Below are 57259 nucleotides of genomic sequence, written 5' to 3' on the forward strand. Positions count from 1 at the left end.
AGCGCTTCGCGCAGCGCTGGCAGCGCAACCGAGCCCAAGGCCAGGCGCAGTGCGTGGGGCACATGGGCCGAAACGGCAAACGGCTCGGCGGTGGACACGGAAATGCCCTCGCGCTGCAAGCTCATGGCCACCTGATCGGCCCGCGCCTCTTCCCCGAGAGGTAACCACAGGAAATACGAGGACGGATGGCTCACGTAGGCCAGCCCCTTCAGCACCTGCGCCGCCAAGGTCTGCCGCGCCTGGGCATCCTGGCGCTTCTGTGCTTCCAGTTGCGCCACCGTGCCATCTTCGAGCCAGGCCACCGCAATGGCGCTCATCACGCCCGGCACGTTCCAGGTAGTGGCCATGAGGGTGCGCTCCAGTGGTTTTACCCATTCCATTGGCGCTGCGACGAACCCGACACGTAACCCGGTCGCGACACTTTTCGACAGCCCGCCCACATACACCGTGCGCTCGGGTGCCAATGTCGCCAGCGGCGGCGGCGCGTCTTCGGCCAGGAACGCGTAGGCCGCGTCTTCGATGATCATCAGATTGTGCTGACGGGCGATCGACACCAGCTGTTCGCGCCGGGCCATGTCCATCACCCAGCCCAATGGATTGTGCAGGGTTGGCATGCTGTACACCGCGCGCACCGGGCGCTTGCGACACAGCTTGTGCAGCGCATCCAGGTCCGGCCCCAGCGGGGTGACCGGGATCGCGACGATTTCCAGGTGCAGGGTCTCGGCCAGCACCTTGAACCCCGAATAGGTCAAGGCATCCACGGCGATCACATCGCCAGGCTTGAGCAAGGCCATCATCGTCACCGCCAGGCCGTGCTGGGCGCCGCTGACCAGCAGCACCTGCTCGGCGTCCACCCTCAACCCTCGACTGAGCAAATGCCGCGCAAACGCTGCGCGCTCATGCAAGCGGCCCGCATGGGGCTGGTAACGCAACAGGGCTTCGAGGTCGCCGGAGAGTGCCAACTGGCGCAACGCCATGCGCAACATATCCGCCTGGCCCGGCAACGAGGGGTAATTGAAGTTCAGGTCGAGCATGCCCGGCGCCACCGTCATCTGCCCGCTGCCCTGCCCCGGCGGCAGCGAGATTTCGCGCACGAAGGTGCCACGCCCGGCTTCACCGCTGACCAGTCCCATCCCCTCAAGCTCCGCATACACCCGGCTGGCGGTGACCAGCGCGAGGCCATGCTCGGCGGCCAGTTGCCGGTGGGTTGGCAGGCGTGTGCCGGGAGACATGGTTCCGCTGCGGATGGCTTGGGCAAAGGTATCGACCAACGACTTGTAGCGGGCACGGGGCATTGGGCTGTATCCATGACAATTTTTTGATTGTCTCAATCCTCACCCCTAGGATGACCGCAACGCAACCCCTCCTTGTCCGGACGCCTGATCATGGAACGCACCTCCTCTCTCGACACCTTGAATACCAGCGCCCAAGGCTGGATCAACGGCTTTATCGGCGTGGTGATCTTCAGTGGCTCCTTGCCCGCCACGCGCCTGGCCGTGATGGAGTTCGACCCGGTATTCCTCACCATGATCCGCGCGGCCATCGCCGCCCTGCTGGGCGTGTTGCTGCTGTGGCTGTTCAAGGAAAAACGCCCCGCCCGCCAGCAGTGGATGCCCCTGGCGATTGTCGCCCTGGGCGTGGTGATCGGCTTCCCGCTGCTCACCGCCCTGGCGTTGCAATACGTAACCTCGGCCCACTCCATCGTGTTCATCGGCTTGCTGCCATTGGCCACCGCAGTGTTTGGCGTGCTACGCGGCGGCGAGCGTCCGCGCCCGGTGTTCTGGCTGTTTTCGATCCTGGGCAGTGTGCTGGTGATGGGCTATGCCTTCGCCCAGGGCTTGAGCGCCGCGCCGGCCGGCGACCTGCTGATGCTGCTGGCGGTGCTGGTCTGCGGCCTGGGCTATGCCGAAGGCGCCAAGCTGTCACGCAGCCTCGGCGGCTGGCAGGTGATCTGCTGGGCGTTGGTGGTCTCGATACCGGTGGTGGGGCCACTGAGCCTGATACTGGCGCCCACGAGCTTCAGCGACATCACGCTGCCCGCCTGGCTCGGCCTGGGCTATGTGGCGTTGTTCAGCATGCTGATCGGCTTTGTGTTCTGGTATCGCGGCTTGGCCCAGGGCGGGATCGCAGCCGTCGGCCAGTTGCAATTGCTTCAACCGTTTTTCGGCCTGGCGCTGGCGGCGGGCCTGTTGCATGAGCAGGTCAGCCTGGGCATGGTGCTGGTCACCGTCGCGGTGATCGGCTGTGTGGCTGGCGCGAAGAAGTTCGCCCGTTAACGCTGCGGCGCGACCATCTTGAACTTGATGTTGATGTCATTGGACACCACGCTGTTGCCGGCCCACTCGCCCTCGCCGATCTTGAAGTCGCCACGCCTGAGGATGAACTCGCCGTCGAACACACCAATGCCACCCTGCTCCTTGAGCACCACGTCGACGTCCACCGGCCGCGTGGTGCCCTTGATTGTCAGGTTACCACTGACCGTGTAGCGGTTCCCCCCCAGCGCCTTGACACCGGTGGATTCATACACGCCCACCGGGTAGGTCGCGGTATCGAACCAGGAGGCGCGTTGCAGCTCATCGTTGGCGTCCGGGCTGCCGGCGTCGATGCTGGCGAGCTGTATCCTGAGCAAGGCATGCCCGGCTTCCGGCTGTTGCGTATCGAAGGTCAAGGTGCCCTCGAAGTCGCTGAAGGTGCCGTATACCCGCTGCCCCAATTGCTTGTAGGTGAAGCTGATCTGGCTGGCGGTGCGGTTGACGTCCTTGTACTCCACCGCCTGGGCGCCGGCACCATAGGCAAGGATCAAGGCGAGGACGGCGACCGGGGTCTTTCGAGGTTTCATGCAGCACTCCGCAACAGGTGAAGACACAGTATCGAGCTGACACTTCATACCAGGGATTTATTCCCATCGGGCGTTTGTCCTGCTAAACAGAGTAGTCGCCCCACAACAATAAGGACGCTGCATGCACGCCCCTTCGCTCCAGGACACCACCGCGCCGGAAGGCATCTGCTACGGCTGCGGCGGCAGCAACCCTCATGGCCTGCATATCAAGAGCCGCTGGGACGCGGACGGTATCCACCTGGTCGCCGAACACCTGCCCGAGGCCAGGTACAGCGGCTGGCCCGACCTGGTCTACGGTGGCCTGATCGCGATGCTGGTGGACTGCCATTCCAACTGGACCGCCATGGCCTACCACTACCGCGCCGAACACCGCGAACCCGGCAGCCTGCCGCGCATCGATTGCGTGACCGGCAACCTGGGCATCAAATTCATCAAGCCGACCCCCATGGGCGTCACCCTCACGCTGCGCGCCCGTGTCGAGGGCGACGTGGGGCGCAAAACCCGCGTGATCTGCGAGGTGTACGCCGGTGACGTGCTGACCGCCGTAGGCGACTCGATCTTCGTGCGCGTCGACACCGGCCAACTGGCCGCCGCCGCCCATGGCCGTGACAGCTGATCCTGGTCTACATTGATGGCCACCGCTAATCGAGGACTGCACCGATGACTCGTCTCACCGCGAAAGACTTTGCGCCCGAACTGCTGGAACTCTACGACGGCTACGCCCACGGCAAGCTCAACCGTCGCGAATTTCTCGACCGCGCCGCCCTGTTCACCTTTGGCGGCCTCACCGCCTCGGCCCTGCTCACAGCCCTGAGCCCCAACTACGCCCTGGCCGAACAGGTGAAATTCACCGACCCGGACATCGTCGCCGACTACATCACCTACCCGTCGCCCACAGGCAACGGCAACGTGCGCGGCTACCTGGTGCGCCCGGCCAAGGCGGCGGGCAAATTGCCGGCGGTGGTGGTGGTCCATGAAAACCGTGGCCTCAACCCCTACATCGAAGACGTCGCCCGGCGCCTGGCCAAGGCCGGTTTTATCGCGCTGGCGCCGGATGGCCTGACCTCGGTGGGCGGCTACCCCGGTAACGACGAAAAAGGCGTGGAACTGCAACAGAAAGTCGACCCAACCAAGCTGATGAACGACTTCTTCGCCGCCATCGAATGGCTCATGCACCACGACAGCAGCACCGGCAAGGTCGGCATTACCGGTTTCTGTTATGGCGGTGGCGTGACCAATGCGGCGGCCGTGGCCTACCCGGAACTGGGCGCGGCCGTATCGTTCTATGGACGCCAGCCGGAAGCCAAGGACGTACCGCGCATCAAGGCGCCGATCATGCTGCATTACGCTGAGCTGGATACGCGGATCAATGAAGGCTGGCCGGCGTATGAAAAAGCGTTGAAAGCAGCCGGCACCACCTATGAGGCATACATCTACAAGGGGGCCAACCACGGTTTCCACAATGATTCGACGCCGCGTTATGACGAAGCGGCGGCGAACCTGGCGTGGGAGCGCACACTGGGCTGGTTCCGCAAATACCTGGTTTGAGCGCGGGGCGCACAGGGATGGGCTCAATGTTCCAGTGCGTAGCGCCGGCAATGGTCGAGATAACCCTGCTCATGGCTCCCCACCAGTTGCACCACGCTGGTCCACAGCCACGACGGCGCATCCAGCTGTCTGGAACGGTTCTCCTGCAACACCGCCATCCAGTCCTTGCGGGTGTCGCGGTCCATCTGCCGGGCATGGGCGACACCCACCACCCGCGCCAGGTAACCGGCGGCGTGCATGGCGTCGATCTCGCTCAATTCGTCCAATTCCAGCTTCATGTCCTGGGGCAGCAGTTCGCGGATGAAGAAACCGTTGTCCAGCATCCGCGTCGCCACCATGCGCTCCCCCAAACCCGGTGACAGTTGACGGGCACCCTCCACCACCCGGCGGCCATTGTCCCTGGGCATCTTCGCCCGTGCCACACGGGGCGCCGCCGCGCCGACGGCCTGCTTGATATCGATCAGGCAATATTCCTGGTCGTCCTTGTCGCCCACGCCGAGCAAGGCGGCATAACGCTGCAGGCCCAGGGAGCTGCAGCCCTTGACCCAATAGGCCGAATCCAGCAGCTCGACCCTGGCGTCCTTGGGGCGGCCTTTGAGTGACGTCACCAATTGATGGATGTCTGCGGAGGCACAGAGCGTTTGCAGCGCGTGCTTTTCGGCCCGCGACAGCGACCAGAAATGCTTGCCCAGCGGAATACTCGGGCGAGCGTTCTCGATGCGTTCACGCGCCAGGTTCTTCCAGGTGCGCGCCACGGCGCTGCGCATGCCCGCCTTGACCTGGGACGGACGCGGCGGCGCTTCGTCAGGCTTGTCTTTGAACGCCTGTTCGTAGCCCACCATCATTTCTTCGAGCATGCGCGCGGTGGTGACGCCGGGCAGGTCCGAGCCGCGTGCGGCGGTGGCCAGGGACAGCGCCAGGCGCACCAGGTCGTGGGCCGGGTTGCCGATCACCGTCTGGTCAAGGTCGCGGATATGCATATCGATGCGACCCTTGATATCGCCGGTAGGCCCCAGGTTGCCGGCGTGGCAGTCGCCGCAGATCCAGATCGCCGGGCCATGGGGCAAGCGGCGCCCGCTCTGGCTGTGCAGCCATTCGTAGAATTGCACGGTGCTGCCGCGCACGTAGGCGTGGGCAGAGCGGGCCATTTTCAGGTTGCGTAGTTGGGTCAGGTGCGGCAGGCGGGCGGAGGGGCGCGGTATCTTCATGGAAAAACTCAGTGCAGGTGTTGCGGTAGAGCGCTGGCCTTTGACAAATGTTTCATTATGTTTCAAAAAAAGCGTTTCAATCTTCCGCAGCCATATCCCGCAACCAGCCCTTGAACGCCAGCATCGCCGCCGTCTCGGCCCGCGACTGCAAGCGCGTCAACCAGTAACTGCCGGTGGTGATGCCGACATCGAACGGCTGGCGAATCACATCGCTCTCCAGTTGCCGCGCAAACATCATCGCTGGCGCCAAGGCCACGCCCAGGCCTTGCAAGGCCGCTTCCATCATCGCCAGCGAGGAATCGAACACGATACTGCGCGGCAGCAGGGTGTCGGCGGGCAAGCCGGCAGCCTGGAACCACAGGTTCCACTCATCGGCGCGGTAGGACCGCAGCAAGGTGTGTTTCAAGAGGTCGGACGGTGCGTGCAACTGTTCGGCCAGTTGCGGTATGCAGAGTACGGTAAGCGGGGCCTCCAACAGTTCGCAGGCATCCGTACCGTGCCAGGCGCCGGCACCGAAACGGACGGCGTAATCCAGGCCTTCGGCGGCCACGTCGACACGGTTGTTGTGGGTCGACAGACGCAGGTCGATAAACGGGTAGCGCTGCTGAAAATCCGCCAGGCGTGGCAGCAACCAACCGACCGCGAACGTGCCGACCGCACCGACGGTGAGGACCTCGCGGTAATGCCCGCCTTCAAATTGACCGAGGGTGTGAGCAATACGGTCGAAGGACTCGCGCAACACCGGCAGCAGGGTTTCACCTTCGCGCGTCAGCATCAGCCCTCGTGGCAGGCGTTTGAACAAGGTGACATTCAGTTGCGCCTCCAGGCTTTTCACCTGATGGCTGACCGCAGCCTGGGTCACACACAACTCGATGGCCGCCCGGGTAAAGCTCAAATGGCGGGCCGACGCCTCGAACGCGCGCAGGGCGTTGAGGGGCAAATGGGAACGCAGCATGTCCTACCCTAGATTTTCTAATGGCAGCTGCAAGATATCATCGTTTGTCGAAGGAACCGAACCTGACTAGATTTGCCACGCCTGCGCAGGCCCCGATCGTCAGTGCATCATTTACATGGAAGCGAATAACCATGAATTCCAACGTCAGAAATTTCCTGATTTCAGCCTTATTTATCAGCTCCGGCACCTGCATGGCCGCCACCGACCTGCGCCAGGTCGTAGACAGCAGCGTCGAACCCCTGATGCAGCAGCAAGGCATCGCCGGCCTATCGGTGGCGGTGGTGAACAAGGGCAAGGTGCAATACTTTAACTACGGCGTCGCCAACAAAGACATGCAACAACGCGTGACCGAAGACACGCTGTTCGAGATCGGCTCGGTGAGCAAGACCTTCACTGCCACCCTCGGCGGCTACGCTGCGGCAAGCGGCAAGCTGAAGCTGTCGGACATGGCCAGCCAGCATCTGGCCGCACTCAAGGGCAGTGCCTTCGACCGCATCAGCCTGCTGCAATTGGCCACCTACACCCCTGGCGGCCTGCCGCTGCAGTTTCCAGATGCCGCCGACAGTGCCGACACCATGCTCAATTATTTCCAGCACTGGAAACCCACTTACGCCCCAGGCGCACAGCGTCTGTATTCCAACCCCAGCATTGGCCTGTTCGGCTACCTCAGTGCGCAAAGCCTGGGCCAGCCGTTCAACGTCGCCATGGAGAAAACCCTGCTGCCCAAGCTGGGCCTGACGAACACCCATGTCAGCGTGCCGGCAGACAAAATCCCTACCTACGCCCAAGGCTACGACAAGGACCAGAAACCCGTGCGCGTCGGCCCCGGCGCGCTGGACAGCGAAGCCTATGGCATCAAGACCAGCACCCAGGACCTGGCGCAGTACGTGATGCTGAACATGCACCCGCAAACCCTGGAGAAACCGCTGCAACAGGCCATCGCCACCACCCACACCGGTTACTACACGGTGAACGGCATGACCCAGGGCCTGGGCTGGGAGTACTACCCCTACCCGATCACGCTGCAAGCGCTGATGGAGGGCAACTCCACACCGATGGCCATGGAGCCGCACACGGTGAAATGGTTGGCCCCGGCCCAGGCGCAGCCGGCCAACGTGCTGTACAACAAGACCGGCTCGACCCGTGGGTTCGGTGCCTATGTGGCCTATGTGCCGAGCAAGGACATGGGGGTGGTGATTCTGGCCAACAAGAACTACCCGAATGCCGAACGGGTGAAAGTGGCCCATGCGATCCTGAGTGCGCTGGACCACTGATGCACACGCCCCGCAGGAACCGGCAAGCCGGCTCCTGCACGTTGGGTTACATACCGAGCCAATGCGGCAGCGCCAGCGAAATGAACGGCAAGTACGTGACCATGATCAGGAACACCAACAGAATCATCAGCCACGGCATCGCCGCGCGGATGGTCTGCCCCAGGGTCAACCCGGTCACCGCCGAGGTCACGAACAGGTTCAGCCCCACCGGCGGGTGCACCAGGCCGATCTCCATGTTCACCACCATCACGATCCCCAGGTGGATCGGGTCGATGCCCAGCTTCATGGCAATCGGGAAGAAGATCGGCGCCAGGATCAGCACAATGGCCGACGGCTCCATGAAGCTGCCCGCTACCAGCAGCACTACGTTGACCATGATCAGGAAGCCAATCGGCGTCAGCCCTTCGGAGATCACCCACGCGGTGATTTCCTGGGGGATCTGTTCGGTGGTCAGCACATGGGCAAACAGCATGGCGTTGGCAATGATGAACATCAGCATGATTGCCAGGCGCCCGGACTCTAGCAGCACCTTGGGACAGTCGCGCAGCTTCATGTCCTTGTAGACGAACAACGCCACGAATGCCGAGTATACCGCCGCCACTGCGGCCGCTTCGGTCGGGGTAAACATGCCGCTGTAGATGCCGCCGAGGATGATCACCAGCAGCAACAGGCCCCAGAAGGCGCGGCGCGCGCAGGTCAGCCATTCGCGGAACGTCGCCCGGGGCTGGGCCGGCAGCTTCTTGATGCGTGCGACGATGTAGATGGCGATCATCAGCATCAGGCCCAGCAGCAACCCTGGAATTACCCCTGCCATGAACAGCTTGCCGACCGAGGTTTCAGTCGCCGCCGAATACACCACCATCACAATCGACGGCGGGATCAGGATGCCCAGGGTGCCGGCGTTACAGATGATCCCCGCACCGAACGCCTTCGGGTAACCGGAACGCACCATGCCCGCCACGGCAATCGACCCCACCGCCGCCACCGTCGCCGGTGACGAACCGGACAGCGCCGCAAACAGCATGCACGCCAACACCGCCGCAATCGCCAGGCCGCCACGAATATGCCCAACACAGGCGTTGGCAAAGTCGATCAGCCGCTGCGCCACCCCGCCGGTGGTCATGAACGCCCCGGACAACAGGAAGAACGGGATCGCCAGGAAGGTGTAGGCGTCGGAGGTCTCGAACAGCTTGATCGCCAGGGAACTCACCGAGTCCTGGCTGAACATCAGGATCGACACCGCACCGGACAGGCCCAGGGAAATCGCGATGGGCACGCCGAGGAACATGAACACGAACAACAACAGAAACAGACAGAGCACGGCCATCAGTGACGCTCCTCATGGCTGCCGGCCAATTTGCTGGCCTCACCGGCCTCGTCGGCCAAACCCAGCCCGACCTGACGGTGGGTAAGGATGCGGTAGAAAATTTCCAGGTAGCGGATAAACACCATGGCAAAACCGATGGGCACGATGATCACGATGTCACCGACGTCGATGCCGTACTGGTCGAGGTCTTCGGCGCCGATATGGGCGGTCATCACCGCGCTGACCCACTTGTAGCTGGCGATCATGAACAGCCCGGCATAGGCCAGGCAGCACAGGCAGGCGAACATCCCGAGCACGCGTTGCACCGGGCGCTTGGTCAGCTTGACCAGGGCGTCCACGCCGAGATGGCCGGCGGTGCGCACGCCGTAGGAAATACCGAAGAAAATCAGCCAGCCGAACATGGCCTTGGTCAGCGCCACGCTCCAGGTCATGTCCTGGGCCCAGGTCATGGTGTGGTCGCCCAGGGCACCGAAGAAGGTGCTGCTGAAGGCCCACTTGTCCGACAGGGCAAAGAACAGCGTGTAGATGTTGTTGAGCATGACGTAGACGAATGTCACCAGGGTCATGGCTGCCAGCAGGAAGGCAATGAAACCTTCCTCCAGGTGCTCCCAGACGCGCCTTAGCGTTTGCATGGCAAAACCTCGCGAAAGCAAATGAGATATCGATATGTGGGAGGGGGCTTGCCCCCTCCCACATTGGGGGTTACCGATTGGAGGCGTCCGCGGCCTTGATCAGATCAGCCCCGATCTCACCTTCGAACTTCTGCCACACCGGGCGCATGGCTTCGCGCCACAGCTGGCGTTGCTCCGGGGTCAGTTCGATGATTTCGCTGGTTTTGGCGTCGACGATCTTCTGCCTGGCCGACTGGTTCAGCGCCTCGGCCTGCTTGTTCACCTCGACGGTGACCTCGACCATGATCTGCTCCAGGGTGCTGCGGATGTCCGGTGGCAGGCCGTTCCAGAACTTGGCGTTGGTGATCACCATGTAGTCGATCAGGCCATGATTGGACTCGGTGAAGAACTTCTGCACCTCGTTGACCTTCTGGCTTTCATAGTTCGACCAGGTGTTCTCGGTGCCGTTGACCGTGCCGGTCTGCAGGCCTTGGTACACCTCGGCGAAGCTCATCTTGCGCGGGTTGGCGCGGATCGCCTTGAACTGCTCTTCCAGCACGCTGGAGGCCTGTACGCGGAACTTCAGGCCACGGGCGTCCTTGGGTTCATGCAGCGCTTTGTTTGCGGACAATTGCTTGAGGCCGTTGTGCCAATAGGCCAGGCCGAGGATGTTCTTGTCCTGCATCGAGGTCAGCAGTTCCTTGCCCTGGGCCGCCTGGAAACGGTCGACAGCAGCCAGGTCATTGAACAGGAACGGCAGGTCATAGATCTGCACCTGCTTGGTGTATTGCTCGAACTTTGCCAGGGACGGCGCCAGCATCTGCACGTCGCCCAGCAGCAGCGCTTCCATCTCCTTGCCATCGCCGAACAGCGACGAGTTCGGGTACACCTCGACCTTCACCTTACCGGGCAGACGCTCTTCGGCGAGCTTCTTGAACAACAGCGCGCCCTGGCCTTTGGGGGTGTTTTCGGCCACCACATGGGCGAACTTGATCACGATCGGGTCCGCCGCCTGAGCCAGGCCTGCGGCAAACAAGGTGGCGGCGCACAGCAGCGCCCGGGAGAGCTTGAGCATGGAAAATTACCTTCTTATTGTTGTGTTGTAAGGCAAGGTGCCTGATGTGACGCGTGTAGTGAATTTCGAATTTTAGATACCTGCGTTCGGAGTGGCCGAACGCTGCGCCTGGGCCGCCAACAACCTTTGTGCACGCAGCAATACCGGCGCATCCACCATCTGCCCATCGATCTGGTAGGCCCCTGCCCCATGGGCGCCGGCGTCCACCACCCGCTGCGCCCAGGCCAGGTCTGCGGCGCTCGGTGCGAGCGCTTCATGGATCACGGCCACCTGCTTGGGATGGATACACAACGCCCCGGCAAAGCCCATTTCGTAGGCATGCCGGATGGAACGGCGCAGGCCCTCGGGGTCATCGATGGCCGGGTGGACGCCGTCCAACGGCGCGACCAGCCCGGCGGCGCGGGAGTGTACGATCAGCGCCAGGCGCGCCTGGTCCAGGGCGAACTGCGCAGCCGGGGAGTTGCTGCTCAGGTTCAGGTCCAGCGCCAGGTCCAGCCCACCAAACGACAGACGCTGCACCTGCGGCGCATGGGCGATCTCGGCCACAGCCAACAAGCCACGGGCGCTTTCGATAATCGGCCAGATCACTTTGCCGGTGGCGGCAACCACCGCCACCTGCGCGGCACTTTCAACCTTGGGCAGCAACACCCCCGCCACATTCGCATGGGCCTTGCAGAACGCCACATCCTCAAAATGCTCGGTATGTTCCGGCGCATTGATGCGCACCCACACCTGGGCAGCGGGGTTCGCCGTCAAAAACGCCCCGAGGTTATCCCGCGCCTGGCGCTTGAGCGGCTCTTCCACCGCGTCCTCGAAATCCACGATCACCGCATCGGCCCCACTGGCCAGGGCTTTGGAAAATCGTTCCGGTCGGCTACCGGGTACAAACAACGCCGAACGCACCAATGGCTTTGGCATGACACAATTCCTTATTCAGATAACGCCGCGCGCGCGCAGGCTGTCGATGGCATCGCCGGAGTAACCGAGCTGATCGAGAATGTCCTGGCTGTGTTGACCCAATGCCGGAACGCCGTCCATGCGTGGGGTGAACGCGGCATTGCGGGCCGGCGGCAACAGCGACGGCAGCGGACCGGCCGGGCTGTCGACTTCACGCCAGCTGTCGCGCGCCTTGAGTTGCGGGTGGTCCCACACGCCTTGCATATCGTTGACCCGGGCGCTGGCGATCTGCGCCTCCTCCAGGCGCTGGATCACCGCTTCGGCATCCAATTGCGCAAAGCGGTCGACGATGATCTGGCGTAACACTTCACGGTTGGCCGAGCGCTTGAAGTTGGCGCTGAAACGCTCGTCCGCCGCCAGTTCAGGCGTGAGCAGCACCTTGTCGCAAAACGCCGCCCATTCGCGCTCGTTCTGCAACCCCAGCATGACGGTGCCACCATCGCCAGTGGGGAACGGCCCATAGGGGTAGATCGTTGAGTGCGCAGCGCCGGCACGCGGTGGCTGCGGTGCGCCGTCGAAGGCGTAATACATCGGGTAGCCCATCCACTCCACCAGGCTTTCCAGCATGCTCACGTCGATGCGACTGCCCTTGCCGGTCTTGCCGCGCAGCAGCAGCGCCGAGAGGATGCCGCTGTAGGCGTACATGCCTGCCGAGATGTCGGCGATGGAACAACCAGCCTTGGCCATCTGGTCGTCGCCAGGGCCACCGGTCACCGAGAGAAAACCGCCTTCGCTCTGGATCAGCAGGTCGTAGGCCTTCTTTTTCTCGTACGGCCCGCCTTCGCCGTAGCCGGAAATATCGCAGACGATCAACCGTGGGAAACGCTCGTGCAGCGCCTCGAACGACAGGCCCATGCGCGCCGCCGCGCCGGGCGCCAGGTTCTGCACCAGCACATCGGCATCGGCGAGCAGGGTGCCGAGGATATCGCCTGCCTCGTCCTGCTTGAGGTCCAGGGTCAGGCTTTCCTTGGAACGGTTGGTCCACACGAAATGCGAGGCCAGGCCGCGCACGCGCTCGTCGTAGCCACGGGCAAAGTCGCCGGCGCCGGGGCGTTCGATCTTGATCACGCGGGCGCCCAGGTCTGCCAACTGGCGTGTGCAGAATGGCGCGGCAATCGCATGTTCCAGGCTGACAACGGTGATGCCGTCCAGCGGTCTCGGGTTAGTCATGACAGTTCCTCAGAGCCAGTGGGCCATGGACGTGGCGTTGCGCAAATTCCAGACCTTCTCGATCAGGGCGTTGGCCTGGGCCGGTGTGCGGGCGCCGCTGAACAGGCTCAGCCGCTGGAATTTATCCGCCAGCTCCGCGCGGCTCAGGGTGTTGCCCGGATCGCCCTTGGGCTCGTCGATAGCGCCATGCAGCGTGCGGCCATCCTGCGTGGTAACGGTGACGCGGCCGAGCCAGCGTTGCGGGTAGGCGCCGTCGACTTCGGGGTCGAGGGTCATGCTGACCTTGTCGCGAAAAGCCGAGACGGCTGGATCGGTCAATGCCAGCTCATGGAACTCGGTGAGACCGGCCTTGCCATGCACGCCAATCAAGCCCAGCACGGTGCCCATGGAGAACTTGGCCTGGTGCACGCTGGTCGGTACGTTCACGCGCCCCAGCACATCGATCGCGCCTTGGTGCACGCGGGTTTCGACGCGGGCAATATCGGCGGCGGCGAGACGTTCGCGTTGCATCAGGTCCAGCAGCGCATCGGCGGCCGGATGGGTATGGCGGCACGAGGCGTGGAACTTGAACGAGGTTTCCAGCAGCGCCCAGCGACTGCCAAGGCCAGCGGACAACTTGCTCGGCTCGGCATCGCTGGACATGCCCGCCGCCAAGCCCTGGTCACCTTCCAGGATATTACGCGCCCCCGTCAGCCCATCCGCCGTCAGGTATGCGGCGAGCAAGCCATCCGCTGCCGCCTTGGCGGTGTGCAGTTGCTTGGAGTCGGCGGCATCGCGCAGGAACTCCCACAAGCCAGCGGCCTGGGTGCCCGCGCTGCCGAGCAGGTTGATGAATTGTTCCTGGTTGAAATCCAGCAGCTTGCCCACCGCGACCGCCGCCGCCAACGTGCCGACGGTGGCCGTGGTGTGGAAGATGCGGTAATGGGAGCGCCCCATGAATTCGCCGATACGGATACCAGCCTCGTAGCCGGCCACCGAGGCCAGCAGCAAGTCGCGGCCGGATTTGCCCAGGTCCTGGGCGGCGGCCAGGGCAGCCGGAAACACCACGGTGGCCGGGTGCAACACGGAGCTGTTGTGCAGGTCATCCTGCTCCACCAGGTGCGACGAAGCACCGTTGACCAACGCGGCGAAGTAGGCGCTGCTGCCGGCGCCATTGACGATCACTTGCGCCGGGCCGTTACTCGGCCCCATCTTCTGCGCATAACGCTCGAACAATGGAATCGGATGCGCGCCCTTGCTCGCCAGCGCCGAGGCCAGCCAGTCCAGGTACAAATCTTCGGTGCGCGCCAGGACGTTTTCGGGCAACTGTGCGTAGTGCAGGTCCGCCAGGAACCGACACAAGGCTTGGGTTTGGCTCATGGTCGGGCCCTCAGAAGCTGCGTGGCAGTTCGAGCAAGTGCTCGGCCACGTAGGACAGGATCAGGTTGGTGGAGATCGGCGCCACCTGGTACAGGCGCGTCTCGCGGAATTTGCGCTCCACGTCGTACTCGCAGGCAAAGCCGAAACCGCCGTGGGTTTGCAGGCAGGCATTGGCCGCCTCCCAGGACGCCTTGGCCGCCAGGTACTTGGCCATGTTGGCGCTGGCGCCGGCCTGTTTACCGCTGTCGTATTCCTCGCAGGCGCGCCAGCGCATCAGGTCCGCCGCTTCGATCTCGATATGCGCCTCGGCAATCGGGAACTGCACACCCTGGTTCTGCCCGATGGGCCGGCCAAACACCACGCGGTCACGGGCATACGCGCAGGCTTTTTCGATAAACCAGCGGCCGTCGCCGATGCATTCGGCGGCGATCAGCGTGCGTTCGGCGTTGAGGCCGTCGAGGATGTATTTGAAACCCTTGCCCTCTTCGCCGATCAGGCTGTCCAGCGGCAACTCCAGGTTGTCGAAGAACAGCTCGTTGGTCTCGTGGTTGACCATATTGGCGATGGGCTGCACGGTCAGGCCGTTGCCGATGGCTTCGCGCAGGTCCACCAGGAAGATCGACATGCCTTCGGATTTCTTCTTCACCTCGGCCAACGGCGTGGTGCGCGCCAGCAGGATCATCAGGTCGGAATGCTGGATCCGCGAGATCCACACCTTCTGGCCGTTGATCACGTACTTGTCGCCGCGCTTGATCGCGGTGGTCTTGATTTTGGTGGTGTCGGTGCCGGTGGTGGGCTCGGTCACGCCCATCGATTGCAGGCGCAATTCGCCGCTGGCCAGCTTGGGCAGGTAGAAGCGTTTCTGCGCTTCGCTGCCGTGCCGCAACAGGGTGAACATGTTGTACATCTGGCCGTGCACGGTGCCGGAGTTGCCGCCGCAGCGGTTCACTTCTTCAAGGATTACCGAAGCTTCGGCCAGGCCCAGGCCGGAACCGCCGTATTCTTCGGGGATCATCGCCGACAGCCAGCCGGCGTCGGTCAGCGCCTTGACGAAGGCTTCGGGGAAGCCCTTCTCTTCATCGATCCGGCGCCAGTAAGCGGCATCGAATTCAGCGCACAAGGCGCGCACGCCGTCGCGGATGGCATTGAGTTCTTCGTTGTCATTCGGGTTCATCTGCGGCTCTCCGCCTGTTGTTCTTGGATTATTCGAAATGCACCTGGGCTTGCTGTGCCAGGCCATCGGTATTGCCGGCCCACAGCTGGGCCACACCGGTCTCGGTCACGCGCCCGCCCACTTCGAAGGGTTGCGGCGCGATCAATGGCCGCACGCCGCGATAGGCAAACCGGCGCAAGGTGGCGTCGGGACGGGCGCGGCAGAACGCACGCAGGCTCAGGGTGGCGATGAGCGGCCCGTGCACCACCAGTCCCGAGTAGCCTTCGGTGCCGGTGACATAGGGGTAGTCGTAGTGAATGCGGTGGCCGTTGAAGGTCACCGCGCTGTAGCGAAACAGCAGGGTCGGCGTGGGGTCGACGGTTTCGGACCACTCGCCCTGCTCCAGCGCCTCGCCGCTGCCCGATTTGGGCGGCGTGGGTTCGCGGTAGACGATGTCCTGGTCCTCGCGGATCGCCAGGCGGCCTTGCTGGGAGTAGTCGTGGCGCACGGTGACGAACAGCAGCGCGCCGCTGCGGCCGGTCTTTTCTTCGACCTGGGTGATGGTCGACACCCGGGTCGCCGCCTCACCGGCACGCAGTGCATGCAGGAACTCGATGCGCCCACCGGCCCACATGCGATTGCGGTTGTCGGCTGGCGGCAGGAAGCCGCCACGGGCCGGATGACCGTCAGTGCCCAGGGCGGTTTCCGGCAGTGGGTCCTGGAAGAAACACCACTGCCACAGCGGCGGGATATCCGCGCCGTCTTCGGGCACGGCTTCGCCGAAGGTGGCGGCAATACGCTTGAGCAGGTTATGGCTGAGGTGGTCGTGGGCGGTTTCGCTTCGGCCGATCCAATCGGTGGCGCTCATCGGGTGCAGGTCCTCGGGCAGTGAGTGTCTGCCCCGGATCATGCAAGGACGCACCCGTTCCGGGAATTTGCATTTCAATAAACCAGCGTTCGGTTATGCTGAACGCCGCCACCCTGTCCCGGGAGTCTTGCATGCACTTCGATCTGGCCGACCTGCGCCTGTTTATCCACATCGCCGAATCCCCCAGCCTGACCCAGGGCGCCAAGCGTGCGTTTCTTTCGCCGGCCGCCGCCAGTGCGCGGATCAAGGCCCTCGAAGGCCAACTCGACACGCGTCTGCTGTACCGCGACAGCCGTGGCGTGGAGATCACCCCGGCCGGGGAGCGCCTGCTGCACCATGCGCGGTTGATCATGCGTCAGGTGGATTACCTGAAAAGCGAATTCACCCAATACGGCGTGGATTCCGCCGGGCATATCCGCATTTTTGCCAACACCACGGCGGTCACCGAGTTCTTGCCGGAGGTGCTGGCGGGCTTCCTGTCCCAGCGCCCTGGCGTAACGGTGGACCTGCAGGAGCGCCTGTCCCGCGACATCGTGCGTGGTGTGCTGGATGGCACCAGCGACATGGGCATCATCGCCGGCCCCGTGGAAGCCTCGGGGTTGCAGGTGCTGCACTTCAGCACGGATAAACTGGTGCTGATGGTGCCGGTGGGGCATGCACTGGCGCAACAAACCTCAGTCACCCTGGAACAGACCCTCGCCTACCAGCACATCGGCCTGCATGAAGGCAGCACCTTGCTGAGCTTCCTGCGTGAACACGTCGAGCGACTGGGCAAGCACTTGTCGCTGCGTATCCAGGTGTCGAGTTTCGAGGCGATCTGCCGGATGGTCGAAGCCGGCGTGGGCATCGGCATCATTCCCGAGTCCGCCGCTGTACGCCACAGCCGCACCATGCAACTGGTGGCGGTGAAGCTTGATGAGCCGTGGGCAATCCGCGAGCGCAGCATCCTGGTGCGGGAGCTGGAGGCGTTACCCGGCACCATTCGGGCGTTGATTGCCACACTGATGCCGGAAAACGCCTAAGCTGATCAGTCACCTTGCCAAAGGAGTCAGCCCATGCAGCTCGAAGGATCCTGCCATTGCGGCGCCGTCACGTTCAGCCTCACCAGTGCCCACCCCTACCCTTACCAGCGCTGCTACTGCTCGATCTGTCGCAAGACCCAGGGCGGTGGCGGTTACGCGATCAACCTGGCCGGTAACACCGCGAGTTTGAAGGTGCGCGGACGCAAATCCATTACGATCTACCACGCCAGACTCAAGCCCGAAGGCGCCAGCCGTGCCCATGCGAGTAGCGCCGAGCGGCACTTCTGCTCGCAGTGCGGCAGCGCGCTGTGGGTGTTCAGCCCGGAATGGCCGGAGCTGATCCACCCGTTTGCCTCGGCCATCGACACACCATTGCCGGTGCCGCCGGACCATACGCACTTGATGCTGGGGTCGAAGGCGCCGTGGGTGGAGGTCACGTTGCGCAAGGGCGATCAGCAGTTCAATGAGTATCCCGAAGAATCCATTGCCCAGTGGCATGAGCGGCATGGGCTGGCCCGTTAACACTCTTTGACAGTTTCTCGACAAAGCTGTCAAAGACCCCCAGGCGCCACGCCCCTAGCATTCGAGCATCCAAACCACCTGCCGGGTGCTCTTCATGCTTCGCACATTGCGCGGTATTCCATTGCTCGGTTGCCTGCTGGGCAGCATCGGCTGCCATGGGCAAGCCTCTGCCCCGCCGCCGATCCCCAAGGGCGACTACAGCGCGATCATCCGCTACCTGCAAACCCGCATCCCTCGGGACATGGCCCAGGCCAACGTGCCCGGTTTGTCGATTGCCCTGGTCAATGGCCAGGAGTTGATCTGGGCCGCTGGGTTCGGCTTGGCCGACAAAACACTGGGCGTGCCGGTGACGCCGAACACGGCGTTTCGCGCCGGTGCGATCTCCAAGCTGCTCACCGCCAGCGCGGCCCTGCAACTGGTTGAACAGCAGCGGCTGGCGCTGGATGCACCGATCCAACAGACATTGCGCGAGTTCTACGTGCGCTCGCGCTTCCACACCGACCAGCAGGCCGCCGACCGCGACATCACCTTGCGCCGCCTGCTCAGCCATCAATCCGGCCTGCCCAGCGAGCACCTGCGCGACCTGCGCAACAGCTATGCCATGGGGCAGATGCCGATGCGCCTGTCCGGCGTCTGGCTGAGTACACCGCCCGGCACCCAGGTGGCGTATTCCAACCTGGGTTATGCGCTGGTCGGCGCGGCGATCGAGCGCAGCAGCGGCAGAGCGTTCGAAGCCCAAATGCAACACAGCCTGCTCAAGCCGCTGGAGATGAACCAGGCGAGTTTTATCGGCACCGCCGCACAGGTGAGCTATCGCGCCCAGGGCTATCAGGACGGTATCGCCAGCACCGACGCGCAGGTGCGCGACCTGGCGGCCGGCGGCTTGTGGGCCAGCCCCAAGGACCTCAGCCATTACGTGCAGATGCTGTTCGCCGAGGGCCTGTACAAGGGCAACCGGGTAATGAACCAGCGCTCCATCGATGACATGTTTACCCAGCAAAACACCGGCAACGCCCTGGACTTCGATTGCCGGATCGGCCTGGCCTGGTTTCTCGCACCGTGCGGTGACGAGCCGGTCGGGCCTGGGGTGCGCACCTATCAGCACAGCGGTGGCGGCGATGATTTCGCCGCGCAGTTGACCCTGCTGCCAGACCAGCAACTGGCGGTGATCATCATGGCCAATGACAGCAACGCCGAAGACCTGGTTGCCACGTTGACCACCGACACCCTGCGCCTGATGCTCCAGGCGCAGACCGGCGAGCCGGTGTGCAGCGAAGACTGCCAGGCGCCCCGCCACGGGCTCAAGTTGCGCCAGGTGCCGGCCGCCGTCGACCGCCAGCGCCTGTCCGGGTTTTACGCCACCGCCTGGGGCGTATTCCGCATCCGGGACGACGCCGGTCGGCTGCGCGGTGAACTGGCCGGCTACGACTTCGAGCTGCTGCGTGACGATCACGGCTGGCTGCGCGCGCAGAAGAAAGTCTTGGGGTTCTGGCTCAAGGACCTCGGCGAACTCGGCCGCGTGCAGTTGGATGTGATCACCGTGCAGGGCCGGCAGATGCTCACCGCGCGCAGCCACGGCCAGCGCATCGCCATCGGTGAACGCATCGACCCGCCACCCTTGCCCATGGCCTGGGCCGACACCGTCGGGACCTACCAAGTGCTCAACACCCACGAGCCCGATGCGCCGTTGAGCGGCATCAGCGTGCGCTTGGAAGAAGGTTTCCTGGTGATTCGCGGCCAACTGCACGACGAGCCGCTGACCGACTACATCCTGCTGCCCGTGGACAACGCCCATGCCGTGCTCGCCGGCAACGGCTATGGCCTGGGCGACACCGTCAGCCGCCAGGTCAACGGCCTGAGCGCCTCGGGCTACTCCTTCAAACGTACCCATCCACCCTTGAGTTTCTGACTGACATGAAAACCCTGATGAGCCCCAAAAACCTCTGCCTGTCCCTCACCTCGCTGTGTTTGCTGGCAGGCGCCGACGCAGCACTGGCCGAGGACTGGACCTACAGCCTCAAAGCCGGCATGGCCAATCTGCCGCGCTACAGCGGCAGTGACGAGCGCATGACTGCCCCGGTGTTCGGCGGCGCCATTGTCAGCCCCTGGGGAATTTTCCTCGATACCGACAAGGGCCTGGGCTGGGGCTACGAAGGCAACGCCTTGAGTTTCAGTGCGTATGTCGGCGCCAGCGCATCGCGCAAGGACAAGAACGAATCCCTGCACTTGGGCTCCAAGCGCCTCAAGGGCATGGGCGAAATCAAGTCACGCCCGCAACTGGGCGTGAGTGCCCACTACAATCTCGGCGGCGCCATTGTCGGCGCGACCCTGGAACATGCCCTCAAGGAAGATGACCACAAGGACAGCGGCAAGGCGTTCACCCATCTGGAATTGAGTCTGGGCACCACGCTGTACGAGGGGCGTTATGGCTCCGTCGATGCCAGCATCAACAGCCACTTTGGCGACCGTGACTATATGCAGACCTGGTACGGCGTCACTACCGGCCAAGCCGCGCGCAGCCGCTTCAAGGCCTACAAGGCCGGTGCCGGCAATATCAGCAATGGCCTGAACCTGGCCTGGAGCCTGCCGATCAGCGAGCACACCGAGTTCTCGACCTTGCTGGATGTGCAGTACCTGGCGGATGAAGCGGGCAAGAGCCCGATTGTGGAGCGACGGTTGCAGACGTCGGTGATGGGCGTGCTGGAATACACGTTCTGATTGGATAGGTGGGAGGGGGCTTGCCCCCGATGGCGGTGCATCAGTCCATATCGCTATCGGGGGCAAGCCCCTCCCACACTTGGATCTCCATTGAATGTAAAAGCGCTATTCGGCGTACGCCCAGGTCATCCGGAACGACGCGCCGCCCCATTCCGAATCCTGCACTTGCACCTGGCCGCCGTGCCACTGCGACACCCGCTGCACCAGTGCCAGGCCCAGGCCAAAGCCACCGGTGCGACGGTCGCGGCTGTCGTCCAGGCGCATGAAGGGCTGGAAGATCTTCGAGCGGCCTTCCTCCGGCACGCCTGGGCCGTCATCACACACCCGCACTTCATAGCCACTGCCGAACTTGACCAGCGACACTTCCACACGCCGCTCGGCATACCGAATGGCATTGCGCAGCAAGTTGATCACCGCCCGCGCCATAAAACGCGGTTCGATCTGGATGTAGTCCACTTCGCAGGTGCGCAACGACAACTGGATACCGGCGGCTTCGGCCTCCAGCGCCACGCTGCCGATCACACTGTCGAGCCAACTGTGGGCCTCGATGCGCTCGCGGGTGACCTGGGTGGCGCCGCGCTCCAGGCTGGCGTAGGTGAGCAGTTCGGAGACCATTTCTTCCAGCTCGCCCAGGTCGGCATACATGTCGGCAATCAGTTCGCCGCGCAGACGCGGGTCGACTTGTTGCTTGAGCTGGTCGAGTTCGAACGACAGGCGCGCAATCGGCGTGCGCAGCTCGTGGGACACGGCGTTGGTCAGTTCGCGCTGGTTGGCGATCAGGCTTTCGATGCGTTCGGCCATCTGATTGAAGTGCCCCGCCAGCTCGCGCACGGTGGAACGGCGCGGCAGCAGGATGCGTGAACCGAGGTCGTTGTCACCGAAGCGTTGTGCGGCCAGGCGAATATGCTCCAGGTCGCGCCAGTGCGGGCGCACCCAGAAATACAGGACGATCGCCAGGCACACCCCGAGAAAACCATAGGCCCACAGGTAGAGCCACTTGGGCTCTTCCGGCAGTTTGATTTCCAGCAACTGCGGGCCACCGTCAATGCTGGCGAGGAACTCCATGAAATCACCGCGCACCACCAGCAAGTCAGCGGCCAGCAGTTGTGTCTCGCGTTCGGTCAGCGCCTGGGTGTCCTTCTGGACCAACCTCAAATGCAGCCCATAATGGGGCTGCAACTCGGCCAGCCGGGCCTGGCGTTGCTCGGCGCCGAGCGGACGCAGCTGTTCCACCAGGGCATACGCCGGGCCGCGCAAGGCTTCGCGGTTATAGGTTTCGTTGGCTTCGGGCAGCAGCTCGTCGAAGGTGTAGTTGACCAGCCAGATCGCCCCCGCCAGACCGAGGGCCAGGATCACATACAGGCGCAGAAACAGCCGCAGCATTTAAGCCTCCCACGCGAACGGGTTGAACAGGTAGCCCTTGCCCCAGATGGTCTTGATGCACACCGGTTCACGGGGGTTGTCGTTGAGCTTGCTGCGCAGTTTGCTGATGTACACGTCGACGCTACGGTTGAGGCCGTCGAACGCGATACCGCGCATGCGGTTGAGGATGTCATCGCGGGACAGGATCGTGCCTGAGTTGCTGGCCAGCAGCCATAACAGCTCGAATTCCATGGTGGTCAGATCGATCTTGTCATCCCCCAGGCTGACCCCCCGACAACTGCGATCGATGGCCAACCGCCCGAACGCCAGGGCACCACGCACCGTCGGCTCCGGGGCCTGGCGCCGTTGCAGGGCACGCAGGCGCGCCAGCAGCACGGGCGGCTTGATCGGTTTGATCACATAATCGTCGGCACCGGACTCCAGTCCCAGGATGTGGTCCAGGTCATCTTCCTTGGCCGTCAGGATCACAATCGGCGTGTCAGACACCGTGCGGATCCCACGGCACACATGCAGGCCACTCTGGCCAGGCAGCATCAGGTCCAGCACGACGATCTTCGGCTTGAACGCCAGGAACGCTGCAAGGGCCTCATCGCCCCGGTGCTCCACGCGCACCTCGAAGCCATGCTGCGCCAGGAAGTGCGCGATCAGCCCCGCGAGTTTTTCGTCGTCTTCAACGAGCAAGACCTTGCCCAGCCCCAGGTTTTCCATAAGTTCTCAGTGTGCAGACGCAGATTGAAGAGCGGGCATTATAAGTGGCAAGCTGCCCAACTTAAGCAACTGGCCAGCCGTTGCCGACGAAGCTTCATGCTTTTAAGAGTTTTTAACAAATACCCCGCACTCTTTAACGCCAGCCACAGGGAGTTGTATGCGCAAGGATTACCTGGCGTTCTTTGTTTCGCTGTTCCTCTCGCGGTTGGCGGACCAGATCCTGCTATTCATCGTGCCCCTGATCGTATTCCAGACCACGCAGAGTGTAGCCTGGGCCGGGCTGGCGTTCTTCGTCGAGTCGCTACCGCGTTACCTGGCGTTCCCGGTGTGTGGCGCCTTGTGCGATAAATTCGCGCCAGTGCGCCTGCTGCAGATCAGCCAGGTTTACCGGGCGCTGGCGTGTGTGCTCGCGGTGGTCTTGCATGGGGTGTTCGATGGCCTCTACTGGATTGTCCTGCTCTCGGCGTTGTGCGGGGTGCTGACGACCCAGGGCATCATGGCGCGGGAAGTGCTGATGCCGCACATCTTCGCGCACTACAGCTACGCCAAGACCCTCTCCTACTCGCAGATCGCCGACCAGAGCGGGCTGGTGCTGGGGCCGCTGGTGGCGGCGCTGATGCTGGAAGTCTGGGCCTGGCATTGGGTGGTGCTGGGGGTGGCCGGATTGTTTGTACTGGCCGACCTGGCGATGCGCGCGTGGCAACGCTCCAGCACGGCGCACCTGGAAACCTTCGAACAGCATCAGGATATCTGGCTGCAACCGCTGAAGATTGCGTTCGGGCATATCCGCAGCCTGCCGGACTTGAAACGGATCATCACCCTGGCCGTGGGGGTGAACCTGATCATTGGCGTCACCCTGGCCACATCGGCGGCGATGGTCACCGGCCACTTTGCAGCAGACAAGGACGCCTATGCCCTGCTGCAGGCAGCGGGTGCACTGGTGACCATCGGCATTCTGTTTTATCTGGCCCGGGCCGGCCTGCCGTTGAAAGTGCTGGGCGGCTTGTCGTATTCGATGATCGGGGTGGGGGCGTTGATCATGGCCGCAAGCCCCGGCGTATGGCTGTATGCCGTGGGTTTCCTGCTGGTGACCGGCTTCGACAAGATGTTCAACGTCTACCTGCGCAGCACCCGCCAGCGGGTGATCCCCGTGCAGGACTTCGGCAAGACCGTGGGCGTGATCACCCTGCTCAACAACCTGCCGCAACCCTTGGCGGGCCTGGCGGTGGCGTTGCTGGCGGCGCCGCTGGGGACGCAGGCGGTGATCCTGCTGTTGGCCGGGATCGCCGCATTGCTCGGTGTGGCCGTGGCCTCAGGCTGGCACGCCACTGTGAAAGCGGAACTCGATGTCGGGTGACTCGATCAGGTCCTGCTCGGTCGCCCTGACCCGCTCGATCACCTGGGCGATGTCCTTGGCGTCGCCGTACTGGTACGCCAGCTTCAGGTAACCCTGGAAGTGCCGCGCCTCGCTCTTCAGCAGCCCGAAATAGAACTTGCCGAGTTCTTCGTCCAAATGCGGCACCAGGGCTTCGAAACGCTCGCAACTGCGCGCTTCGATAAAAGCACCGACCACCAGGGTGTCCACCAGTTTCACCGGTTCATGGCTGCGCACCACTTTGCGCAAGCCCGAGGCATAGCGCCCGGCATGCAGCTGGCGCAGCTCGATCTTGCGCTTTTTCATCAGGCGCATGACCTGCTCGTGATGCACCAGCTCCTCGCGGGCCAGGCGCGACATCATGTTGATCAGGTCGACATGGCTGTAGTACTTGGCGATCAGGCTCAGGGCGGTGCTGGCGGCTTTGAATTCGCAGTTCTTGTGGTCGATCAGCAGGGTTTCCTGATCGGCCAGCGCGGCCTGGACCCAGGCATCAGGGGTGCGGCAACCGAGGAATTCGTGGATTTCTGGCAGGTTCATCGGGCTCACGGGCAAAAGGATCACAAAAGGCCGGCGATTATACCGACCCCGCCGCAGACCACCAGCCACCGGCCTTGATGTGCATCAACATGACGTGCGCGCGCCAGCAACTATAGTTGTTCCAGGCCCCGCCCTTTTTATGGAGATCCCGATCATGCAAGCCATCCGCAGCATTCTGGTGGTCATCGAACCCGAACATTCGGAAAGCCTGGCCCTCAAGCGCGCCAAGCTGATCGCCGGGGTCACCGACGCACACCTGCACTTGCTGGTGTGCGACAAGAAGCATGAGCACTCGGCGCTGCTGGCGCTGCTCAAGGCGGGCCTGCAGGAAGATGGCTACCACGTCAGCACCGAGCAGGCATGGAATACCAGCCTGCATGAAACCATTATCGACGTGCAGCAGGCCGAAGGCTGCGGGCTGGTGATCAAACAGCATTTCCCGGACAGTCCACTGAAAAAAGCCCTGCTGACGCCGGCGGACTGGAAGCTGCTGCGCTATTGCCCGAGCGCGGTATTGCTGGTCAAGACGTCTACACCCTGGACCGGCGGAAAGATCCTGGCGGCGATCGACGTAGGCAACACCGATGGCGAACACCGTTCGCTGCACAATTCGATCATTGACCATGGCTTTGATATCGCCAACCTGGCCAAGGCGCAGTTGCATGTGATCAGCGCACATCCGTCACCGATGCTGTCGGCGGCGGACCCGACGTTCCAACTCAAGGAAACCATCCAGGCGCGGTATCGCGAGCAATGCAGGGCGTTCCAGGCTGAGTTCGATGTGGATGACAAGCACCTGCATATTGAAGAAGGCCCTGCCGATGTACTGATCCCCTACCTTGCCCACCAATTGCCGGCGGCGGTCACCATCATCGGCACCGTGGGGCGCACAGGTCTTTCCGGGGCGCTGATCGGTAACACCGCAGAGGTGGTGCTGGATGCCCTGGAGAGTGATGTGCTGGTGCTGAAACCTGACGAAGTGATGGACCGTCTGGTGGAGCAGGCCACCAAGGCCTGATGCCGACCTTTCAAACAATGAAGATAAAAAGTGGGAGGAGGCTTGCCCCCGATGAGGGTGTGTCAGTTGATAAATCCCGGGCTGACACACTGCCATCGGGGGCAAGCCCCCTCCCACGGGGTTATCCGTTGTCAGGTGGAAAACACATCGCGCAGGAGACCCGGCGCGATATAGCGCTGGTAATGCGCCTCGGACAGGATAAAGAACTCACGGTCAATCGCATCGCGCAGGTCCGGCAACGGCCAATCGCGAAATTCCGGTAATAGCACCATCCCATACGCCTCCAGGTTGGAAATCACCCGCGCGCCCCGGGCGATCAACTGGTAGGCCCAGCAGTACTCGGACTGGTGCGGCACGAAGCGGATCTTGCGCTGTTCCAGCTGGCCGCGCAGGGTCTTGGGGTCGAAGACCTCCAGTTTGCCGGCCATCACCTGCACCAACAGCTGCTCCAATCGCAGCCAGACCGCGCGTTTTTCTTCCTCGTTATAGCCATTCCACTGGATCACTTCGTGGTGGAAGCGCTTGCAGCCACGGCACACCAGATCGCCGTAAACCGTGGAGCACAGGCCGACGCAGGGGGTCTTGATGGTTTGGTTGGACATGGGTAACGACACGCAGATCAGCAAAACAATGCGCCATGTTAGCCCTTTGTCTAAGCGTGATCACCCAGCAAACTTGGTCAGGCAACTTACCTTTAGAAATTTTTTGCCGTAGAATCATCCGGCCTTGTAAGGCGCCAATAATCCGCTGGAAGCTGTTTTCAAAGCGTCACGAGCACAGTCGTTCCTTCAGAACGGTGTTGGCGCGGGCCCTGACTCGGTAGGTCAAAGCCCTCGCCAACCCTCATCAGCTCCGTTCTGCAGGCGTAAAACTTTGAAAGCAGCTTCTGTGAGGAATGCCGGCAGCGCTGGCTTTGCGGCCCAAAAAGCCCCCGAGCGCATGCGTGCCGTTCATTTCTGGATGAGCGTCCCGTGGGACCACTGATGAGGGTAATAACTGTGCTTGAAGCCTACCGCAAACATATCGAAGAGCGCGCAGCCCTGGGTATTGTTCCCCAGCCGCTTAACGCCGAACAAACCGCAGGCCTGGTCGAGCTGCTGAAAAATCCTCCGGCTGGCGAAGAAGAATTCCTCGTTGACCTGATCACCAACCGCATTCCACCAGGCGTTGACGAAGCTGCCTACGTCAAGGCCGGTTTCCTGTCTGCCCTGGCCAAGGGCGAAGCCACTTCCCCCCTGATCGACAAGAAACGCGCCGTTGAACTGCTTGGCACCATGCAAGGCGGCTACAACATCGTGACCCTGGTCGAGCTGCTGGACGACGCCACACTGGCTCCCGTCGCCGCCGCCCAACTCAAGCACACCCTGCTGATGTTCGATGCGTTCCACGACGTGGCCGAAAAAGCCCGCAACGGCAACGAACACGCCAAAGCCGTGATCCAGTCCTGGGCTGACGGCGAGTGGTTCCGCAACCGCCCGACCCTGGCCGACAAGATCAGCCTGCGCGTATTCAAGGTGACCGGCGAAACCAATACCGACGACCTGTCCCCTGCGCCGGATGCCTGGTCCCGTCCCGACATCCCACTGCACGCCCTGGCCATGCTGAAAATGGCCCGTGAAGGCATTGTGCCGGACGAGCAAGGCAAGACCGGCCCGATGAAGCAGATCGAAGAAATGCGCGGCCAGGGCTTCCCGATCGCCTACGTCGGTGACGTGGTCGGTACCGGTTCCTCGCGTAAATCCGCGACCAACTCCGTACTGTGGTTCTTCGGCGACGACGTTCCGTACGTGCCGAACAAGCGCGCTGGCGGCTTCTGCTTCGGCAGCAAGATCGCCCCGATCTTCTACAACACCATGGAAGATGCCGGCGCACTGCCAATCGAATTCGACGTTTCCAACATCAACATGGGCGACGTGATCGACCTGTACCCGCATGCTGGCAAGGTCTGCAAACACGGCACCGACGAAGTCATCACCACCTTCGAAATGAAGACTCCGGTGCTGTTGGACGAAGTCCGCGCCGGTGGCCGTATCCCGCTGATCATCGGTCGCGGCCTGACCGACAAGGCCCGTGCCGAGCTGGGCCTGGGCCCAACCGACCTGTTCAAGCTGCCTGAAGCGCCTGTCGACACCGGCAAAGGCTTCACCCTGGCGCAGAAAATGGTCGGCAAGGCGTGCGGCCTGCCAGAAGGCAAAGGCGTTCGTCCTGGCACCTACTGCGAGCCGAAGATGACCACCGTGGGTTCCCAGGACACCACCGGTCCGATGACCCGTGACGAACTGAAAGACCTGGCGTGCCTGGGCTTCTCGACCGACCTGGTAATGCAGTCGTTCTGCCACACCGCGGCCTATCCAAAGCCGATCGACGTGACCACCCACCACACCCTGCCTGACTTCATCATGACCCGCGGCGGTGTATCGCTGCGTCCAGGCGACGGCATCATCCACAGCTGGCTGAACCGCATGCTGCTGCCGGACACCGTGGGTACCGGTGGTGACTCCCACACCCGTTTCCCGATGGGCATTTCGTTCCCGGCCGGTTCCGGTCTGGTTGCGTTCGCCGCAGCCACTGGCGTGATGCCACTGGACATGCCGGAATCGATCCTGGTGCGCTTCAAAGGCAAGATGAAGCCTGGCATCACCCTGCGTGACCTGGTTCATGCCATTCCTTACTACGCGATCCAGTCGGGTCTGCTGACTGTAGAGAAGAAAGGCAAGAAGAACGCCTTCTCCGGCCGCATCCTGGAAATCGAAGGCCTGAACGACCTGACGCTGGAACAGGCTTTCGAGCTGTCCGACGCCTCGGCAGAACGTTCGGCTGCCGGTTGCACCATCAAGCTGTCGAAAGAGTCGATCACCGAATACCTGAACTCCAACATCACCCTGCTGCGCTGGATGATCGGTGAAGGCTACGGCGATGCACGCACCCTGGAACGTCGCGCCCAAGCGATGGAAGCCTGGGTCAAGAACCCTGAGCTGATGGAAGCCGATGCCGACGCGGAATACGCCGAAATCATCGAGATCGACCTGGCCGACATCAACGAGCCGATCCTCTGCGCACCGAACGACCCGGACGATGCCCGCCTGCTGTCGAGCGTTGCCGGCGAGAAGATCGACGAAGTGTTCATCGGTTCGTGCATGACCAACATCGGTCACTTCCGTGCGGCCGGCAAGCTGCTGGAGCAGGTCAAGGGTCAGCTGCCAACCCGTCTGTGGCTGTCGCCGCCGACCAAGATGGACGCTCACCAACTGACCGAAGAAGGCTACTACGGCATCTACGGCAAGGCTGGCGCGCGCATGGAAATGCCGGGCTGCTCGCTGTGCATGGGTAACCAGGCACGTGTTGAGCCGAATTCGACCGTGGTGTCGACGTCGACCCGTAACTTCCCGAACCGTCTGGGTGACGGCGCCAACGTCTACCTGGCTTCGGCCGAGCTGGCAGCGGTAGCTTCTACCCTGGGTCGCCTGCCGACCGTCGAAGAGTACATGGGCTACGCAGCGAAACTGGACACCATGGCCAGTGACGTCTACCGCTACCTGAACTTCGACCAGATCGCCGAGTTCCGCAAGATCGCAGCAAGCGCCAACATCCCGGTGATTCAAGCCTAAGGTGTTGATGTGAAAAAACGCCGCGTATCGTGAGGTACGCGGCGTTTTTTATGCCTGGAATGCAGTACAAATGTGGGAGGGGGCTTGCCCCCGATAGCAGTGGGTCAGCCAATAAATCCGGCACTGAGACACCGCGATCGGGGGCAAGCCCCCTCCCACATTTTTACCGCGTCAGGTTTAAGCGAAGAACGAATAGACCACCGCAGTAATCGCCACCAGGCCAACCGCCGTGACGAACACATTGGACGCCTGCCCCCGGTACTTGGCCATGGCCGGCACCTTGCGAATGGCATACATCGGCATCAGGAACAGAATCGAAGCAATGATCGGACCGCCCAGCGCCTCGATCATACCGAGGATGCTCGGGTTCAACGTCGCCACGATCCAGCACACCACCAGCATGAACGCCGCCGTCATGCGGTCCAGGCGCTTGGCCTCAGGGCGACGACCGGTCTTCAGCACCAGCCCCTTGAGGCCTTCACTCGCACCGATGTAATGGCCCAGGAACGACTTGGCAATCGCCACGAACGCAATCAACGGCGCTGCGAACTCGATGGTCGGGTTATTGAAGTGGTTGGCCAGGTACGACAGGATCGACAGGTTCTGCGCCTTCGCTTCGGCCAGTTGCGCCGGCGACAGGGTCAGCACGCAACTGAACACGAAGAACAGCACCATCACCACCATCAACAGGTGCGCGCGGGACAGGATCTGCGAGCTGCGCTCATCGGCGTGGGCGCCGTACTGGCGCTTCTGGTCCACCGCAAAGGCCGAGATGATCGGCGAATGGTTGAACGAGAACACCATCACCGGGATCGCCAGCCACAACGTGTTGAGCAGTGCGGACGGTGCGGGGATGACGCTGGCGGTGCTGAGGATGCCGCCGTTCCAGTGCGGAATCAGGTACACCGCCAGGAACAGCAACGCGACGATGAACGGATACACCATCAGGCTCATGGCCTTGACGATCACTTGCTCGCCGCAACGCACCACGGCCAGCAGGCAGAGGATCAGCACGAACGACAGGATCGCCCGGGGCGGTGGCGCAATGTGCAATTGGTGTTCCATAAAGCTGCCGACCGTGTTGGTCAACGCCACGCTGTAAATCAGCAGGATCGGGAAGATGGCGAAGAAGTACAGCAAGGTGATCAGCGCGCCGGCCTTGATGCCGAAGTGTTCTTCCACCACGTCGGTGATGTCGGAACCTTCACGGCCGGACAGCACGAAGCGGGTCAGGCCACGGTGGGCGAAGAAGGTCATCGGGAACGCCAGCAGCGCCAGGATCACCAGGGGCCAGAAGCCGCCCAGGCCCGCGTTGATCGGCAAGAACAGCGTACCGGCGCCAATGGCGGTACCGAACAGGCCAAGCATCCAGGTGGTGTCCTGGCGGCTCCAGCTTGTGAGGGTTGCAGGTGTCGTTGCATAGCGTTCGTCGACGCTATTGGCCTGATCATTCATCCGGTCGGATCTCCGCATTTACACGGCCGGGACGAGTCAGAAAAACCTGACAGGCAGCGCCCCGACCATAGAAGGGGCCGGATTGTCCGGGATTCTTGTGAATAAGCAAAGACTTAGCTGAGGAACGGTGGTGCGGTGCAAGCCCGCAGGGACGGCTGTAGACGGCGGTTTTCGGGGCCTGTGGCTGAAGGCAGAATATACATTCCCGTACCAATCTATTTTAGAATCACGGCTGTTACTGTAGTTTTCACACAACGCCCGCCGCTTATCCAGAGAGCCCCGCCATGCCTCGCGTCTCCCGCAAACAAGCCGATCTCAACCGCGAAATCATCGTCGAGGCCGCCACGCACCTGTTTCGTGAGCGCGGACTGCACGGTATCAGCCTGTCAGACGTGATGGCTGCTGCTGGCCTGACCCACGGCGGATTCTACGGGCACTTCGCCTCCAAGGAAGCCCTGGCCACCGAAGCCTGCCAACAGGCATTCGAGCACGCCAACCTGGGCTGGCAGGCCAAAATCGAGCACAGCGACGATCAACAGGCCGCGCGCCAGGCGGTGCTGGGGCCCTACCTGACCGCCACCCACCGCGACAACCCCGGCGACGGCTGCCCGGTCTCGGCTTTCGCCCCGGACATGTGCCATGAACCGGCCGATACCGCTTTGCAGCGCACGTTTATAGAAGGCGTTGAAAAGTCCCTGGAGATCTTCGCCCAACTCGAGGACGGTGACCGTCAAGCCATGCTGGCCCAGTACGCAATGATGGTGGGCGCAGTGACCCTGGCACGTGCGACACGGGGCAATAGCCTGTCGGACGAGTTCCTGAAGGCTGCAAGAAATGCCCTCCTGCCCGTTGACAGCCCTTCCCCCGTCCCGGCATGACCAGGCCATGAACTTTTTCCGGCTCGTCCCTCACCCGTACCACCACGACCGCTTCCGGCGGCGGGCAAGCGCAGTCGAGACCCGCTTCTGACCGCACAAATACCGCATACTCCTCCCCTCAAACCCTTCAGGAAGAGCCTTCCGATGACCGCCACTGTTCTGGTCCTGGTTGAAACCATCAACGAATACCTGCCCATCATCGAGGGCAATGACTTTCATGTGATCCTCGCGCCGACACCCGCCGAACGCGCCGAAGCCATCAAGGCCCACGGCAGCCAGATCAAGGCGGTGCTGACCCGTGGTCCGCTGGGCTTGTACGCCGAGGAAATCGCCGCCCTGCCCCTGCTGGAAATCATCTGCGTGATCGGCGCCGGCTACGAACACGTCGACCTGCAGGCCGCCAGCAATCGCGGGATCGTGGTCACCAACGGCGCCGGGGTGAATGCGCCGTCGGTGGCCGATCACGCCATGGCGTTGCTGCTGGCGCTGGTGCGCGGCATCCCGCAGACCGACGCCGCGGTGCGTCGCAACGAATGGCCCAAAGTGATGCGCCCGTCCCTGGGCGGCAAGCAATTGGGCATTCTCGGGTTGGGCGCCGTAGGTATGGAGATCGCCAAGCGCGCCGCCCTGGGGTTCGGCATGCAAGTGAGCTATCACAACCGCCAGCCCCGTGACGATGTGGACTACACCTACTGCGCCACCGCCGTTGAACTGGCGCGCACCTCGGACTTCCTGATCCTGGCCACGCCGGGCGGTGCCAGCACCCGCCACCTGATCGACCGCCACGCCCTGGATGCCCTGGGGCCGAATGGCTACCTGGTCAATATCGGCCGTGGCAGCGTGGTAGTCACCGCCGACCTGGTCGCCGCCCTGGAGCAGCGGCGCATCGGTGGCGCCGCGCTGGATGTGTTCGACGATGAGCCCAAGGTGCCCGACGCGCTCAAGAAACTCGGCAATACCGTGCTCACCTCCCACGTGGCCGGGCTGTCGCCGGAAGCGGCCCATGACACCGTGCAGCGCGTGGCCGACAACCTGGTGGAGTACTTTGCCGGCCGCCCGGTGCTCACTCCGGTCGCCCTGCCCCCGCCTACGAAATGACCGATCAGGCACGCTGATCATCCTCCAACACGCTAACCTATTAAGCCGCCCCGACCTTGTCGCTGGGCGGCTGTGCGCATTAGATTAGGAAATAGTCCGAGGCCTTTAGAATAAGCAGAAGGGATAAGCATGGCGCTGAACGACCAATCGACCCAGATTCGCCCAGGCGAAGAGCTTGATGCCAGCCTGATCGATCCCTACCTCAAGGCCCATATCCCGGGCCTGGACGGCACGCCCAGGATCAGCCAGTTTCCCGGTGGCGCGTCGAACCTGACCTACCTGTTGGAATACCCCGGCCAGGAATTCGTGCTGCGTCGCCCACCCTTTGGCCACAAGGCCAAGTCCGCCCATGACATGGGCCGCGAATACCGCATTCTCAACCAGCTCAAGGACGGTTTCCCCTATTGCCCCAAGGCCTATGTGCATTGCACTGACGAGTCGGTGATCGGTGCCGAGTTCTATGTGATGGAGCGCGTCAACGGCATCATCCTGCGCTCCGACCTGCCGCCCGAACTGGGCCTGGATGCGACCAGGACCGAGGCGTTGTGCAAAAGCTTCATCGACAAGTTCGTGGAACTGCACCAGGTGGACTACCACGCCTGCGGCCTGGCCGACCTGGGCAAGCCCGACGGCTACGTGGCGCGCCAGATCCGCGGCTGGAGCGACCGCTACGAAAAGGCCCTGACCCCCGACGCACCAAGCTGGGAAGCCGTACGCGCCTGGCTCGACGACAAGATGCCGGCCGATCACCCCACGTCCAGCATCGTGCACAACGACTACCGCTTCGATAACGTGATCCTCGACCCGCACAACCCGATGCAGATCATCGGCGTGCTGGACTGGGAACTCACCACCCTCGGCGACCCGCTGATGGACCTGGGCAACACCCTCGCCTACTGGATCGAAGCGGCGGACCCGGCGCCGGTGCAGTTGATGCGCCGCCAGCCGAGCAACGCCCCCGGCATGCTCACTCGCCGTGAGTTCGTCGACTATTACGCCGAACGCTCGGGCATCCAGATCGACAATTTCGACTTCTACTACACCTACGGCCTGTTCCGCCTGGCCGGCATCGTGCAGCAGATCTACTACCGTTTCTTCCATGGCCAGACCCAGGACAAACGCTTTGCGCAGTTCATTCACATGAACAAGCTGCTCGAGCAGATGAGCCTGAACGTCATCAGCAAATCGTCCCTTTAAGGAACCGCTATGTCCAAGACCCACCTGTTCGACCTCGATGGCAAGATCGCATTCGTTTCCGGCGCCAGCCGTGGCATCGGCGAGGCCATCGCCAAGTTGCTGGCCCAGCAAGGCGCCCACGTGATCGTCTCCAGCCGCAAGCTGGAAGGCTGCCAGCACGTCGCCGATGCGATCATCGCCGACGGCGGCAAGGCCACGGCCATCGCCTGCCATATCGGTGAAATGGAGCAGATCACCCAGGTGTTCGCCGGTATCCGCGAGCAGTTCGGCCGCCTGGATATCCTGGTCAACAATGCCGCGACCAACCCGCAATTCTGCAACGTGCTGGACACCGACCTCGGTGCGTTCCAGAAGACCGTGGACGTGAACATCCGCGGCTACTTCTTCATGTCCGTGGAAGCCGGCAAGCTGATGCGCGAGAACGGCGGCGGCAGCATCATCAACGTCGCCTCGATCAACGGGATCTCGCCGGGTGTGTTCCAGGGCATCTACTCGGTGACCAAGGCAGCCGTGATCAACATGACCAAGGTGTTCGCCAAGGAATGCGCGGCGTTCGGCATTCGCTGCAACGCCCTGCTGCCGGGCCTGACCGACACCAAGTTCGCCTCGGCGCTGGTGAAGAACGATTCCATCCTGAAAATGGCCCTGGCGCAGATCCCGCTCAAGCGTGTGGCCGACCCGAGCGAGATGGCCGGTGCGGTGCTGTTCCTGGCCAGTGACGCGTCAAGCTACACCACCGGCGTATCGCTGAATGTGGACGGCGGTTTCCTGTCCTGAGTACACCTGGGTTTCTACAGATCGATTTGCGCGTAACCTTGGCGCAGATCGAACTGTCCCAGGATGAAACATGGAACTCCACATCGTCATCAACGGGCGCAAGGACCTGGCTGCCCAGCTTTATCAGCAGTTGCGTGAAGCCATCGCCACCGGCCGACTGGCGGCGGGCGCGCAATTGCCACCCAGCCGCCTGCTGGCCGAGCAATTGGGCGTATCGCGCAAGACCGTGTCCGACACCTACGCCACGTTGACCTATGAAGGCCTGCTGGTGGGCAAGATTGGCCGTGGCACCTTCGTCAATGCGTGGGCGCCACAGACGAATCGCGTGCAAACCGCCACCGACCTGGCCTGCGCCGCCAACCTGGCGAAATGGCAGGCACTGCCCTCGCCCATGCGTCATCCCACCCGCGACAGCACCTTGCGCTACGAATTTATCGGCGGTGCGACCAGCCGCCACCAGTTCCCCCTGGATGAATGGCGCCGCTGCACCCAGGACGCGCTGCGGCGCATTGCCCAGAACAGTGGCTTCTACAGCCAACCCGAAGGTTTGCCGGCGCTGCGCAGCGCAATCGCCGGGCACATCGCGTTCTCCCGTGGCGTCAACTGCCGCGACACCGACATCGTGGTCACCAACGGCGCGCAACAGGCGCTGGACCTGATTGCCCGCGTGGTACTGGAACCGGGCAGCGTTGTGGCGATGGAAGACCCCGGCTACAGCCCCGCCCGCCAGATGTTCATGGCGGTGGGCGCCCAGGTCGCCAGCGTGCCGGTGGATGAACAGGGCATCCGGGTCGACCTGATTCCCGACGGCACACGGCTGATCTATGTGACGCCCTCCCACCAGTTCCCCCTGGGCATGCCCATGAGCCTGGCGCGTCGTGAAGCCTTGCTGGCGCGGGCGTTCGAGCTGGGCGCGATCATTATCGAGGACGATTACGACAGCGAATTCCGCTATGAGGGGCGGCCCACCGACTCGCTGCAAAGCCTGGACACCCGTGGTGTGGTGACCTATGTGGGCACCTTCTCGAAAACCCTGCTGCCCGAGTTGCGCCTGGGCTACGCAGTGCTGCCGCCGGCGATCTACGGCGCGGTGCTCAAGGCCAAGCAATTGACCGACCAGCACAGCTCCACCCTGCCCCAGTGGGCGTTGGCCAAGTTCATCAGCGAGGGCTACCTGCTCAAGCACATCCGCCGCTGCCACACGATCTACGCCGGGCGCCGCGAGCGGATCCTGCAGCGCCTGGCGGGGGATCTGTCGCCGTGGTTCGAAGCGGTGCCGACCGTGGCCGGGTTCCACATGGCGGCGCTGTGCAAGGTGCCGGTGGACATGCCGCTGCTGATGGAGCTGGCGCGCCAGGCAGAAGTGGGCTTGTATCCCCTGGATGTGTTCTTCCACGATGCGCCGGTACGTCCAGGCCTGATCATCGGCTTCGGTGCCATCGAGGCCCTGGACATCGACCCGGCGCTGGATACGGTCCGCGATATTCTCCAGCAGATTGGCTAGCGGATTTTCCGCCGGATTGGTCATTGGTCACTCAGGCCCTGCGGCGTAGGGTGAAGAGGTCTCGAACTACTCGGAAACCTCATCATGAAACGACTGCTCGCCGCCTCCCTGATGCTCGCCTCGCTCAGCGCCTTTGCTCACGAACCGGTGTACAACCAGGAGTCGATCAAGGTCTTGCAGGAGCATGCGCTGGCCAATGTCCCGGGCAAGAAAACCCTCATGCTCACCGTCGATTACGCCCCCGGGCAGGCCACCGTGCCCCACAGCCACACCGGCACCGCCGTGGCCTATGTGCTGGAAGGCGCGATCACTTCACGGGTGAATGACGAGCCCGCGAAAACCTACAAGGTCGGCGAGTCGTTCTACGAGCCAGCGGGTTCCCGCCACTTTGAATCGAGCAATGCCAGCCAGACCAAGCCGGCCAGGTTGCTGGTGGTAATGGTGCTGGATGACAGGGCCGAGGTGCTTACCCCCCTGCCCAAGTAACCCACCACGCCACAAATCAGGAAGGTGGGAGGGGGCTTGCCCCCGATAGCAGAGTGTCAGCCAATGAATCTGCTACTGATACGCCGCCATCGGGGGCAAGCCCCCTCCCACATTTTGATTTGTATCGGTCAGTGACTCAGGGGCGTTTGAACTGGCGGCGCAGGCCTTCGATCCGCTCGCGACAAGCACAGCCTTCCAGGTGATCATTGACCATGCCCATCGCCTGCATCAACGCATACATCGTGGTCGGCCCAACGAACGTCCAACCGCGCTTCTTCAAGGCCTTGGACAATCGCACCGAGGCCGGCGACGTGGGATTGCCCGTCCAGTAAGCCATGTCCACCACCGCCGGCCGTTCATCCTCATCGGGTTCGAACGCCCACAACCAGCGCGCCAGCGAACCGGTCTCATCCACCAGCTCACACGCCCGGCGCGCATTGTTGATCGTGGACACGATCTTGGCCCGATTGCGCACAATGCCCGGGTCCTGCATCAACCGCGCGATATCTGCTTCGCCGTACTGCGCCACCCGCCGAAAATCAAAGCCTTCGAAGGCCACCCGGAACTGCTCGCGCTTGCGCAGGATGGTGATCCAGGCCATGCCCGCCTGAAAGCCCTCCAGGCAGATCTTCTCGTACAGCTGAATGTCATCCGCCACCGGCACGCCCCATTCGTCGTCGTGGTAACGCGGGTATTCCGGCGCCGCCGTGCGCCAAGTGCAGTGGGTCTGCCCGGTGTCGTCAGTGGTCAGTCCTGGTGTGTCCATCCATCACCTCATGTGCCGAGCAGCGGATGATAAGCGAAAAAAATTCCGCCCTGCCAACCGCTCAAGCATCGCCGTTACCGACCAACTGGTCAGACCGGGACCTGTCAACCGCCAAATAATTGCTTGTGATTTCAAAAATACTGGGCGTAGACTGGCCCCGCACTGGACTTACCGGTAAGACCACAACAATTAAGCCCTGGAACCACCAGGGCACCGAATAGAGATCCCTCCCATGCTCAGATGGTGCTCGCGTTCGATTTTCCTGCAAGTCGTGATTGGCCTGATGCTCGGCATCGCCTGCGGCCTGGCCCTTCCCGAATTCTCCTCGCAACTCAAACCCCTGGGTGACGGCTTTATCAAGCTGATCAAAATGCTGATCGGCCTGATCGTGTTCTGCGTGGTGGTCAGCGGCATTTCCGGCGCCGGCGACTTGAAGAAAGTCGGACGCATCGGCCTCAAGTCAGTGATCTACTTCGAGATCCTCACCACCGTCGCGCTGGTGATCGGCCTGGTCATGGCCTTCAGCACCGGCATCGGCCAAGGCGCCAATATCCATCTGGAACAATTGTCCTCCGCTGGTTTGAATGAACTGGCCGACAAGGGCCAGCACATCCGCGGCACCAGTCAGTTCCTGATGGACCTGATTCCCAACTCGGTCATCGGTGCCTTTGCCGACAACAACGTGCTGCAAGTGCTGCTGTTCTCGGTGCTGTTCGGCAGCGCGCTGAACCTGGTGGGCGAAGCGGCGTCGGGCATCTCGCGACTGATCAACGAACTGAGCCACATCATTTTCCGCATCATGGGCATGATCGTGCGCCTGGCGCCGATCGGTGTGTTCGGCGCGATCGCCTTCACCACCAGCACCTATGGCCTGGACTCCCTGCAACACCTGGGCAGCCTGGTGGGCCTGTTCTACCTGACGTGCCTTGCCTTTGTCGCACTGATCCTCGGCGTGGTGATGCGCCTGTCGGGCCTGCGCATGTTGCCGCTGCTCAAGTACCTGCGTGAAGAACTGCTGATCGTGATGGGCACCGCTTCCTCTGACGCCGTGCTGCCACAGATCATGCGCAAGCTGGAGCACCTGGGCATTGGCAGTTCCACCGTGGGCCTGGTGATTCCAACGGGGTATTCGTTCAACCTCGATGGGTTCTCGATCTACCTGACCCTGGCCATTGTGTTTATCGCCAACGCCACTGGTACACCCCTGTCGATGACCGACCTGCTGACGATCCTGCTGGTGTCGTTGATCACCTCCAAGGGCGCCCACGGCATTCCGGGGTCGGCGCTGGTGATCCTGGCGGCGACCCTCACCGCGATCCCGGCGATTCCGGTGGTGGGCCTGGTGCTGGTGCTGGCGGTGGATTGGTTCATGGGCATCGGCCGTGCATTGACTAACCTGATCGGCAACTGCGTGGCGACCGTGGCCATTGCTCGCTGGGAAAAAGACATCGATATCCAGCGCGCCAACAAGGTGCTGGACGGTCAGCAAGGCTATGCCTTCCAGGCCAAGAAGCCGGTATTACCGGCGCATCAAGAGTTCTGAAATGTCGGAGGGGGCTTGCCCTCTCCCACACATCCATTTGCAAGATCAGGGAGACGCACGACGTGATCAGCACCTCAACCGTCGTCAATTCAGTCGTAGAAAAACTCCGCGCCGCCTTGGCGCGTGGTCAGTGGCGCCGGGGTGAAATGCTCCCCGGCCAACGCGAACTGGCCGAACAGATGGGCATCAGCCGCCCCAGCCTGCGTGAAGCGGTGATCGTGCTGGAGACCCTCGGCCTTGTGCGCTCCATGCCTGGCAAAGGCGTAGTGGTGCTGGAAACCAGCGTCAGCGAACCGCAATCCAGCGACGCGGTAGCCGACGCCAGCCTGGAAGACATCCTGCAACTGCGCTACACCCTCGAACCCTTCATTGTCGGCCTGGTAGCGCAGTCCATCAGCAGCAAGGAAGTCGGCCAACTGCGCCTGACCTTGATGGACATGCGCGAAGCCCTCGACGCGGGCGACGCCGAAGCCGGCATGAACGCCTACATCGGCTTTCACGAAGAGCTGTTCGCCCTTACCTCCAACCCGATCTTCCAGAACGTGGTGCAACAGACCAGCAATGCCCTCAAGCAAAGCGCCCAGGTACTGCGCAACTCGCCCGAACACCTGGCCGAACGCCTGCAGGAAAACGAAGCCGTAGTACGCGCCATCCGCAACAAGAACAGCGCCCTGGCCAGTGCCGAGATGCGGCGGCACATCCTTCGGGAAGGCCTGCGCATGGGTATTCGCTTGAACATCCCGGACGACCATCTGGGCAGCTGATTTTTTGGAGACAGGCCATGACCGCCCACGCCTTGCACTACGACCCTATCCTCCCGACCCTGCGCCTGGTCGCCGGTAAAAAGCCTTCAGTGGATGACATCTATCCGCGCTTGTTCGACGCCATCCTCGAACAGCGTATTGCCCCAGCCAGCCGTTTTACCGAAGAAGGCCTGGGCGAGACCTTTGGTGTGAGTCGCAGTGTGATCCGCCGGGTCCTGGCCAAGCTGTCCCATCAGCAAGTGATCATCCTGCGCCCCAACCAGCGCGCCCAGGTGGCAGCACCGGACGCACAACAGACCCGGGAAATTCTGGAAGCGCGGCGACTGACGGAAATCACCGTGGTGCAACTGGCCTGCGCCCAAGCCACTCCCGCGAAAATACGCCAGTTGCGCGACTTGATCACCAGGGAGCGCGAATGCATCGAGCGCGACCAGCGTGGGCCGGCGATTCGGTTATCCGGGGAGTTTCACCTGCAGCTGGCAAAGATCGCCGGTAACGAGCCGCTTGCACAGTTCCTCAACAGCCTGGTGCCGCTCACGTCACTCGCAATCGCTCGCTATGAAGCGCAAGCCTGTACCTACTGCGCATGGCAGGAGCATGGGGCAATTGCCGACGCCATTGAACAGCAGGACGTCACCCGCGCCGTCAACCTGATGACCCTGCACCTGAATCACCTGGAAAGACAACTGAATCAATGACGACGCCCCTCACACCCTAGGTATGTACCGCCCGGATACCGACCTGCTCCATACCCTGTGTCTGCACAACTAAAGTGCCTAATCACAGGTCATCATCATGTATGTAGATACTCAAACCATGCCTGCGCTGTTCGCGCTGCTCACACAGCTGAATGCGCAGAAAAGCCTACTGGGTGAAACAATCAATGGATCACTGGGACAACTGAATGAGATCGCGACAAAGATCGGCTTTGAACTGCTCGCGCTTGAGAGCTATGACAAAGCCGAGCTATGCCTGACGATTGCCGCCGCCCAAGGCAAGGCTCAAGCCCAGTACGCAATGGCAACCTGCGTTACCCGCCGGGACGGTGGTTTTCGCATTGCCTCGCAAGAAACTCGCCAATGGCTGAGGCTGGCGGCGGCTCAAGACTACGTCCCGGCACTGATGCGTTTGGGCGATACCCAATCCCTGCGCAAAGCCGCTGAAATACTCACCCCCAAGGCGGAGGCCGGAGATACTCAGGCCATGAGCTTCCTGTTTAAACTCGACAAGGATGTGAATTGGTTGAAAAAAGCCGTTGCCCTCAACGATTCTTCAGCGCAATTCGAGCTCGCCGAGGCCTATCACGATACTCCGCAACTGATCCCCAACGCCGTGGAACGTCACGCACTGATCGAAGAGCTTCGGCAGAAAGCGGCCGACGGCGGTAGCGTGCCGGCGCTGGCTGAGCGTGTTTTCTCCCAAACGTCCACCGCAGACATTCTGGAAAAACAACAACGACTGGTCCAGCTCGCTTTATTGGGTCAACTCGATGCGTTGGTGGAATATGGGTATGCACTGGCAGGCATGCCGCAAATTAACCAAGGGCTGTCCCTTGTCGTGCAGCGACACACCGTGGCACCGCGGACGTACGGACTTGAAAGGGATTTCGCCAAGGCCTATGCAGTGCTGGGCATGGTTCTGCCGAAACTGACCAACCCCCTCGCGGCTGAAAACCTGCAACATGACATGGATGCTATTTGGCATCAAATGACGCCGCAACAGTATTCGGCCAGCGAAGCAATCCGCGTCAGCCTGCATGAACGTATAGAACACGTATTCAAATCCTTCGTCCCCTTCATCATCGTGGGCGCACCGCATTGATCCCAGAACATCTGGCGACATTGAAGGCCCCATAAAAAATCCCCGCATCATTCCATGCGGGGATTTTTGTTTTCAACGACGGATCAGACGTTTAAAGCACAGACTGACCACTCAACGCCAGGTCCAGCAACTCCCGGTTGGCCACCGCGTACATAGCGTAGTCCGTGCCGACCGCCGCACGAATTTCCACCATCATCGCCACCCAACGCTCGGCCATGTCCTTGTGCTGCTCAAGCCACAGGGCCACGCGGGCTTCCATGTCTTGTGGCGCGTCGGCCATTTGCAGGACGGAGATGGTGATCGCGCGTTGCTGCCAGTCCACATCGTCGCGGAACGCTTCGCGGGCCGCAGCCTGCCAGTTGTTGCCCACCGGCAGATCGCTGATCTGCTGCAGGTACCATGGCAAGTCCAAAGCGCTGCCAACGGCGAAGTAGGCCTTGGCCACTTCGGCGGCGTCATGCCCGGTCACGTCAGCGGCTTCGATGATCGGCAGCAAGGTGTACAGGTGGGTCGTGCCTGCAACCATGCGTGCCAACAACTCCGGCACGCCGGCTTCGGTGTAGGCCTGGTAGCGCTTCTGCCAGCCTTCGCGGGTCGGGCCTTCCAGCAGTTCGTCGAGCTTGAGGCCCAGCGCCGCCAGGTGCGGACCGAAGTGCGCGGTGTCACGGCCAGCGTCCTGCTCGTTGCGACGGCTGCGCAGGAACCAGCGCGTAGCACGACGACCCAGGCGCATCAGCTCATCCATCAGCTCCAGTTGCACCTCGGCGGAGACCTGGTGGTCCAGGGCTTCTATTTGGCGGAACCAGTGCGGGAGGTGGAAGATGTCACGCACGATCACATACGCGCCGGCCACGTTCGCCGGGCTCATGCCGGTCGACTCTTTGAGTCGCTGCACGAAGGTGATGCCCATGTGGTTGACCAGGTCGTTGGCGATCTGGGTGCTGACGATCTCGCGCTTGAGGCGGTGGCGACGCATGGCCTCACCGAACTTGGCGACCAGGCTCGGCGGGAACGCGGTCTCCATGTCGCGGGTCAGGTACTCGTCATCCGGTACCAGCGACTTGAGCAGCGCTTCCTTGAGGTCGATCTTGCTGTACGAGATCAGCACCGACAGCTCCGGACGGGTCAGGCCCTTGCCGTTCGCGGCGCGCTCGGTGAGCTGCTCCTCGGTCGGCAGGTACTCGATGGCGCGGTCCAGCTTGCCACGACCCTCCAGGTCGCTCATCAGGCGCTTGTACTCGGCAGCACGCTCGTAGGCACGGCGCGCCGCCAGGGACAGGGCCTGGGTCTGCTTGTAGTTGTTGCCCAACACCAGGTTGCCGACTTCTTCGGTCATGCTCGCCAGCAACTGGTTGCGTTGCTTGTCGGTCATGTCACCGGCCTGCACCACTTCGTTGAGCAGGATCTTGATGTTCACTTCGTGGTCGGAGCAGTCCACGCCACCGGCGTTGTCGATGAAGTCGGTGTTGGAACCGCCGCCATTGAGGCCGAATTCCACACGACCCAGCTGGGTCATGCCGAGGTTACCGCCCTCGCCCACCACCTTGCAGCGCAGCTCGTTGCCGTTGACGCGCAGGGCGTCGTTGGCCTTGTCGCCCACATCGGCGTGGCTTTCGCTGCTGGCCTTGACGTAAGTGCCAATACCGCCGTTCCACAACAGGTCTACCGGCGCCTTGAGCAAGGCATTCAGCAGTTCGGTCGGCGTCAGCTTGTCGGCCGAGATGTCGAAGCGTTCCTTCATCTGTGGCGAGATGGCAATGCTCTTCGCGCTGCGCGAGAAGATACCGCCGCCTTCGGACATGATGCTGGTGTCATAGTCGGTCCAGGCCGAACGCGGCAGCTCGAACAGGCGCTTGCGCTCGACGAAGCTGGTGGCCGGGTTCGGGTTCGGGTCAATGAAGATATGCAGGTGGTTGAAGGCCGCGACCAGTTGCAGCTTGTCGGACATCAACAGGCCGTTGCCGAACACGTCACCGGCCATGTCGCCGACGCCCACCACGGTGATGCTGTCTTCCTGCACATTGATGCCGCGCTCACGGAAGTGACGCTGCACGCCGACCCATGCGCCCTTGGCGGTGATGCCCATTTTCTTGTGGTCGTAACCGGCGGAACCACCGGAGGCGAACGCGTCACCCAGCCAGAAGCCGTAGTCGATGGCGATGCCGTTGGCGATGTCGGAGAAGGTCGCGGTGCCCTTGTCCGCCGCCACCACCAGGTACGGGTCATCGTCGTCATGGCGCACGACGTTGGCCGGTGGCACCAGGGCGCCGTCCTTGAGGTTATCGGTAATGTCCAGCAGGCCGGAAATGAAGATGCGGTAGCAGGCGATGCCCTCGGCCGCGATCTCGTCACGGCTGCCGCCCAGAGGCAGGCGACGCGGCAGGAAGCCGCCCTTCGCCCCCACCGGCACGATCACCGAGTTCTTCACTTGCTGGGCTTTGACCAGGCCAAGCACTTCGGTGCGGAAGTCTTCTTCACGGTCGGACCAGCGCAGGCCGCCGCGGGCGACGTTGCCGAAGCGCAGGTGCACGCCTTCGACCCGTGGCGAGTACACGAAGATTTCAAACTTCGGCACCGGCTTGGGCAATTCAGGGATCGCGTGCGGATTGAACTTGAAGCTGAAGTACGACTTGTTCTGCCCGTTGGCGTCGGTCTGGTAGAAGTTGGTACGCAGGGTCGCCTTGATCAGGTCCAGGTAGCGACGCAGGATGCGGTCTTCGTTGAGCACCTGGACATCGTCCAGGGCGGTGAGGATCGCTTGCTCCAGGCGTTGCTGCTTGTCTTCCAGGTCGTCGGCGGTGAGCTTGCGCGCCAAGTAGAAGCGGGTCTTGAACAACCGGGTCAACTCGCGGGCGATGTCGGTGTGGTTGTTCAGGGTGCTGGCGATGTAACCGAGGTCGAAGCCCAGGCGGATCTGCTTGAGGTAACGGGCGTAGGCGCGCAGCAGCGCGACGTCGCGCCATGGCAGGCCAGCGGTGAGCACCAGGCGGTTGAACGCATCGTTCTCGGCGTCGCCATGCACGATGTGCACGAACGCGTCCTGCAGGGTGTCGTTGAGTTGCTGGATATCCAGGTTCACGCCTTCGGCGGCGATGAACGCGAAGTCATGGATCCAGAACTCACGGCCATTGGCATGACGCAGACGGTACGGGAATTCGCCCAGCACACGCAGGCCGAGGTTTTCCAGGATCGGCAGCACGTCGGACAGCGCCAGCGGGGTGTCGGCGTGGTACAGCTTGCAATGCAGCTCGCGTTGGCCGGAGACCTGGCCCAGCGGCTGATAGAAGCTCATCACCAGCGGATTGGCTTCGGTGAGGCTGAGCAAGTGCTGCATGTCGACCACCGCCGAGTGCGCGGCAAAGCGCTCGCGGTAACCGGCCGGGAAGCCTTTCGGGAAGTCCGCCAGCACATTGGTGCCGTGGGCTTCTCCAAAGCTTTCCACCACCAGGCTGGAGTAGTCGTCCTGCCAGCTGCGGCAGGCCTGCACCACTTCCTTTTCCAGTTGCAGCGGGTCGATATCCAGGCGGTTCTTCGGATCAACCCGCAGAATCAGCTGCACACGGGCCAGCACGGATTCGGAGAAGAAGGTCCAGAACTCGCAGTCCGAGGCCTTCAGGCGATCCATCAATACTTGCTGGATCTTCTGGCGCACTTCGGTGGAATAGATGTCGCGTGGCACGTAGGCCAGGCAGTAGCAGAAACGACCGTACGGGTCCTTGCGCAGGAACACGCGGATCTTGTTGCGCTCCTGGATCTGCACGATCGACATCACAGTGCTGAACAACTCGTCGACCGGGGTCTGGAACAGGTCGTCACGGGGCAGCACTTCAACGACCTGGGCCAGCTCCTTGCCCAGGTGCGCCTTGGGCTGGAAGCCCGAGCGACGTTCGATTTCCGCGACCTTGCGGCGGATGTATGGAATGGCCCGTACGCTTTCGCCATACACCGAGGAGGTGTACAAGCCCATGAAGCGGTGTTCCTTGATGACCTTGCCGTCGGCGTCGATCTCACGGATCGACACGTAGTCCGGGTAGGCCGGGCGGTGCACGCGGCTCGGGTGCGCGGCCTTGGCGAAGGACAGCGCGGCTGGCTCACGCAGGTAGGCCACGGCGTAATCTTCGATGCGCAGATCGTCGGCGGTGAGGCCGGCGCGCAGCAGCTTGGTCAGACCGAGGAAGGAACCGGCGTCATATTCGATATGACCGCCGTCCGCCTCGTCACGTACCACGAACTCTTCATAGCCGAGGAAGGTGAAGTGGTTGCCCACCAGCCATTCCAGGAAGTTCTTGATCTCGGCTTTTTCTTCACCGTCGATAGCGAACTGGCTCGCATCGATACCGGCCAGCAGGTCCTGGACCTTGGCTTTCATCGGTTCGAAATCGGCCACGGCCACGCGCACTTCGCCCAGCACCTGCTCAAGCTCTTTGCTCAGCACGTTCAGTTCGGCGGCGTTGGCGCAACGATCGATTTCCAGGTACATCAGCGATTCTTGCAGGATGCCTTCGCCCTGGGTGCCTTTTGGCAGGATTTCCAGCAACTCGCCCTTGGCGCCACGGCGTACGCTGAGCACGGTGGTCTGCAGGGTGTGGATGCTGTAGCCACGGCGGTTCAGCTCGGTGCGGACCGAGTCCACCAGGAAGGGCAGGTCATGGTGCAGCACTTCGACCGCGGTGTGGGTCGACTGCCAGCCATGACGTTCGTAATCGGGGTTGTAGACCCGCACTTGCGGTTGGGTATGGTCAAAGCGCTCAAGCAGGCGCCACGCAGAGAGGGTGCAACCGGCCAGGTCGGAAAGGCGACGCTGGGTCAGTTCGTCCAGGGAAATGATGCCGAAGAATTGTTCAGCGAACAGCGCCACTTGTGGCAGTGCCTGTTCACTGATGTGCTGCGCCAGTGCCGCTTGCAGTTGATGCTGGAAGTCGGCCTTGCTGGCTGCGGTGAAAAACGCCATCTGTGGTACTCCGCTTGGGCTTGTTATTGATGGAAGCGTCGCGTGTTATCCCCTTGCGGGGAGACCGTCAGCGCTGTTCGCTGGGTGACGAGTTAAGCACCATAAACGAATCAGGGTGACAGGTGGGTGAAGCTGGACAAGACAATGAGGTCACATACAACTTCCATAAGATGTGCACCTTGCCGGGTGACGGTACGACGGGCAGGTCAGGCGCCAGGCTCATGCACATCCGTTGCGCAGCTTAACGAGTGTGGGAAGCCAGCTGCTTGCGACGCTGCGACATATTCGGTCATCAGTAAGCAGGCACCGGGTTGCGACTTGGGCAACCCATCATTCCCGGGAGAAAAACCGGCTATTTCCACGCCGGCGAGTATCAGAAATGACCGATATTGCCCGCCAGGTCATGCACGGGGTATGACACAGGAAGCAGCACAAAATTCGCCGCAATGGCACAATTGCGCGCATTACGCCCTACCCCAGACAGGATTGCCCATGCTGCAACTGAAAACCGACGCCCTGATGGCCACGCCGTGCGACGACGAAGAAGACAACATGGCCATGCTCTGCTGCCACGGCAAGAACGGCGAAATGTTCATGCTCACCCGCTACCCGGATGAAGACGAAGTGGAGTTGACCTGGGATTACGAGCCCTCGACGCTGGATGGGCTGAAGGTCACGCTGAGTGACACTACCCTGCTGGTCGAATTGGCTGCCGGCGATGCCGATGCCTTGGGTGGCAAGGACCAGCTGGAGATTACCCACGCCACGGCGGCGTCGGATATGGCCGAAGTCGAGCAAACCCTGCAAAACATCCTGAAAGGCACCGGCGCCTTCACCCGAATTTAAGCGGCACCCACAATCAAATGTGGGAGGGGGCAAGCCCCCTCCCACATCGACCGCGTTCCCACACACATTTCCTACAAGATTTGCCAAAAATACCCGTCACGCCGTTAGTCGCCACCCCCCTCGATGCTTTAAAGTAGACGCCCCAGGTCTTGGCATTTTTCACAACGCCAAGGCTCATCTCTCCAGGAACCGTCATCGATGGAACATCGTGAAGCGCTGCTTGCGCTGCGAACCTTTCTTTCTACGCAGATTCTCGGCCAGGAAAAACTCATCGATCGCCTGTTGATCGCCTTGCTCGCCGACGGCCATATGCTGGTGGAAGGCGCGCCAGGCCTGGCCAAGACCAAGGCCATCAAAGAGTTGGCCGAAGGGATCGAAGCGCAGTTCCATCGTATCCAGTTCACCCCCGACCTGTTGCCCGCCGACATCACCGGCACCGAGATCTATCGCCCGGAAACCGGCAGCTTCGTGTTCCAGCAGGGCCCGATCTTCCACAACCTGGTGCTGGCGGACGAAATCAACCGCGCCCCGGCCAAGGTGCAATCGGCCCTGCTGGAAGCCATGGCCGAGCGCCAGGTCAGCGTCGGGCGCAGTACCTATGACCTGTCGCCGCTGTTCCTGGTGATGGCCACGCAAAACCCCATCGAACAGGAAGGCACCTACCCCCTGCCGGAGGCCCAGCTCGACCGTTTCCTGATGCACGTCAAGATCGGCTTCCCCGACGCCGCCGTGGAGCGACGCATCCTGCAACAGGCCCGTGGCGAAGCGCTCAACGGCGAAACCAAGCCGGAACGTCGCGTCAGCCAGCAGGCGATCTTCGCCGCACGCAAGGAAATCCTCGGCCTGTACATGGCCGACGCGGTGGAGGAATACCTGGTGCAACTGGTCATGGCCACGCGCACGCCGGCCAAATTTGATCCGGAGATGGCCGAGTGGATCGCCTACGGCGCCAGCCCTCGCGGCTCCATCGCCCTCGACCGCTGCGCCCGCGCCCATGCCTGGCTGGCCGGTCGCGACTTCGTCAGCCCGGAAGACATCCAGGCGGTGCTGTTCGACGTGCTGCGCCATCGCATCATCCTGTCGTTCGAAGCCGAAGCCGCCGGCATCGACCAGGACCGCGTGGTGCAACGCATTCTCGACGTCGTTGCCGTCGCTTGAAACCCATGAACGCAGGCGATGGCATCCGCATCACGCTCAGCGAGTTGATCGAGATGCGCCATCGCGTGCGCGAAGTGCAGCTGTTTTCCACCCCAAGCCAGCGCAGCCCGCTGATCGGCCTGCACCACTCCAAACTGCGCGGACGCGGTGTGGACTTCGACCAGGTGCGCGTGTACCAGGCCGGGGACGATGTGCGCACCATCGACTGGCGCGTGACGGCGCGTACCCAGGAGCCGCACACCAAGCTGTTCCATGAAGAGCGCGAGCGGCCCATCTTCATCATGGTGGAGCAAAGCTGCCGGCTGTTTTTCGGCTCCGGGCAAATGTTCAAGTCGGTGCTGGCGGCACAGGCGGCCAGCCTGATCGGCTGGGCCGCGCTGGGCCACAACGACCGCGTGGGCGGGCTGGTGTTCGGCGATAGCGAGCACTACGAAATCAAGCCCCGGCGCAGCAAGCAGAGCCTGCTGCAATTGCTCAACCGCCTGGTGCGAGTCAACCAGAGCCTGAACACCGACAGCCGCCCCGAAGCCGACGCCCTCGGCATGGCCCTGCGTCGTGGCCGCGAAGTGCTGCGCCCCGGCAGCCTGGTGATTGTGATCTGCGATGAACGCGCGCTGACCGAGGGCGCCGAGCAACAACTCAGCCTGCTGTCACGCCACTGCGACCTGTTGCTGCTGCCGATCTCCGACCCGCTGGACCACGCCCTGCCCGCCGCCGGGCTGTTGCGCTTCGCCGAACGCGGCGCCCAGCTGGAACTGGACACACTCAACTTCGACCTGCGCCAGGCCTACAAGGCCCAGGCCGAAGCGCGCATTGCCCGCTGGGAACTGCTCGCGCAGAAACTGCGTGTGCTGTTGATGCCTTTGAGCACCCAGAGCGAAATGGTCGAGCAACTGCGCGAATACCTCAACCCGCAACGCCCGGTTAAAAAACAATGAGCAGCCTGGACCAACTGCAACCGCTGATCGCCCCGCCCGCCATCGGCTTCTGGCCGCCTGCGCCAGGTTGGTGGCTGTTGCTGCTGGTGATTCCGCTGCTCGGTTGGGGCCTGTGGTCCCTGCGCCGTTTCCTGCCGGCCCGCCGCCCCGTGGCTCGCGCCGAACAACCGCTGGACCCGCTGCGCATTGCCGCCCTGGCGGAACTGGCGCTGATGCCCAAACCCTACGACGGCGCGCCTGCCGGCGCCTGGCTGCAACAGCTCAACGGCCTGCTCAAGCGCCTGTGCCGCAACGACTACCCCTACAGCCAGAGCCACACCCTCAACGGCCGCAAATGGCTGGCGTTCCTCGACAACCGCTGCCCTGCCGCCGGCCTCACGCGCTGGATGGTGCTGGTGGAAGGCGCCTACAAACCCGAATGCAGACTCGACGACAAGGCCATCGCCGGCCTGACCCAAGCGGTCGATACCTGGATTCGCAAACATGTTTGAGTTCGCCTGGCCGTGGATCTTTGCCCTGTTGCCATTGCCCTGGTTGATGCGCCTGGTGCTGCCCGCCGCCGACAGTGGTGAGCCCGCATTGAAAGTCAGCTACCTCAGCGACCTCGAAGGCCTGGCCCGCCGCCGCGCCCGCGTCAACCTGCCGGGCTGGCGCCAGCAAGCGCCCTTCGTGGTGCTGTGGTTGCTGCTGTTGACCGCCGCCGCACGCCCGGAATGGCTCGGTGAGCCACTGCCCATCGCCGCCAGTGGCCGCGACCTGCTGGTGGCGGTAGACGTGTCCGGCTCCATGGATTTTCCCGATATGAACTGGCAGGACGAAGACGTGAGTCGCTTGAGCCTGGTCAAGCACCTGCTCGGCGACTTTCTTGAGGGCCGTGAGGGTGATCGCGTCGGCCTGATCCTGTTCGGCAGCCAGGCCTACCTGCAGGCACCGCTGACGTTCGACCGCCGCACCGTGCGCACCTGGCTGGATGAAGCGCGCATCGGCATTGCCGGCAAGAACACTGCGATTGGCGATGCCATCGGCCTGGCCTTGAAACGCCTGCGCCAGCGTCCGGCGCAGAGCCGCGTGCTGATCCTGGTCACTGACGGCGCCAACAATGCCGGGCAGATCGACCCGCTGACCGCTGCGCGCCTGGCGGCCGAAGAAGGCGTGAAGATCTACCCCATCGGCATCGGCGCCGACCCGGAGCAAACGGGTTCCCTGGGCATCCTTGGCGTCAACCCGAGCCTTGACCTCGACGAACCGGCGCTCAAGGCCATCGCCGAAGCCACCCACGGCCAGTACTTCCGAGCACGTGATGGCGAAGAGTTGCAAGCGATCAAGCAAACCCTCGACAAGCTCGAACCTGTCGAACAACAACCCACCCAGGCGCGGCCCGCCCTGGCCTTGTACAGCGCGCCGCTGGCCCTCGCGCTGGTGCTGAGCATGTTGCTGGTGATCCAGGAACGTTGGCCGAACAACGCCCTGCAACGCGTGTTCAATAAGCTGTCGAGCAAGGGGATTTTCCTGCAGCAACACCCGGAATGGCGCCAGCGCCTCAAACGCCTGCGTTTGCGGAGGCGTCGATGATCGACCTGTGGCCGCACTGGTTCCGTCCCTGGTGGTTGTTGCTGTTGCCGTTGCTCGGCTGGCTGCTGTGGCATCTGTGGCACCGGCAAAAGCGCGCCGGACGCTGGCAAATGATCCTGCCGCCGGCCTTCCACGCGGTATTGCTCAGCGGTGGCAACGGCCGCGAGAGCAAATCGCCCTGGGTGGTGCTGGGCATTGCCTGGCTGTTGGCAGTGCTGGCGTTGCTCGGCCCCAGTTGGCAAAGAGTCGAGCAGTCCAACCAGAAACCGTCCGACCCATTGGTGGTGCTGCTGGAGCTGACCCCGGAAATGCTCGCCACCGACAGCCCGCCCAACCGCCTGGAGCAGGCGCGGCGCAAGCTGTACGACCTGTTGCAGGCGCGCACCGATGCGCAAACCGCCATTGTCGTCTATGCCGGCAGCGCCCACACGCTGGTGCCGCTGTCGGACGACCTGGCCACCAGCCGCAACCTGCTGGAGGCCTTGCGTCCCTCGATCATGCCCGAACCCGGCCACCGCGCCGACCTGGCCGTCGAGAAGGCCCTGGGTCTGCTCAAACAAGGCGGCCTCGGCCAGGGCCGCCTGTTGCTGATTGGTTCTTCGCTGTCCAAACAGGAGCGCCAGGGCATCCGCCTATTGCTGCAAAGCGGCCAGGCGCCGAGTTTGTCGATCCTCGGCATCGGCAGCCGCGAGGGCACGCCGGTGACCCAGGAAAGCGGCGAGTTCCTCAAGGACGAACAAGGCGCGATCCTGGTGCCGCGCCTGGACAGCCCGACCCTCAAGGCCTTCGCCAGCGAAATGGGTGGCCGCTACCGCGCTGCGCGGCTGGACGACAAGGACCTGCGCCAGCTCGGCGTGCTCGACCCACCGCAAACCCTGCGCAACGACGGCCAGTTGCTGCACCTCGACACCTGGGCCGACCAGGGCTACTGGCTGCTCCTGCCGCTGTTGCTATTGGCCGCCTGCGCCGGTCGGCGCGGCTGGTTGTTCTGCCTGCCGTTGCTGCTGTTGATTGCACCGCAACCCAGCTACGCCTTCGGCCTGCAAGACCTGTGGCTGCGTCCCGACCAGCAGGGCCAATATCTGCTGAAGAAAAAACGCCCGGCCGAAGCCGCCGAACACTTCCAGGACCCGCAGTGGAAGGGCGTGGCGCTTTACGAGGCCGGCAACTATGCCGAGGCCATCAAGCTGTTTGCCGAAGGCAATGACGCCTACTCCCACTACAATCGGGGCAATGCGCTGGCAAAATCCGGGGAACTGGAAGCCGCTATCGACGCCTACGAGCAAGCCCTCGAAGCCCAGCCCGACCTGCAACCGGCGCTGAAAAACAAAGCGCTGGTAGAAACCCTTATGCAGGAACAGGCCCAGCCGGAGCCGTCTCCTGCGGCAAAAAACGAGGATGACGAAACCACCCAACCCGGCCAAACTGCGCAACCGGGCGCCACTGGGCAAAACGCCACAGGCGGCGAACAGTCATCCCAAGGCCAGGGTGAAGCCGGCACTGGCGACACCGAGCCCGGCAACACGCCGCAAACCGCGGGCAATGAAGTACCGGGCAGCGAACTGGGCGACGAACAGACCACCACCCCACCGCTGCGGCCTAGCGAGGCCAGCCTCGACGGTGAACATCGCCAGGCCCTGGAGCAATGGCTGCAGGAGATCCCGGACAACCCCGGCGAACTGCTGCGCCGCAAATTCTGGTACGAACAGCAACAACATCAGGACAAGACTCGATGAGCCGCCGCACCACCCTACTGCTTCTGCTCGCCTTGTCGGCCGGCCACGCCCAGGCGGCGAGCCTGGTCGCCAGCGTCGACCGCAGCCGCGTCAACTCCGGGGAAACGGTGGAACTGACGGTGGAGTCCAGCGACGTCACTCAGTTCGGCAAACCCGACCTGTCGCCGCTGGATGCGCAGTTCGAAGTCAGCGGCACGCGGCAGATCAACCAACTCACCACGCTGGGCGGCGACAACCACGCCACCACGCGCTGGATCATCACCCTGCTGCCCAGGGAAAACGGCACGGTGGTCATCCCGCCCCTGCAAGTGGGCGAACACAAGACCCAGCCGATCAGCCTGCAAGTGGTGGAGACCGCCAGCCAGAACACCGCTGCCGAGCTGGCGCCGGTATTTATCGAGGCCAACCTCGACCAGACCAGCGTCTATGTCCAGGCCCAGGCGCTGTTGACCGTGCGCGTCTACCACTCGGTGTCGCTGTATGACGACAGCAGCCTCACGCCGTTGCAGATTGCCGATGCGCGTGTGGAGCAGTTGGGCGAGTCGCGCACCTATGAAAAGGTCATCAACAGCATCCGCCACGGCGTGATCGAGACCCGCTACGCGATCTACCCGCAGCACAGCGGCACGTTGGCGATCCCGACGCAGACCTTCAGCGCGACCCTGGTGGAATCGCGCCCGCCCCAGGAAAACACCCTGCAAGGCACCAAGCCGGGCAAGTTGATCCACGTGAGTTCCGCAGAGCTGCCGCTGGTGGTCAAACCCAAACCGGCGCTGTATCCCGCCGATGCGCCGTGGTTGCCGGCACGCAGCCTGACCTTGAGCGAACACTGGAACCCGGAGCCCGAGCATGTGCAGGTCGGCGACTCCCTGACCCGCAGCCTTACGGTCAAGGCCGAGGGCCTTTCCAGCGCACAACTGCCAGCGCTGCCCAGCACCGAAATCAACGGCCTGCGCCGTTACCCGGACCAGCCGGTGCTCGGCAACCAGACCAGCGACCATGGCCTGATCGGCAGCCGCGAAGACCGCGAGGCCCTGGTGCCCACTCGCGCCGGCAATCTGGAACTGCCCGCCGTGGACGTGGTGTGGTGGAACACCCACGAAGACCACCTCGAACGCACCAGCCTGCCGGCGCGCACCTTGCAGGTCGCCATCAACCCGAGCCTGGCCGTGGATACCCCCGCTACGCCGACGGTGATCACCGCGCCGGACGATGAACGCCTGTGGCTGTGGCAACTGAGTACGCTGATCCTGGCCTGCACCACCCTGCTGGGTTTTGGCCTGTGGTGGCGTGCACGTCGGCAACCGGCCGTGCAGCGCGCCGCACAGACCGGCCCGAGCCCGCGCACGCTGCTCGACGACCTTAAACGCGCCACCCAGGCCAACGACCCCCAAGCCACCCGCCAGGCCCTTGACGCCTGGGCGCGGCAACAGCCGGAAACCCTGGCGGATATGGCGGCGCGGTTTGTGCCGCTGTCGGACGCGTTGGACGGTTTGAATGGTGCACTGTATAGCGAGAGCGGGCATTTCTGGTTGGGTGAAGACCTGTGGCGTGCGGTGAAGGCGATTCCGATAGCTGAGCGCGAACCGGACCCGGCGGCGGATACCACCAGCCTGCCGCCGCTGTATCCCAAGTAGCCAAGGTCACTACTCAAGATAGGACAGGCATGGCCGATAAAACCATGTAGCTTTCGATTAATGGAGTTTTTAAAATGGCCATTACGTTGAATGTTTCCTATCCGCCATTAAGTAAGCAGACAGATGCTTATACCATCAAAAATCCGCAGCAAGTCACGAATGCATTCACCATTACCGAAGCCTCCGAGGCGTCGGATACATTGAAGCTTGGCGATCAGGAGAAGATCAGTCAGCTTAAGGAGTTTTTGAAAGATTATGATATGACGTCAATCAGTACCGCAGAATTGAAGAAAGTTGGCAGACGGCTTTTTGACGACGGAATGATCAGTGAGCGTGCATTTGGAATGTTCATTTCTGGTGACGGCGCATCCGATGCCAATGGGCGCCAGACAAATACCCATGTAAAATTTAACGGCATAGCGTTATTCAACGAACAACTGGAAGACACGGTAGCTTATTTTAAAACTGATCCACGAATCAGTAAGCGCGATGGTGCCATGGACCATTTACGAAGCATGGTCGAGGCCAATCAAGCTATCAACGCGCTGGCCTACTTCGTAAAATCAACGCATAGTAATTTATCAGTCAATGAGCGTGCTTAAATGCACAGCGTGAAGCACAGTGCGTCGGGGACTGCCCTGACGCACTGCCTTTAACCCCTCAGCGACCGTATCTGATCGTACCTGAGTAGGATTTCGGTACCGCTTCGTTGTTTTTCAGCCTGACTCGATAGTTACCAAACGGGCCTGAGTACGAGGCGTTACTGCCTATACTGAAAGTTTCCTTTTTCCACGTCCCGCCTACTTCACGCTCGATAAAAATCCCGGGAGTCCTTCCAGCCCCTCCTACTGTAACCATTGCATCAATGCTCGCCCCGTAACAGCCGTTGGCCGAGGTTATTGCAAATGGACGATGAGCAGTAATTTCCTCCTCAGGTGGTATGATTCCACTGTAACTATCAGTGATATAGAGACATAGCGCAGAGGCTGGCGTGGCAAACAACGTCAATACAGCAAGCAGCAATGCAATAAGGCTTTTCATAATAGTCTCCATCATTATTAAGAAAACACAAAAGCGCATCACACGAGGAGCGCGTTATTTGACCACTCCACGCTTGCCAGACTGCATGAATTTTTATCAAATTAAGCCAGCTGCTTCCTAAATCCTGGAAGGAAAGTCCTGTCATTTTTTAGTGCAGGAATAAGTAAGGCGTTTCCTAATCCTGCCGCCCACTTATGGGATCGGCATTTAATAACATTTTACTTTGCGTTTTTTCAGAGAAATATTCTAACCCTTGGCACGGAGCGGGCTTGCTCGCGAAGGCGGTGTGTCAGATAGAAATGCACTGACTGACCCACCGCCATCGGGAACAAGCCGCCTCCCACATTGAATCTGTATCGCCTGGGGCAGCATGGTCGCATTACAGGTAAACTCCCCTCCTTTTCATCTATTCCACGGAGTTCGCCTTGCGTCTGTTTCACACCTCCGACTGGCACCTGGGTCAAAACCTCCACGGCCAGGAACGCGACTTCGAACACGCCTGTTTCCTCGAATGGCTGCTGGGCCAACTCAAGACCCATCAGCCGGACGCTCTGCTCATCGCCGGCGATATCTTCGACACGGTCAACCCGCCGCTCAAGGCCCAGGAGCGGCTGTATGACTTCATCATCAGCGCCCACGAACAAAACCCCAAGCTGACCATCGTGATGATCGCCGGCAACCACGACTCCGGCTCACGTATCGAGCTGCCGGCACCGTTGATGCGCCGCCTGCACACCCATGCCCTCGGCCGCGTGCTGTGGCTGGACGATGGCCAGCTCGACGCCGAACGGCTGCTGATCCCGCTGCCCGACGCCAAAGGCAAGGTTGCCGCGTGGTGCCTGGCGCTGCCCTTTTTGCGCCCGGCGGAAGTCACCGGCGCGCACCTGGGTGACGACTACCTGCGGGGTATCGGCCAGGTGCATGAATGGCTGATCGCCGCGGCCAATGCCAAGCGCAAAAAAGGCCAGGCGCTGATTGCCATCAGCCATGCGCACATGGCCGGTGGTTCGGTGTCGGAAGACTCCGAGCGCAGCCTGATCATCGGCAATGCCGAGGCGCTGCCGGCCAGCCTGTTCGATAAAAGTGTCGGCTATGTTGCCCTCGGCCATTTGCACAAGCCGCAAAAGGTCAATGGCGAAGAACGTATTCGCTACAGTGGCTCGCCGATCCCACTGTCGTTTTCCGAAATCGGCTACAAGCACCAGATCCTCGATGTGGTGTTCCAGGGCCAATGCCTGGTGAGCGTCGAACCCATCCTGATCCCGCGTTCGGTCGACCTGCAACGTCTGGAAGCCGCGCCCCTGGCGGATATCCTCAAGGCCCTGGCCGAGTTGCCGGACATCGACCTGCTGGCTGAAACCCAACGCCACCCCTGGCTCGAAGTGCGCGTCCTGCTCGACGAACCGCAGCCCGACCTGCGTCAGCAAATCGAAGCCGCGCTGCAAGGCAAGGCTGTGCGCCTGGTGCGCATCGCTGCCGAGTACGCCGGCAAGGGCCCCCGTGAGGACGAAGGCGACGACCGCCTGATCGAACTCGACCAGCTCACGCCCCAGGAATTGTTCAGCCGCGCCTGGCAGGACAGCTACGGCAGCGAGGTGGATGAACAGACCTTGAAGGACTTCGCCGTGTTGCTCCAGGAAGTGCAGCAAGAGGAGGAACAGCCATGAAGATCCTTGCCATCCGCCTGAAAAACCTCGCGTCCCTGGCCGGCCCGTTCGAGATCGACTTCACCGCCGAGCCCCTGGCCAGCGCCGGGTTGTTCGCGATTACCGGACCGACCGGCGCCGGTAAAAGCACCTTGCTCGATGCCTTGTGCCTGGCGTTGTTTGGTGCCGTGCCACGCCTGGGTGATA

At 62.4% G+C, this 57259-nt stretch carries 51 protein-coding genes (2 of these 51 cut by a window edge); 31 read left to right on the top strand and 20 right to left on the bottom strand.

Annotation, left to right across the window (positions count from 1 at the left end; all coding sequences use genetic code 11):
• Nucleotides 1-1295 carry the 5' portion of an aminotransferase-like domain-containing protein gene (locus BM110_RS10820; RefSeq protein ID WP_093513364.1) on the bottom strand. 31 nt of this gene lie to the left of the window's left edge, so the window shows 1295 of its 1326 coding nt (coding positions 1-1295); it begins with the start codon at nucleotides 1293-1295; its stop codon lies beyond the left edge, outside the window.
• Nucleotides 1296-1385: 90 nt separating this feature from the next.
• Between BM110_RS10820 and BM110_RS10825 the strand changes: the two genes are divergently transcribed.
• Nucleotides 1386-2276, top strand: coding sequence for a DMT family transporter (locus BM110_RS10825; protein ID WP_093121183.1), 891 nt, complete (start codon nucleotides 1386-1388; stop codon nucleotides 2274-2276).
• On the opposite strand, the gene BM110_RS10830 is transcribed toward BM110_RS10825, so the two are convergent.
• On the bottom strand, nucleotides 2273-2839 hold the full coding sequence (locus tag BM110_RS10830; RefSeq protein WP_093513365.1) for a YceI family protein: 567 nt from the start codon (nucleotides 2837-2839) through the stop codon (nucleotides 2273-2275). The two genes, BM110_RS10825 and BM110_RS10830, sit on opposite strands and share 4 nt — an antisense overlap.
• Before the next feature lie 121 nt (nucleotides 2840-2960).
• Between BM110_RS10830 and BM110_RS10835 the strand changes: the two genes are divergently transcribed.
• Together BM110_RS10835 and yghX are read left to right on the top strand one after the other, a co-directional pair.
• Nucleotides 2961-3455 carry a PaaI family thioesterase gene (locus BM110_RS10835; RefSeq protein WP_093513366.1) on the top strand — a complete coding sequence of 165 codons (495 nt, stop codon included), beginning with the start codon at nucleotides 2961-2963 and terminating at the stop codon, nucleotides 3453-3455.
• Nucleotides 3456-3499: 44 nt separating this feature from the next.
• On the top strand, nucleotides 3500-4387 hold the full coding sequence (gene yghX / locus BM110_RS10840) for a YghX family hydrolase (RefSeq protein ID WP_093513367.1): 888 nt from the start codon (nucleotides 3500-3502) through the stop codon (nucleotides 4385-4387).
• Nucleotides 4388-4410: 23 nt separating this feature from the next.
• On the opposite strand, the gene BM110_RS10845 is transcribed toward yghX, so the two are convergent.
• Together BM110_RS10845 and BM110_RS10850 are read right to left on the bottom strand one after the other, a co-directional pair.
• The gene (locus tag BM110_RS10845) at nucleotides 4411-5595 is read right to left on the bottom strand and encodes a DUF2252 family protein (protein WP_093121185.1); all 1185 of its coding nucleotides are present in this window, start codon (nucleotides 5593-5595) and stop codon (nucleotides 4411-4413) included.
• Between the two features lie 76 nt (nucleotides 5596-5671).
• A complete protein-coding gene (locus tag BM110_RS10850) occupies nucleotides 5672-6550 on the bottom strand; it encodes a LysR family transcriptional regulator (RefSeq protein ID WP_093121186.1) in 879 nt (292 codons plus the stop codon).
• 131 nt (nucleotides 6551-6681) lie between these two features.
• Between BM110_RS10850 and ampC the strand changes: the two genes are divergently transcribed.
• On the top strand, nucleotides 6682-7824 hold the full coding sequence (gene ampC, locus BM110_RS10855) for a class C beta-lactamase (protein WP_093121187.1): 1143 nt from the start codon (nucleotides 6682-6684) through the stop codon (nucleotides 7822-7824).
• Nucleotides 7825-7870: 46 nt separating this feature from the next.
• Here ampC and dctM read toward each other — a convergent pair whose 3' ends face one another.
• The 8 genes from dctM to BM110_RS10895 form a co-directional block, all read right to left on the bottom strand.
• A complete protein-coding gene (gene dctM, locus BM110_RS10860; RefSeq protein WP_071487917.1) occupies nucleotides 7871-9151 on the bottom strand; it encodes a C4-dicarboxylate TRAP transporter large permease protein DctM in 1281 nt (426 codons plus the stop codon).
• Nucleotides 9151-9783 (bottom strand): TRAP transporter small permease, encoded by a 633-nt coding sequence (locus BM110_RS10865; protein ID WP_092244098.1) that lies wholly within the window; start codon nucleotides 9781-9783, stop codon nucleotides 9151-9153. Before BM110_RS10865 ends, dctM begins: the two co-directional genes overlap by 1 nt.
• 70 nt (nucleotides 9784-9853) lie before the next feature.
• Complete coding sequence (locus tag BM110_RS10870; RefSeq protein WP_071487919.1) at nucleotides 9854-10837, bottom strand: TRAP transporter substrate-binding protein; 984 nt, start codon at nucleotides 10835-10837, stop codon at nucleotides 9854-9856.
• A 72-nt stretch (nucleotides 10838-10909) separates the two neighbouring features.
• On the bottom strand, nucleotides 10910-11755 hold the full coding sequence (locus tag BM110_RS10875) for an HpcH/HpaI aldolase/citrate lyase family protein (RefSeq protein WP_093121190.1): 846 nt from the start codon (nucleotides 11753-11755) through the stop codon (nucleotides 10910-10912).
• 15 nt (nucleotides 11756-11770) lie between these two features.
• The gene (locus BM110_RS10880) at nucleotides 11771-12964 is read right to left on the bottom strand and encodes a CaiB/BaiF CoA transferase family protein (protein WP_071487921.1); all 1194 of its coding nucleotides are present in this window, start codon (nucleotides 12962-12964) and stop codon (nucleotides 11771-11773) included.
• Between the two features lie 9 nt (nucleotides 12965-12973).
• The gene (locus BM110_RS10885; protein WP_093513368.1) at nucleotides 12974-14323 is read right to left on the bottom strand and encodes an MmgE/PrpD family protein; all 1350 of its coding nucleotides are present in this window, start codon (nucleotides 14321-14323) and stop codon (nucleotides 12974-12976) included.
• Nucleotides 14324-14333: 10 nt separating this feature from the next.
• A complete protein-coding gene (locus tag BM110_RS10890; protein WP_093513369.1) occupies nucleotides 14334-15497 on the bottom strand; it encodes an acyl-CoA dehydrogenase family protein in 1164 nt (387 codons plus the stop codon).
• A 28-nt stretch (nucleotides 15498-15525) separates the two neighbouring features.
• Entirely contained in the window at nucleotides 15526-16344 is an 819-nt protein-coding gene (locus BM110_RS10895) for an HTD2 family dehydratase (protein ID WP_093513370.1), read from the bottom strand.
• Between the two features lie 131 nt (nucleotides 16345-16475).
• On the opposite strand from BM110_RS10895, the gene BM110_RS10900 reads away from it, so the two are divergent.
• The 4 genes from BM110_RS10900 to BM110_RS10915 all read left to right on the top strand — a co-directional run bounded on the left by BM110_RS10900 (nucleotide 16476) and on the right by BM110_RS10915 (nucleotide 20606).
• Nucleotides 16476-17366, top strand: coding sequence for a LysR family transcriptional regulator (locus tag BM110_RS10900; protein WP_093513371.1), 891 nt, complete (start codon nucleotides 16476-16478; stop codon nucleotides 17364-17366).
• Nucleotides 17367-17399: 33 nt separating this feature from the next.
• Nucleotides 17400-17888: a GFA family protein gene (locus BM110_RS10905; RefSeq protein ID WP_092244121.1), complete on the top strand. Its 489-nt coding sequence runs from the start codon at nucleotides 17400-17402 to the stop codon at nucleotides 17886-17888.
• 94 nt (nucleotides 17889-17982) lie between these two features.
• Entirely contained in the window at nucleotides 17983-19797 is a 1815-nt protein-coding gene (locus BM110_RS10910) for a serine hydrolase domain-containing protein (RefSeq protein WP_092244124.1), read from the top strand.
• Between the two features lie 17 nt (nucleotides 19798-19814).
• Complete coding sequence (locus tag BM110_RS10915) at nucleotides 19815-20606, top strand: MipA/OmpV family protein (RefSeq protein ID WP_093513421.1); 792 nt, start codon at nucleotides 19815-19817, stop codon at nucleotides 20604-20606.
• Between the two features lie 105 nt (nucleotides 20607-20711).
• Here the strand turns inward: BM110_RS10915 and BM110_RS10920 are convergent, their stop codons facing one another.
• Together BM110_RS10920 and BM110_RS10925 are read right to left on the bottom strand one after the other, a co-directional pair.
• A complete protein-coding gene (locus BM110_RS10920) occupies nucleotides 20712-21989 on the bottom strand; it encodes an ATP-binding protein (RefSeq protein ID WP_092244127.1) in 1278 nt (425 codons plus the stop codon).
• Nucleotides 21990-22697: a winged helix-turn-helix domain-containing protein gene (locus BM110_RS10925; protein ID WP_092244131.1), complete on the bottom strand. Its 708-nt coding sequence runs from the start codon at nucleotides 22695-22697 to the stop codon at nucleotides 21990-21992.
• 157 nt (nucleotides 22698-22854) lie between these two features.
• Between BM110_RS10925 and BM110_RS10930 the strand changes: the two genes are divergently transcribed.
• Nucleotides 22855-24054, top strand: a complete 1200-nt coding sequence (locus BM110_RS10930; protein WP_093513372.1) for an MFS transporter — start codon at nucleotides 22855-22857, stop codon at nucleotides 24052-24054.
• Here the strand turns inward: BM110_RS10930 and BM110_RS10935 are convergent.
• The gene (locus BM110_RS10935) at nucleotides 24010-24612 is read right to left on the bottom strand and encodes a MiaE family protein (RefSeq protein ID WP_071487932.1); all 603 of its coding nucleotides are present in this window, start codon (nucleotides 24610-24612) and stop codon (nucleotides 24010-24012) included. The genes BM110_RS10930 and BM110_RS10935 overlap by 45 nt on opposite strands.
• A gap of 154 nt (nucleotides 24613-24766) precedes the next feature.
• Between BM110_RS10935 and BM110_RS10940 the strand changes: the two genes are divergently transcribed.
• Nucleotides 24767-25630: a universal stress protein gene (locus BM110_RS10940; RefSeq protein ID WP_093121199.1), complete on the top strand. Its 864-nt coding sequence runs from the start codon at nucleotides 24767-24769 to the stop codon at nucleotides 25628-25630.
• A 131-nt stretch (nucleotides 25631-25761) separates the two neighbouring features.
• Here the strand turns inward: BM110_RS10940 and BM110_RS10945 are convergent, their stop codons facing one another.
• Entirely contained in the window at nucleotides 25762-26232 is a 471-nt protein-coding gene (locus tag BM110_RS10945) for a DUF1289 domain-containing protein (RefSeq protein ID WP_092244140.1), read from the bottom strand.
• 396 nt (nucleotides 26233-26628) lie between these two features.
• On the opposite strand from BM110_RS10945, the gene acnB reads away from it, so the two are divergent.
• Nucleotides 26629-29238: a bifunctional aconitate hydratase 2/2-methylisocitrate dehydratase gene (acnB, locus tag BM110_RS10950; RefSeq protein ID WP_071487935.1), complete on the top strand. Its 2610-nt coding sequence runs from the start codon at nucleotides 26629-26631 to the stop codon at nucleotides 29236-29238.
• 177 nt (nucleotides 29239-29415) lie between these two features.
• Here the strand turns inward: acnB and BM110_RS10955 are convergent, their stop codons facing one another.
• Nucleotides 29416-30693 (bottom strand): serine/threonine transporter, encoded by a 1278-nt coding sequence (locus tag BM110_RS10955; RefSeq protein WP_093513373.1) that lies wholly within the window; start codon nucleotides 30691-30693, stop codon nucleotides 29416-29418.
• 284 nt (nucleotides 30694-30977) lie between these two features.
• On the opposite strand from BM110_RS10955, the gene BM110_RS10960 reads away from it, so the two are divergent.
• From BM110_RS10960 to BM110_RS10985, 6 genes are all read left to right on the top strand, one after another.
• Complete coding sequence (locus BM110_RS10960) at nucleotides 30978-31571, top strand: TetR/AcrR family transcriptional regulator (RefSeq protein WP_093513374.1); 594 nt, start codon at nucleotides 30978-30980, stop codon at nucleotides 31569-31571.
• A 144-nt stretch (nucleotides 31572-31715) separates the two neighbouring features.
• Nucleotides 31716-32669 carry a 2-hydroxyacid dehydrogenase gene (locus tag BM110_RS10965; protein WP_092244153.1) on the top strand — a complete coding sequence of 318 codons (954 nt, stop codon included), beginning with the start codon at nucleotides 31716-31718 and terminating at the stop codon, nucleotides 32667-32669.
• A 129-nt stretch (nucleotides 32670-32798) separates the two neighbouring features.
• The gene (locus BM110_RS10970) at nucleotides 32799-33866 is read left to right on the top strand and encodes a phosphotransferase family protein (RefSeq protein WP_092244157.1); all 1068 of its coding nucleotides are present in this window, start codon (nucleotides 32799-32801) and stop codon (nucleotides 33864-33866) included.
• A gap of 9 nt (nucleotides 33867-33875) precedes the next feature.
• The gene (locus tag BM110_RS10975; RefSeq protein ID WP_071487940.1) at nucleotides 33876-34643 is read left to right on the top strand and encodes an SDR family oxidoreductase; all 768 of its coding nucleotides are present in this window, start codon (nucleotides 33876-33878) and stop codon (nucleotides 34641-34643) included.
• 70 nt (nucleotides 34644-34713) lie between these two features.
• Complete coding sequence (locus BM110_RS10980) at nucleotides 34714-36147, top strand: MocR-like pyridoxine biosynthesis transcription factor PdxR (RefSeq protein WP_093513375.1); 1434 nt, start codon at nucleotides 34714-34716, stop codon at nucleotides 36145-36147.
• Between the two features lie 84 nt (nucleotides 36148-36231).
• Nucleotides 36232-36633 carry a cupin domain-containing protein gene (locus BM110_RS10985; protein ID WP_093513376.1) on the top strand — a complete coding sequence of 134 codons (402 nt, stop codon included), beginning with the start codon at nucleotides 36232-36234 and terminating at the stop codon, nucleotides 36631-36633.
• Between the two features lie 136 nt (nucleotides 36634-36769).
• On the opposite strand, the gene BM110_RS10990 is transcribed toward BM110_RS10985, so the two are convergent.
• A complete protein-coding gene (locus BM110_RS10990; RefSeq protein ID WP_093513377.1) occupies nucleotides 36770-37399 on the bottom strand; it encodes a DNA-3-methyladenine glycosylase I in 630 nt (209 codons plus the stop codon).
• Between the two features lie 217 nt (nucleotides 37400-37616).
• Here BM110_RS10990 and BM110_RS10995 point away from each other — a divergent pair, with 217 nt between their 5' ends.
• From BM110_RS10995 to BM110_RS11010, 4 genes are all read left to right on the top strand, one after another.
• Entirely contained in the window at nucleotides 37617-38942 is a 1326-nt protein-coding gene (locus tag BM110_RS10995; protein ID WP_170856073.1) for a C4-dicarboxylate transporter DctA, read from the top strand.
• Nucleotides 38943-39004: 62 nt separating this feature from the next.
• Nucleotides 39005-39706: a FadR/GntR family transcriptional regulator gene (locus BM110_RS11000; protein ID WP_092244184.1), complete on the top strand. Its 702-nt coding sequence runs from the start codon at nucleotides 39005-39007 to the stop codon at nucleotides 39704-39706.
• Nucleotides 39707-39723: 17 nt separating this feature from the next.
• Nucleotides 39724-40404: a GntR family transcriptional regulator gene (locus BM110_RS11005; protein WP_071487945.1), complete on the top strand. Its 681-nt coding sequence runs from the start codon at nucleotides 39724-39726 to the stop codon at nucleotides 40402-40404.
• Between the two features lie 97 nt (nucleotides 40405-40501).
• Complete coding sequence (locus BM110_RS11010; RefSeq protein ID WP_102642511.1) at nucleotides 40502-41527, top strand: SEL1-like repeat protein; 1026 nt, start codon at nucleotides 40502-40504, stop codon at nucleotides 41525-41527.
• A gap of 91 nt (nucleotides 41528-41618) precedes the next feature.
• On the opposite strand, the gene BM110_RS11015 is transcribed toward BM110_RS11010, so the two are convergent.
• Nucleotides 41619-46478 carry an NAD-glutamate dehydrogenase gene (locus BM110_RS11015; RefSeq protein WP_092244190.1) on the bottom strand — a complete coding sequence of 1620 codons (4860 nt, stop codon included), beginning with the start codon at nucleotides 46476-46478 and terminating at the stop codon, nucleotides 41619-41621.
• A gap of 492 nt (nucleotides 46479-46970) precedes the next feature.
• Here BM110_RS11015 and BM110_RS11020 point away from each other — a divergent pair, with 492 nt between their 5' ends.
• The 8 genes from BM110_RS11020 (at nucleotide 46971) to BM110_RS11055 (ending at nucleotide 54967) form a co-directional block, all read left to right on the top strand.
• Nucleotides 46971-47324, top strand: coding sequence for a hypothetical protein (locus BM110_RS11020; protein WP_093513378.1), 354 nt, complete (start codon nucleotides 46971-46973; stop codon nucleotides 47322-47324).
• A gap of 198 nt (nucleotides 47325-47522) precedes the next feature.
• Nucleotides 47523-48482 (top strand): AAA family ATPase, encoded by a 960-nt coding sequence (locus BM110_RS11025; protein WP_003174327.1) that lies wholly within the window; start codon nucleotides 47523-47525, stop codon nucleotides 48480-48482.
• Between the two features lie 5 nt (nucleotides 48483-48487).
• A complete protein-coding gene (locus tag BM110_RS11030) occupies nucleotides 48488-49420 on the top strand; it encodes a DUF58 domain-containing protein (RefSeq protein ID WP_092244193.1) in 933 nt (310 codons plus the stop codon).
• Nucleotides 49417-49911: a DUF4381 domain-containing protein gene (locus tag BM110_RS11035; RefSeq protein ID WP_071487950.1), complete on the top strand. Its 495-nt coding sequence runs from the start codon at nucleotides 49417-49419 to the stop codon at nucleotides 49909-49911. The genes BM110_RS11030 and BM110_RS11035 overlap by 4 nt, the downstream gene beginning before the upstream one ends.
• The gene (locus tag BM110_RS11040; RefSeq protein WP_093121210.1) at nucleotides 49904-50992 is read left to right on the top strand and encodes a vWA domain-containing protein; all 1089 of its coding nucleotides are present in this window, start codon (nucleotides 49904-49906) and stop codon (nucleotides 50990-50992) included. Before BM110_RS11035 ends, BM110_RS11040 begins: the two co-directional genes overlap by 8 nt.
• On the top strand, nucleotides 50989-52728 hold the full coding sequence (locus BM110_RS11045; protein WP_093513379.1) for a tetratricopeptide repeat protein: 1740 nt from the start codon (nucleotides 50989-50991) through the stop codon (nucleotides 52726-52728). Before BM110_RS11040 ends, BM110_RS11045 begins: the two co-directional genes overlap by 4 nt.
• Entirely contained in the window at nucleotides 52725-54365 is a 1641-nt protein-coding gene (locus BM110_RS11050) for a BatD family protein (protein ID WP_092244202.1), read from the top strand. Before BM110_RS11045 ends, BM110_RS11050 begins: the two co-directional genes overlap by 4 nt.
• Nucleotides 54366-54439: 74 nt before the next feature.
• Entirely contained in the window at nucleotides 54440-54967 is a 528-nt protein-coding gene (locus tag BM110_RS11055) for a hypothetical protein (RefSeq protein ID WP_093513380.1), read from the top strand.
• A gap of 58 nt (nucleotides 54968-55025) precedes the next feature.
• On the opposite strand, the gene BM110_RS29345 is transcribed toward BM110_RS11055, so the two are convergent.
• Nucleotides 55026-55406: a hypothetical protein gene (locus BM110_RS29345; RefSeq protein ID WP_139220326.1), complete on the bottom strand. Its 381-nt coding sequence runs from the start codon at nucleotides 55404-55406 to the stop codon at nucleotides 55026-55028.
• 425 nt (nucleotides 55407-55831) lie between these two features.
• Between BM110_RS29345 and BM110_RS11060 the strand changes: the two genes are divergently transcribed.
• Together BM110_RS11060 and BM110_RS11065 are read left to right on the top strand one after the other, a co-directional pair.
• On the top strand, nucleotides 55832-57073 hold the full coding sequence (locus BM110_RS11060) for an exonuclease SbcCD subunit D C-terminal domain-containing protein (protein WP_071487955.1): 1242 nt from the start codon (nucleotides 55832-55834) through the stop codon (nucleotides 57071-57073).
• Nucleotides 57070-57259: the 5' end (the start) of an AAA family ATPase gene (locus tag BM110_RS11065; protein ID WP_093513381.1), read on the top strand. 3449 nt of this gene lie beyond the right edge of the window; only the first 190 of its 3639 coding nucleotides appear in the window; it begins with the start codon at nucleotides 57070-57072; the stop codon falls past the right edge of the window. Before BM110_RS11060 ends, BM110_RS11065 begins: the two co-directional genes overlap by 4 nt.

Source organism: Pseudomonas sp. NFPP28, from assembly GCF_900115535.1.
Lineage (GTDB): Bacteria > Pseudomonadota > Gammaproteobacteria > Pseudomonadales > Pseudomonadaceae > Aquipseudomonas > Aquipseudomonas extremorientalis.

What these genes read in the sequence shown, in the direction of transcription:
- BM110_RS10825 (WP_093121183.1), top strand. Translation starts at nt 1,386, where the DNA reads ATGGAACGCACCTCCTCTCTCGACACCTTGAATACCAGCGCCCAAGGC.
- BM110_RS10830 (WP_093513365.1), bottom strand. Translation starts at nt 2,839, where the DNA reads ATGAAACCTCGAAAGACCCCGGTCGCCGTCCTCGCCTTGATCCTTGCC.
- BM110_RS10835 (WP_093513366.1), top strand. Translation starts at nt 2,961, where the DNA reads ATGCACGCCCCTTCGCTCCAGGACACCACCGCGCCGGAAGGCATCTGC.
- yghX (WP_093513367.1), top strand. Translation starts at nt 3,500, where the DNA reads ATGACTCGTCTCACCGCGAAAGACTTTGCGCCCGAACTGCTGGAACTC.
- BM110_RS10845 (WP_093121185.1), bottom strand. Translation starts at nt 5,595, where the DNA reads ATGAAGATACCGCGCCCCTCCGCCCGCCTGCCGCACCTGACCCAACTA.
- BM110_RS10850 (WP_093121186.1), bottom strand. Translation starts at nt 6,550, where the DNA reads ATGCTGCGTTCCCATTTGCCCCTCAACGCCCTGCGCGCGTTCGAGGCG.
- ampC (WP_093121187.1), top strand. Translation starts at nt 6,682, where the DNA reads ATGAATTCCAACGTCAGAAATTTCCTGATTTCAGCCTTATTTATCAGC.
- dctM (WP_071487917.1), bottom strand. Translation starts at nt 9,151, where the DNA reads ATGGCCGTGCTCTGTCTGTTTCTGTTGTTGTTCGTGTTCATGTTCCTC.
- BM110_RS10865 (WP_092244098.1), bottom strand. Translation starts at nt 9,783, where the DNA reads ATGCAAACGCTAAGGCGCGTCTGGGAGCACCTGGAGGAAGGTTTCATT.
- BM110_RS10870 (WP_071487919.1), bottom strand. Translation starts at nt 10,837, where the DNA reads ATGCTCAAGCTCTCCCGGGCGCTGCTGTGCGCCGCCACCTTGTTTGCC.
- BM110_RS10875 (WP_093121190.1), bottom strand. Translation starts at nt 11,755, where the DNA reads ATGCCAAAGCCATTGGTGCGTTCGGCGTTGTTTGTACCCGGTAGCCGA.
- BM110_RS10880 (WP_071487921.1), bottom strand. Translation starts at nt 12,964, where the DNA reads ATGACTAACCCGAGACCGCTGGACGGCATCACCGTTGTCAGCCTGGAA.
- BM110_RS10885 (WP_093513368.1), bottom strand. Translation starts at nt 14,323, where the DNA reads ATGAGCCAAACCCAAGCCTTGTGTCGGTTCCTGGCGGACCTGCACTAC.
- BM110_RS10890 (WP_093513369.1), bottom strand. Translation starts at nt 15,497, where the DNA reads ATGAACCCGAATGACAACGAAGAACTCAATGCCATCCGCGACGGCGTG.
- BM110_RS10895 (WP_093513370.1), bottom strand. Translation starts at nt 16,344, where the DNA reads ATGAGCGCCACCGATTGGATCGGCCGAAGCGAAACCGCCCACGACCAC.
- BM110_RS10900 (WP_093513371.1), top strand. Translation starts at nt 16,476, where the DNA reads ATGCACTTCGATCTGGCCGACCTGCGCCTGTTTATCCACATCGCCGAA.
- BM110_RS10905 (WP_092244121.1), top strand. Translation starts at nt 17,400, where the DNA reads ATGCAGCTCGAAGGATCCTGCCATTGCGGCGCCGTCACGTTCAGCCTC.
- BM110_RS10910 (WP_092244124.1), top strand. Translation starts at nt 17,983, where the DNA reads ATGCTTCGCACATTGCGCGGTATTCCATTGCTCGGTTGCCTGCTGGGC.
- BM110_RS10915 (WP_093513421.1), top strand. Translation starts at nt 19,815, where the DNA reads ATGAGCCCCAAAAACCTCTGCCTGTCCCTCACCTCGCTGTGTTTGCTG.
- BM110_RS10920 (WP_092244127.1), bottom strand. Translation starts at nt 21,989, where the DNA reads ATGCTGCGGCTGTTTCTGCGCCTGTATGTGATCCTGGCCCTCGGTCTG.
- BM110_RS10925 (WP_092244131.1), bottom strand. Translation starts at nt 22,697, where the DNA reads ATGGAAAACCTGGGGCTGGGCAAGGTCTTGCTCGTTGAAGACGACGAA.
- BM110_RS10930 (WP_093513372.1), top strand. Translation starts at nt 22,855, where the DNA reads ATGCGCAAGGATTACCTGGCGTTCTTTGTTTCGCTGTTCCTCTCGCGG.
- BM110_RS10935 (WP_071487932.1), bottom strand. Translation starts at nt 24,612, where the DNA reads ATGAACCTGCCAGAAATCCACGAATTCCTCGGTTGCCGCACCCCTGAT.
- BM110_RS10940 (WP_093121199.1), top strand. Translation starts at nt 24,767, where the DNA reads ATGCAAGCCATCCGCAGCATTCTGGTGGTCATCGAACCCGAACATTCG.
- BM110_RS10945 (WP_092244140.1), bottom strand. Translation starts at nt 26,232, where the DNA reads ATGTCCAACCAAACCATCAAGACCCCCTGCGTCGGCCTGTGCTCCACG.
- BM110_RS10955 (WP_093513373.1), bottom strand. Translation starts at nt 30,693, where the DNA reads ATGAATGATCAGGCCAATAGCGTCGACGAACGCTATGCAACGACACCT.
- BM110_RS10960 (WP_093513374.1), top strand. Translation starts at nt 30,978, where the DNA reads ATGCCTCGCGTCTCCCGCAAACAAGCCGATCTCAACCGCGAAATCATC.
- BM110_RS10965 (WP_092244153.1), top strand. Translation starts at nt 31,716, where the DNA reads ATGACCGCCACTGTTCTGGTCCTGGTTGAAACCATCAACGAATACCTG.
- BM110_RS10970 (WP_092244157.1), top strand. Translation starts at nt 32,799, where the DNA reads ATGGCGCTGAACGACCAATCGACCCAGATTCGCCCAGGCGAAGAGCTT.
- BM110_RS10975 (WP_071487940.1), top strand. Translation starts at nt 33,876, where the DNA reads ATGTCCAAGACCCACCTGTTCGACCTCGATGGCAAGATCGCATTCGTT.
- BM110_RS10980 (WP_093513375.1), top strand. Translation starts at nt 34,714, where the DNA reads ATGGAACTCCACATCGTCATCAACGGGCGCAAGGACCTGGCTGCCCAG.
- BM110_RS10985 (WP_093513376.1), top strand. Translation starts at nt 36,232, where the DNA reads ATGAAACGACTGCTCGCCGCCTCCCTGATGCTCGCCTCGCTCAGCGCC.
- BM110_RS10990 (WP_093513377.1), bottom strand. Translation starts at nt 37,399, where the DNA reads ATGGACACACCAGGACTGACCACTGACGACACCGGGCAGACCCACTGC.
- BM110_RS11005 (WP_071487945.1), top strand. Translation starts at nt 39,724, where the DNA reads ATGACCGCCCACGCCTTGCACTACGACCCTATCCTCCCGACCCTGCGC.
- BM110_RS11010 (WP_102642511.1), top strand. Translation starts at nt 40,502, where the DNA reads ATGTATGTAGATACTCAAACCATGCCTGCGCTGTTCGCGCTGCTCACA.
- BM110_RS11015 (WP_092244190.1), bottom strand. Translation starts at nt 46,478, where the DNA reads ATGGCGTTTTTCACCGCAGCCAGCAAGGCCGACTTCCAGCATCAACTG.
- BM110_RS11020 (WP_093513378.1), top strand. Translation starts at nt 46,971, where the DNA reads ATGCTGCAACTGAAAACCGACGCCCTGATGGCCACGCCGTGCGACGAC.
- BM110_RS11025 (WP_003174327.1), top strand. Translation starts at nt 47,523, where the DNA reads ATGGAACATCGTGAAGCGCTGCTTGCGCTGCGAACCTTTCTTTCTACG.
- BM110_RS11030 (WP_092244193.1), top strand. Translation starts at nt 48,488, where the DNA reads ATGAACGCAGGCGATGGCATCCGCATCACGCTCAGCGAGTTGATCGAG.
- BM110_RS11035 (WP_071487950.1), top strand. Translation starts at nt 49,417, where the DNA reads ATGAGCAGCCTGGACCAACTGCAACCGCTGATCGCCCCGCCCGCCATC.
- BM110_RS11040 (WP_093121210.1), top strand. Translation starts at nt 49,904, where the DNA reads ATGTTTGAGTTCGCCTGGCCGTGGATCTTTGCCCTGTTGCCATTGCCC.
- BM110_RS11045 (WP_093513379.1), top strand. Translation starts at nt 50,989, where the DNA reads ATGATCGACCTGTGGCCGCACTGGTTCCGTCCCTGGTGGTTGTTGCTG.
- BM110_RS11050 (WP_092244202.1), top strand. Translation starts at nt 52,725, where the DNA reads ATGAGCCGCCGCACCACCCTACTGCTTCTGCTCGCCTTGTCGGCCGGC.
- BM110_RS11055 (WP_093513380.1), top strand. Translation starts at nt 54,440, where the DNA reads ATGGCCATTACGTTGAATGTTTCCTATCCGCCATTAAGTAAGCAGACA.
- BM110_RS29345 (WP_139220326.1), bottom strand. Translation starts at nt 55,406, where the DNA reads ATGAAAAGCCTTATTGCATTGCTGCTTGCTGTATTGACGTTGTTTGCC.